53 protein-coding genes and 2 riboswitches (1 of these 55 only partly in view) are annotated in these 56,732 nt (G+C 71.0%); of the genes, 36 read left to right on the top strand and 17 right to left on the bottom strand.

Features of this window, described 5'->3' with window-relative positions:
* On the top strand, positions 1–129 hold the end of the coding sequence (glpX, locus tag ACO03V_RS05065; RefSeq protein WP_367726415.1) for a class II fructose-bisphosphatase. 858 nt of this gene lie to the left of the window's left edge; only the last 129 of its 987 coding nucleotides appear in the window; its start codon lies beyond the left edge, outside the window; it ends in the stop codon at positions 127–129.
* Positions 130–352: 223 nt separating this feature from the next.
* Entirely contained in the window at positions 353–562 is a 210-nt protein-coding gene (locus ACO03V_RS05060; protein ID WP_367726416.1) for a UDP-N-acetylmuramyl pentapeptide phosphotransferase, read from the top strand.
* A 29-nt stretch (positions 563–591) separates the two neighbouring features.
* Here the strand turns inward: ACO03V_RS05060 and ACO03V_RS05055 are convergent, their stop codons facing one another.
* Both ACO03V_RS05055 and ACO03V_RS05050 read right to left on the bottom strand, forming a co-directional pair.
* Positions 592–1,947 carry a DNA recombination protein RmuC gene (locus ACO03V_RS05055; RefSeq protein WP_423136841.1) on the bottom strand — a complete coding sequence of 452 codons (1,356 nt, stop codon included), beginning with the start codon at positions 1,945–1,947 and terminating at the stop codon, positions 592–594.
* A gap of 99 nt (positions 1,948–2,046) precedes the next feature.
* Complete coding sequence (locus ACO03V_RS05050; protein WP_423136840.1) at positions 2,047–2,640, bottom strand: 3'-5' exonuclease; 594 nt, start codon at positions 2,638–2,640, stop codon at positions 2,047–2,049.
* A 211-nt stretch (positions 2,641–2,851) separates the two neighbouring features.
* On the opposite strand from ACO03V_RS05050, the gene ychF reads away from it, so the two are divergent.
* The 6 genes from ychF (at position 2,852) to ACO03V_RS05020 (ending at position 8,122) form a co-directional block, all read left to right on the top strand.
* The gene (gene ychF / locus ACO03V_RS05045; protein WP_423136839.1) at positions 2,852–3,925 is read left to right on the top strand and encodes a redox-regulated ATPase YchF; all 1,074 of its coding nucleotides are present in this window, start codon (positions 2,852–2,854) and stop codon (positions 3,923–3,925) included.
* 88 nt (positions 3,926–4,013) lie between these two features.
* The gene (locus ACO03V_RS05040; RefSeq protein WP_423136838.1) at positions 4,014–5,192 is read left to right on the top strand and encodes an SIR2 family protein; all 1,179 of its coding nucleotides are present in this window, start codon (positions 4,014–4,016) and stop codon (positions 5,190–5,192) included.
* A 97-nt stretch (positions 5,193–5,289) separates the two neighbouring features.
* Complete coding sequence (locus ACO03V_RS05035) at positions 5,290–5,607, top strand: hypothetical protein (protein WP_423136837.1); 318 nt, start codon at positions 5,290–5,292, stop codon at positions 5,605–5,607.
* Positions 5,608–5,642: 35 nt separating this feature from the next.
* Complete coding sequence (locus ACO03V_RS05030) at positions 5,643–5,843, top strand: hypothetical protein (protein ID WP_423136836.1); 201 nt, start codon at positions 5,643–5,645, stop codon at positions 5,841–5,843.
* Between the two features lie 86 nt (positions 5,844–5,929).
* A complete protein-coding gene (locus ACO03V_RS05025) occupies positions 5,930–6,604 on the top strand; it encodes an SDR family NAD(P)-dependent oxidoreductase (RefSeq protein ID WP_423136835.1) in 675 nt (224 codons plus the stop codon).
* Positions 6,605–6,670: 66 nt separating this feature from the next.
* The gene (locus ACO03V_RS05020) at positions 6,671–8,122 is read left to right on the top strand and encodes a glycoside hydrolase family 28 protein (RefSeq protein ID WP_423136834.1); all 1,452 of its coding nucleotides are present in this window, start codon (positions 6,671–6,673) and stop codon (positions 8,120–8,122) included.
* 142 nt (positions 8,123–8,264) lie between these two features.
* Here ACO03V_RS05020 and ACO03V_RS05015 read toward each other — a convergent pair whose 3' ends face one another.
* Together ACO03V_RS05015 and ACO03V_RS05010 are read right to left on the bottom strand one after the other, a co-directional pair.
* Positions 8,265–8,918, bottom strand: coding sequence for a class F sortase (locus ACO03V_RS05015; RefSeq protein ID WP_423136833.1), 654 nt, complete (start codon positions 8,916–8,918; stop codon positions 8,265–8,267).
* Positions 8,919–8,920: 2 nt separating this feature from the next.
* Positions 8,921–9,634, bottom strand: a complete 714-nt coding sequence (locus tag ACO03V_RS05010; protein WP_423136832.1) for a CHRD domain-containing protein — start codon at positions 9,632–9,634, stop codon at positions 8,921–8,923.
* A 209-nt stretch (positions 9,635–9,843) separates the two neighbouring features.
* Between ACO03V_RS05010 and ACO03V_RS05005 the strand changes: the two genes are divergently transcribed.
* Positions 9,844–10,371: a sigma-70 family RNA polymerase sigma factor gene (locus ACO03V_RS05005; RefSeq protein ID WP_367726426.1), complete on the top strand. Its 528-nt coding sequence runs from the start codon at positions 9,844–9,846 to the stop codon at positions 10,369–10,371.
* The gene (locus ACO03V_RS05000) at positions 10,355–11,056 is read left to right on the top strand and encodes a hypothetical protein (RefSeq protein ID WP_423136831.1); all 702 of its coding nucleotides are present in this window, start codon (positions 10,355–10,357) and stop codon (positions 11,054–11,056) included. Before ACO03V_RS05005 ends, ACO03V_RS05000 begins: the two co-directional genes overlap by 17 nt.
* 91 nt (positions 11,057–11,147) lie before the next feature.
* On the opposite strand, the gene ACO03V_RS04995 is transcribed toward ACO03V_RS05000, so the two are convergent.
* The gene (locus ACO03V_RS04995; RefSeq protein ID WP_423136830.1) at positions 11,148–12,464 is read right to left on the bottom strand and encodes a D-alanyl-D-alanine carboxypeptidase family protein; all 1,317 of its coding nucleotides are present in this window, start codon (positions 12,462–12,464) and stop codon (positions 11,148–11,150) included.
* 225 nt (positions 12,465–12,689) lie between these two features.
* Here ACO03V_RS04995 and ACO03V_RS04990 point away from each other — a divergent pair, with 225 nt between their 5' ends.
* Both ACO03V_RS04990 and ACO03V_RS04985 read left to right on the top strand, forming a co-directional pair.
* Positions 12,690–12,860 carry a CsbD family protein gene (locus ACO03V_RS04990; protein ID WP_423136829.1) on the top strand — a complete coding sequence of 57 codons (171 nt, stop codon included), beginning with the start codon at positions 12,690–12,692 and terminating at the stop codon, positions 12,858–12,860.
* Positions 12,861–12,992: 132 nt separating this feature from the next.
* Positions 12,993–13,940: an aldose 1-epimerase family protein gene (locus ACO03V_RS04985; protein WP_423136828.1), complete on the top strand. Its 948-nt coding sequence runs from the start codon at positions 12,993–12,995 to the stop codon at positions 13,938–13,940.
* A 181-nt stretch (positions 13,941–14,121) separates the two neighbouring features.
* On the opposite strand, the gene ACO03V_RS04980 is transcribed toward ACO03V_RS04985, so the two are convergent.
* Complete coding sequence (locus ACO03V_RS04980) at positions 14,122–14,532, bottom strand: glucose-6-phosphate dehydrogenase (RefSeq protein WP_367726431.1); 411 nt, start codon at positions 14,530–14,532, stop codon at positions 14,122–14,124.
* 328 nt (positions 14,533–14,860) lie between these two features.
* On the opposite strand from ACO03V_RS04980, the gene ACO03V_RS04975 reads away from it, so the two are divergent.
* Entirely contained in the window at positions 14,861–16,285 is a 1,425-nt protein-coding gene (locus tag ACO03V_RS04975; RefSeq protein WP_423136827.1) for an SPFH domain-containing protein, read from the top strand.
* 10 nt (positions 16,286–16,295) lie between these two features.
* Positions 16,296–17,138: a DNA-formamidopyrimidine glycosylase family protein gene (locus tag ACO03V_RS04970; protein ID WP_423136826.1), complete on the top strand. Its 843-nt coding sequence runs from the start codon at positions 16,296–16,298 to the stop codon at positions 17,136–17,138.
* Positions 17,139–17,272: 134 nt separating this feature from the next.
* Here ACO03V_RS04970 and ACO03V_RS04965 read toward each other — a convergent pair whose 3' ends face one another.
* Positions 17,273–17,821, bottom strand: coding sequence for a type 1 glutamine amidotransferase domain-containing protein (locus ACO03V_RS04965; RefSeq protein ID WP_423136825.1), 549 nt, complete (start codon positions 17,819–17,821; stop codon positions 17,273–17,275).
* 429 nt (positions 17,822–18,250) lie between these two features.
* Positions 18,251–19,723 (bottom strand): MDR family MFS transporter, encoded by a 1,473-nt coding sequence (locus tag ACO03V_RS04960; RefSeq protein WP_423136824.1) that lies wholly within the window; start codon positions 19,721–19,723, stop codon positions 18,251–18,253.
* A gap of 232 nt (positions 19,724–19,955) precedes the next feature.
* Here ACO03V_RS04960 and ACO03V_RS04955 point away from each other — a divergent pair, with 232 nt between their 5' ends.
* Positions 19,956–21,890: an ABC transporter ATP-binding protein gene (locus ACO03V_RS04955; protein WP_423137122.1), complete on the top strand. Its 1,935-nt coding sequence runs from the start codon at positions 19,956–19,958 to the stop codon at positions 21,888–21,890.
* A gap of 32 nt (positions 21,891–21,922) precedes the next feature.
* Here ACO03V_RS04955 and ACO03V_RS04950 read toward each other — a convergent pair whose 3' ends face one another.
* From ACO03V_RS04950 to ACO03V_RS04925, 6 genes are all read right to left on the bottom strand, one after another.
* Positions 21,923–22,819, bottom strand: coding sequence for a glycosyltransferase family 2 protein (locus ACO03V_RS04950; RefSeq protein ID WP_423136823.1), 897 nt, complete (start codon positions 22,817–22,819; stop codon positions 21,923–21,925).
* Between the two features lie 294 nt (positions 22,820–23,113).
* The gene (locus ACO03V_RS04945) at positions 23,114–24,250 is read right to left on the bottom strand and encodes a cysteine desulfurase family protein (protein WP_423136822.1); all 1,137 of its coding nucleotides are present in this window, start codon (positions 24,248–24,250) and stop codon (positions 23,114–23,116) included.
* Positions 24,251–24,254: 4 nt separating this feature from the next.
* Positions 24,255–25,109 carry a carboxylating nicotinate-nucleotide diphosphorylase gene (gene nadC / locus ACO03V_RS04940; RefSeq protein ID WP_367726439.1) on the bottom strand — a complete coding sequence of 285 codons (855 nt, stop codon included), beginning with the start codon at positions 25,107–25,109 and terminating at the stop codon, positions 24,255–24,257.
* A complete protein-coding gene (gene nadB, locus ACO03V_RS04935) occupies positions 25,103–26,677 on the bottom strand; it encodes an L-aspartate oxidase (RefSeq protein ID WP_423136821.1) in 1,575 nt (524 codons plus the stop codon). The genes nadC and nadB overlap by 7 nt, the downstream gene beginning before the upstream one ends.
* Entirely contained in the window at positions 26,674–28,005 is a 1,332-nt protein-coding gene (gene nadA / locus ACO03V_RS04930; RefSeq protein ID WP_423136820.1) for a quinolinate synthase NadA, read from the bottom strand. The genes nadB and nadA overlap by 4 nt, the downstream gene beginning before the upstream one ends.
* A gap of 11 nt (positions 28,006–28,016) precedes the next feature.
* Complete coding sequence (locus ACO03V_RS04925; RefSeq protein WP_367726442.1) at positions 28,017–28,739, bottom strand: NUDIX hydrolase; 723 nt, start codon at positions 28,737–28,739, stop codon at positions 28,017–28,019.
* Positions 28,740–28,857: 118 nt separating this feature from the next.
* On the opposite strand from ACO03V_RS04925, the gene ACO03V_RS04920 reads away from it, so the two are divergent.
* The 10 genes from ACO03V_RS04920 (at position 28,858) to ACO03V_RS04875 (ending at position 40,833) form a co-directional block, all read left to right on the top strand.
* Complete coding sequence (locus tag ACO03V_RS04920) at positions 28,858–30,033, top strand: MarP family serine protease (RefSeq protein WP_423136819.1); 1,176 nt, start codon at positions 28,858–28,860, stop codon at positions 30,031–30,033.
* A gap of 72 nt (positions 30,034–30,105) precedes the next feature.
* Positions 30,106–30,444, top strand: a complete 339-nt coding sequence (locus ACO03V_RS04915) for a hypothetical protein (protein WP_423136818.1) — start codon at positions 30,106–30,108, stop codon at positions 30,442–30,444.
* A complete protein-coding gene (locus ACO03V_RS04910; protein WP_423136817.1) occupies positions 30,438–32,189 on the top strand; it encodes a hypothetical protein in 1,752 nt (583 codons plus the stop codon). The genes ACO03V_RS04915 and ACO03V_RS04910 overlap by 7 nt, the downstream gene beginning before the upstream one ends.
* A complete protein-coding gene (locus ACO03V_RS04905) occupies positions 32,182–32,679 on the top strand; it encodes a hypothetical protein (protein ID WP_423136816.1) in 498 nt (165 codons plus the stop codon). Before ACO03V_RS04910 ends, ACO03V_RS04905 begins: the two co-directional genes overlap by 8 nt.
* A gap of 486 nt (positions 32,680–33,165) precedes the next feature.
* Entirely contained in the window at positions 33,166–33,582 is a 417-nt protein-coding gene (locus ACO03V_RS04900; protein WP_423136815.1) for a hypothetical protein, read from the top strand.
* Positions 33,583–33,742: 160 nt separating this feature from the next.
* Positions 33,743–34,156: a hypothetical protein gene (locus ACO03V_RS04895; RefSeq protein WP_423136814.1), complete on the top strand. Its 414-nt coding sequence runs from the start codon at positions 33,743–33,745 to the stop codon at positions 34,154–34,156.
* Positions 34,157–34,223: 67 nt separating this feature from the next.
* Positions 34,224–34,318, top strand: a riboswitch (glycine riboswitch).
* Positions 34,319–34,422: riboswitch (glycine riboswitch) on the top strand. It abuts the riboswitch before it with no gap.
* A 49-nt stretch (positions 34,423–34,471) separates the two neighbouring features.
* Positions 34,472–35,659, top strand: coding sequence for a glycine cleavage system aminomethyltransferase GcvT (locus tag ACO03V_RS04890; RefSeq protein ID WP_423136813.1), 1,188 nt, complete (start codon positions 34,472–34,474; stop codon positions 35,657–35,659).
* A complete protein-coding gene (gene gcvH / locus ACO03V_RS04885) occupies positions 35,656–36,030 on the top strand; it encodes a glycine cleavage system protein GcvH (protein WP_423136812.1) in 375 nt (124 codons plus the stop codon). Before ACO03V_RS04890 ends, gcvH begins: the two co-directional genes overlap by 4 nt.
* Entirely contained in the window at positions 36,027–38,912 is a 2,886-nt protein-coding gene (gcvP, locus tag ACO03V_RS04880; protein WP_423136811.1) for an aminomethyl-transferring glycine dehydrogenase, read from the top strand. Before gcvH ends, gcvP begins: the two co-directional genes overlap by 4 nt.
* Positions 38,913–39,108: 196 nt before the next feature.
* A complete protein-coding gene (locus ACO03V_RS04875) occupies positions 39,109–40,833 on the top strand; it encodes an ABC transporter substrate-binding protein (RefSeq protein ID WP_423136810.1) in 1,725 nt (574 codons plus the stop codon).
* Positions 40,834–40,852: 19 nt separating this feature from the next.
* Here ACO03V_RS04875 and ACO03V_RS04870 read toward each other — a convergent pair whose 3' ends face one another.
* Positions 40,853–41,677, bottom strand: coding sequence for a CPBP family intramembrane glutamic endopeptidase (locus tag ACO03V_RS04870; protein WP_423136809.1), 825 nt, complete (start codon positions 41,675–41,677; stop codon positions 40,853–40,855).
* Between the two features lie 272 nt (positions 41,678–41,949).
* Between ACO03V_RS04870 and ACO03V_RS04865 the strand changes: the two genes are divergently transcribed.
* The 3 genes from ACO03V_RS04865 (at position 41,950) to ACO03V_RS04855 (ending at position 46,531) form a co-directional block, all read left to right on the top strand.
* Positions 41,950–43,752, top strand: a complete 1,803-nt coding sequence (locus ACO03V_RS04865; protein ID WP_423136808.1) for an ABC transporter family substrate-binding protein — start codon at positions 41,950–41,952, stop codon at positions 43,750–43,752.
* A gap of 153 nt (positions 43,753–43,905) precedes the next feature.
* Positions 43,906–45,450 (top strand): ABC transporter permease, encoded by a 1,545-nt coding sequence (locus ACO03V_RS04860; RefSeq protein ID WP_367726456.1) that lies wholly within the window; start codon positions 43,906–43,908, stop codon positions 45,448–45,450.
* A gap of 31 nt (positions 45,451–45,481) precedes the next feature.
* Positions 45,482–46,531 carry an ABC transporter permease gene (locus ACO03V_RS04855; RefSeq protein WP_367726457.1) on the top strand — a complete coding sequence of 350 codons (1,050 nt, stop codon included), beginning with the start codon at positions 45,482–45,484 and terminating at the stop codon, positions 46,529–46,531.
* Positions 46,532–46,551: 20 nt separating this feature from the next.
* Here the strand turns inward: ACO03V_RS04855 and ACO03V_RS04850 are convergent, their stop codons facing one another.
* Positions 46,552–47,154, bottom strand: coding sequence for a PH domain-containing protein (locus ACO03V_RS04850; protein WP_367726458.1), 603 nt, complete (start codon positions 47,152–47,154; stop codon positions 46,552–46,554).
* Between the two features lie 62 nt (positions 47,155–47,216).
* On the opposite strand from ACO03V_RS04850, the gene ACO03V_RS04845 reads away from it, so the two are divergent.
* Together ACO03V_RS04845 and typA are read left to right on the top strand one after the other, a co-directional pair.
* Positions 47,217–48,971: an ABC transporter ATP-binding protein gene (locus ACO03V_RS04845; protein WP_387053713.1), complete on the top strand. Its 1,755-nt coding sequence runs from the start codon at positions 47,217–47,219 to the stop codon at positions 48,969–48,971.
* Positions 48,972–49,106: 135 nt separating this feature from the next.
* Positions 49,107–51,020 (top strand): translational GTPase TypA, encoded by a 1,914-nt coding sequence (typA, locus tag ACO03V_RS04840; RefSeq protein WP_367726460.1) that lies wholly within the window; start codon positions 49,107–49,109, stop codon positions 51,018–51,020.
* A gap of 163 nt (positions 51,021–51,183) precedes the next feature.
* On the opposite strand, the gene ACO03V_RS04835 is transcribed toward typA, so the two are convergent.
* Positions 51,184–51,735, bottom strand: a complete 552-nt coding sequence (locus ACO03V_RS04835) for a helix-turn-helix domain-containing protein (protein WP_367726461.1) — start codon at positions 51,733–51,735, stop codon at positions 51,184–51,186.
* A gap of 65 nt (positions 51,736–51,800) precedes the next feature.
* On the opposite strand from ACO03V_RS04835, the gene ACO03V_RS04830 reads away from it, so the two are divergent.
* The 6 genes from ACO03V_RS04830 to ACO03V_RS04805 all read left to right on the top strand — a co-directional run bounded on the left by ACO03V_RS04830 (position 51,801) and on the right by ACO03V_RS04805 (position 56,483).
* Positions 51,801–52,529, top strand: coding sequence for an AzlC family ABC transporter permease (locus ACO03V_RS04830; protein ID WP_423136807.1), 729 nt, complete (start codon positions 51,801–51,803; stop codon positions 52,527–52,529).
* Entirely contained in the window at positions 52,526–52,840 is a 315-nt protein-coding gene (locus tag ACO03V_RS04825; RefSeq protein ID WP_423136806.1) for an AzlD domain-containing protein, read from the top strand. The genes ACO03V_RS04830 and ACO03V_RS04825 overlap by 4 nt, the downstream gene beginning before the upstream one ends.
* A gap of 20 nt (positions 52,841–52,860) precedes the next feature.
* Positions 52,861–53,259: a histidinol dehydrogenase gene (locus tag ACO03V_RS04820; protein ID WP_367726464.1), complete on the top strand. Its 399-nt coding sequence runs from the start codon at positions 52,861–52,863 to the stop codon at positions 53,257–53,259.
* 279 nt (positions 53,260–53,538) lie between these two features.
* Positions 53,539–53,859, top strand: coding sequence for a ferredoxin (gene fdxA, locus ACO03V_RS04815; protein WP_367726465.1), 321 nt, complete (start codon positions 53,539–53,541; stop codon positions 53,857–53,859).
* Between the two features lie 4 nt (positions 53,860–53,863).
* Positions 53,864–54,967, top strand: coding sequence for a succinyldiaminopimelate transaminase (dapC, locus tag ACO03V_RS04810; protein ID WP_423136805.1), 1,104 nt, complete (start codon positions 53,864–53,866; stop codon positions 54,965–54,967).
* A 220-nt stretch (positions 54,968–55,187) separates the two neighbouring features.
* On the top strand, positions 55,188–56,483 hold the full coding sequence (locus tag ACO03V_RS04805; protein WP_367726467.1) for a citrate synthase: 1,296 nt from the start codon (positions 55,188–55,190) through the stop codon (positions 56,481–56,483).
* Positions 56,484–56,732: the final 249 nt, after the last annotated feature.

Raw genomic sequence — 56,732 nt, 5'->3', positions numbered from 1 at the left:
GACGGTCAGCTCGTCTCGGGCGTCCGCCGTGAGGGGGACTTCCTGTACACCGAGAGCGTGGTGCTGCGCAGCGCGTCCGGGACCCTGCGCCGCATCTCGTCGGAGCACCTGACCTCGAAGTGGCTCTGACCACGCGGCGGATCTGACCGGCGGCGGCCGACGCCCGCGGCCGGGGCCGGGCGCCGAACGGCGCTGAGAGACCGGGCGCCGGTCGACGCCCGCTGCCGGCACCCAGATACAGCCGGGCGTGTCGTGACGCAAGCGTGACCGCCTCTTTCGGACCCCTCTGGCAGAATCGTGTGCAGTGTCAAAGGCGACGCTGTGTTCTTTGAGACCCGAAGGGGAATCGTCCATGGCTGCTCCGACGAATCAGACCGCGCCCCAGACGGGCGCGCAGAAGGTGATCGCAGACGCTGTCGACCCCGCGCGTCGCCCGGACGTTCTGCTGCGCGTACGCAAGCACGAGGGCTACGAGGTCAACGCCTGGTGGCTCGTCGGCGCCTTCGTCGGCATCTCGGCCGCCGTGGTCAGCCTGCTGAGCTGGGTCCCCGGCGGCGCCTGAGCCGTGCCGGCCGCGGTGCTGAGCCGCGGTCAGTCGTCTCCCTCCTGGACTCGCGTCCGCACCTCGCCGAGGTCGGCGAAGGTCAGAGTCTCGGCGGGGCCCTCGACGTTCGTGCCGCCCGCCGCAGCTCGGAACGATGTCGCGTCCGCGCCGTCGAGCAGGGATTCCTCCAGCAGTTCCGGCGCCGCCCACCGCCGCGGAGTCGCCTCGAGCGCGGGCGGTGGCGTGGTGGCATCCAGTTTGGTCTCGTCGATGCCCGGGAACTTCCGCGCCGTGACGAGGACCCGCGACTCGAGCGAACCGGCGAAGCGGTTGTAGCTGTCGACGGTGCGCTCGAGTGCGCGTCGCAGATCGCCGGCGTGACCGGCGAGCACACCCACGCGCTCGTAGAGCTCGTTCCCGAGGGCGAAGAGAGCCCGGGCCTCGTCGGAGACGTCCTGCTGCGTCCAGGTGAAGGCGACCGTCTTGAGGACGGCCCAGAGGTTGACGGGCGAGGCGAGGGCCACGCGCCGGGAGAACGCGTGGTCGAGCAGCGTCGGGTCCTCCTCCAGCGCGGCTGACAGCAGCGACTCGCTCGGCAAGAAGCAGATGACGAACTCGGGGCTCGCGTCGAGGCCCGCCCAGTACGTCTTGCGGGCGAGGGCTTCCACATGACCGCGGACGGCCTTCGCGTGGCGCCCGAGGAGCGCCGCCCGTCGTGCGCCGTCGTCGCCGACCGCCGTGACGGGGATGGCACTGGCCTGCAGATACGCGTCCAGGGGGACCTTGGCGTCCACGGCCAGGGACTTGCCGCCGGGAAGCCGCACGACCATGTCGGGGCGACCGCTGCCCGCGTCCGAGGTGATCGAGGACTGCAGGTCGAAGTCGACGTAGCGCGTGAGGCCCGCCGCCTCCACGACCCGCCGCAGTTGCGTCTCGCCCCACACGCCGCGGGTGCTGCCGGAGCGCATGGCGGAGGCGAGGGCCTCGGTGGTCGCGCGGAGCGACTCGTCCGACTCGCGCGACAGCCGTAGCTGCTCACCGAGTGCGGTGTACTGCTCGACGCGGTCGCGCTCGAGTCCGTCCACTTTGCGCTGCATGTGCTCGAGGGTCTCCCGCACCGGGTCCAGCGCACGCAGCACCGTCTGCTCGCGCCGCTCCCGCTCCTCGCGGGCGGCCTGGTCGGCGCGCGACTGCCCGACCAGCTCGCGGTACAGGCCGACCTGATGGTCGAGCTGGGCCTGGAGTCCCGCGCGCGCCGCTTCGGCGGTGGCCGCGCGAGCCGTCAGCTCGTGGCGGTCGTCCGCCGTCCGGGTCGCGGCGCGGGCGCTCCCGAGGAACCATCCCGCGCCGGCTCCGATGGCCAGCGCGAGAAGCGCGACGAGAACGAGGAGGAGTGCGTCCATGGGCTCAGCATGCCCGGGCCCTCCGACATCCGCGGTGCCGCCACGGCCATTCGGGGAGAAGTGAGCGCGATTCCTCGCTGTGGAAACGCGGTGGAGGATTCAGGCGACGGCGCGCGCTGCGGCCGGAACCTCGATCTGCGCCACGCGGACGCCCAGTGCCGCCGCGAGGGCGAAGACGTCGTCCGCGCCCGCGCGCCGCGCGCAGTCGATGGTGATCTCAGCGCAGGCGACCGCGTCGGCGAGGGCGTCGTGGTGCGCGAACGGGGAGCATCCGGCCTCGGCCGCGACCAGCGGGAGGCGGTAGGAATCCAGCGTGTACGTCTTGCGCGACATCTGAACGCTGCAGAGGTACCGGAACGACGGGCAGTCGTCGCCCGTCGCGGCGCAGGCGCGGCGCAGCACCGACATGTCGAAGCCGGCGTTGTGCGCGACGAGGACGTCGTCGCCGGCGAACGCCTTCAGCCGCGCGAGCTGCGCGCTCCAGTCGGGGGCGTTCGCGACGTCGCCCGGGCGGATGCCGTGGATGCCGATGTTGATGGGCGCGAAATGGTCGTATCCCTGCGGCGGCTTGATGAGCCAGGCGGCGGTGGCGACGACGCGTCCGTTCCGCACGCGGGCGAGTCCTACGGCGCAGGCCGAGGCGCCGTGGGAGTTCGCCGTCTCGAAGTCGATCGCGGTGAAGTCCAGGGCCACGGATTCACCCTCCCCGGGACGACCGGCTCGGAGTCCGAGGCGCGCCGAGCATCCTGCGATGTGGTGGCCGTGGCATCCATCCGAGGCGATGTGGGCGTAGGCGAGGGGAGGGGATGCGGCGGAGGGAGGAGGGTTCGGGGTGGAAAGGTCCTCCCATCGCGTCATCTCCTCCGTCGGGCGACGGCGCCGGGGCCGGGTAACCTGGACTCCCGTGGCTCTTACCATCGGAATCGTCGGCCTTCCCAACGTCGGAAAGTCGACCCTGTTCAACGCCCTGACCAAGAATCAGGTGCTCGCGGCGAACTACCCGTTCGCGACGATCGAGCCCAACGTCGGGGTCGTTAACCTTCCCGATCAGCGCCTCGACAAGCTCGCCGAGGTCTTCAGCTCCGAGCGCACGGTGCCCGCGGCGGTCTCGTTCGTCGACATCGCCGGCATCGTCCGGGGCGCGAGCGAGGGGGAGGGCCTGGGCAACCAGTTCCTCGCCAACATCCGGGAAGCGGATGCCATCGCCCAGGTCGTGCGCGGATTCGCCGACGACGACGTGGTCCACGTCGACGGTGCGGTGAACCCCGCGAGCGACATGGAGACCATCAACGCCGAGCTGCAGCTCGCCGACCTCCAGACGCTGGAGAAGGCGATCACGCGGTACGAGAAGGAGGTCAAGGGCAAGAAGCTCGACCCCTCCGTGCTCGACGCGGCAAAGGCCGCGCAGGACGCCCTGCAGCGCGGAGTGCTGCTGTCGGCATCCGGTCTCGACCTCTCGCCGATCCGCGAGCTGGGCCTGCTCACCGCCAAGCCGTTCATCTTCGTCTTCAACGTCGACGAGGCCGTGCTCACCGACGCCGCCCGCAAGGCCGAGCTCGAGGCGCTGGTCGCCCCGGCGAAGGCCGTGTTCCTCGACGCGAAGATCGAGTCCGAGCTGATCGACCTCGACCCGGAGGATGCCGCCGAGCTGCTGGCCTCCACGGGACAGGACGAGTCCGGCCTGGACCAGCTCGCCCGCATCGGCTTCGCCACCCTCGGCCTGCAGACCTACCTGACGGCCGGGCCGAAGGAGGCCCGTGCCTGGACCATCCCGCAGGGCGCGAAGGCGCCGCAGGCGGCGGGCGTCATCCACACCGACTTCGAGAAGGGCTTCATCAAGGCGGAGGTCATCTCGTTCGAGGACCTCGTCGAGCTCGGCTCCGTCGCGGAGGCCCGCGCGAAGGGCAAGGCCCGCCTCGAGGGCAAGGAGTACGTCATGCAGGACGGCGACGTCGTGGAGTTCCGCTTCTCAAACTGATTCGGGTTCAGTGATTGTTTGGGTTGAGGTGAACGAGAAGCGCCGCCGCTGTAGACGGGCGGGCGGTTGGTCGTGCTAGACACCAAGAGTGAAGAGTTTCCTTCTTGGCGCAGGCGCATCAATTGATGCGGGGCTTCCAGGTAGCTTTGGCCTCACGCGAGCTGTCGCGGACTACATCGACGGCTCCTCCGGCCACTTCTATGTTCGCGCCCTCCTGCACGGCGTGATCGGTGCGATGGTGCAACATGACACCGGACGCGGCAAGAGCGCGTTCGAAGGAGTGGACGTTGAGCGGGTGTTCGCCGCGGTGAAGGCGCTGAAGGACCGCGACTCAATCGACCTGTCGGCCTTTGTTGAAACGTGGAATCGGAATCTGGACGCGTCGAACGGTCGTGTCTCATTCCCCGGTTTCTGGGCGCGCAACTTCAAGAAGGCATTACTTGACACGTGGGATCACAAGGTTGAGAGCGAGTTCGAGGCAGGCGTTCGAGCTGTAGTGCAAACGTCGAACGGAGACCTCTTTGAGCAACTAGAGTCCGCGATGCTCGATGCCCTGATCCATATCCTGCGCGCTGATGAGAGCCGCGTTGGATACTTCGAGCCGATGATCAAGGCTGAGTCGCTCGCTGGCATCGCCACACTGAACTATGACCTTGCTGTAGAGAAGGCATCTCACGCGGCTGGCCTGACAGTGGACACCGGCCTTGAAACGTGGCGGGGAGGCTACGAGTGGGAGTGGGCTACCCCACAAGCGGACGTCAGGCTCCTGAAGCTGCACGGATCACTTGACTACGTCTTGGGGCAGGGCGAGCAGGACGGCGAGAGAGTGCCCGGAGATCGTCTCAGCAACTTCGGCGAGGATCGCCAGGGGCGGCTCGTTGGCGGAGTGCCTGCCATGGTGTTCGGTCAAGGGTCGAAGCTGCGCTCAGACGGACCATTCCTCGCCATGCTCGTTGAGTTCGATCGGTTGCTCTCTCAGACGGAGTGGCTGACAATCGTCGGCTACTCATTTCGAGACGACCACATCAACGCGGCTCTGACGCGATGGCTGAACGGACACCGAGCCAAGAGAATATCGGTCATCGATCCATCGCTCGCCAGTTGGAGCGGTTCGGGATGGGATCGGCGAGGCCCCGACTATTGGTATTACCTACAGAGAGCGACGCGCGCACCAGAGCCTTATGAACTACACTCGTGGACTCCCATCGAGTCCGACTTTCTTCCCGAGAGCGCAGCAGCCGGGCTGGCCCAGCTCCACGGGAGTTGATGACCAGCCTGATGCCCCACTGTGACGCAACCTGGTGGAGTTCCGCTTCAACAACTGAGGCATCACGGCCGGTGCGTCGGGCTGACATACTGACCGCGTGGCTGACCTTCTCGTCGAGATTCACGTTCCGCTGACGCCGATCGACGTCCCGGACGGTGACGACCCCTTCCCGTGGATCGACACCGTCATGGAGTTCCTCTTCGACCTCGAAGGCTCGTCGCGGGGCGAGATGTACGACGACGGCGAGGAGCTGGGCGACGAGTACCTGTTCTTCGTCCACAATGCCACTGAGGCGGATCTCATCGCGGTCGCGCGGGAGGTGGCATCCCTTCCGGGTGTCCCCACCGGGGTCTACGCCACGGTGACCGACGCCGACGCGGACATGGGCGGCGGCCGGCGCGTCGACCTCGACTGACGTGCTGCGTGTCAGGGCCACCGACGGTGGCTGACGTGAGGGAACTCCTCCGGTCCTCGTTCCGGTGGATCACCAACCTCGTCGACGATGAGTCCTGCGCGGACGTCACCGGCTGGTGGCGCGACGCGGAAATCCTCGAGCACGTCCGGCCGGCGCTCCTCGACCTGTTCGGCGACGAGCAGCCGACGGTCGTCCTCGGCGTCCGCTGTCCACCGCAGAGCGGGGAATCCTACTAGGTGCCCGCCGGGCGGGGACTCCCGTCCGGGAATGTCGGTGACCGCCTCTAGAGTCGCCGTACCGCCATCGCACGAAGGAGTTCACCATGCCCGTCATCGCCATCATCGGCGCCGGTCCGGGGCTCGGCGCAGCCGTTGCACGCCGCTTCGGCCGCGAAGGTTTCTCGATCGCCCTGATCGCGCGCGATCTCGCGAAGCTCGACAGCATCGTGGCGGCGCTGGGTTCGGAGGGCGTGACGGCCAAGGCCTACTCGGCGGACGTGCGCGTCCCCGCCGAGCTGGAGGACGCCCTCGGGCGGGCGGCCGCGGACCTCGGCCCCGTCTCGGTCCTGCAGTACAGCCCGCTCCCGTCCCGCGACTACCTCAAGCCCGTCCTCGAGCTGACCCCGGAGCTCGCGACGGAAGCCGTCCAGTTCTCCCTGCTGGGCCTCATCTCGTCCGTGCGCGCGGTGCTGCCCGCGATGCGTGAATCGGGGGACGGCAGCATCATCCTCATCAACGGCGGGACGTCGGTGAAGGCACGCGCCGGTTTCGCCGGCACCTCGGTGGCCTTCCCGGCCGAGAGCGCGTACGGCGAGATGCTCCACGAGGCCCTCGCGGACGAAGGCGTGCGGGTCGCTCAGCTCGTCATCCCCGGGGCCATCCCGCGTCTGCAGCTGCCCAACGGCATCGACGACGTCGCCGATCGCATCTGGGACCTGCACACCACGCCCGGCGACTTCCGCACCATGCTCATCCCGCTCGAAGAGGGCCGCGAGTAGGAAGCTCCCCGCCCGTCGAGGGCGTTCGCAGGGTGCGCGCATAGACGCCGGAGTCACGATCCTCGCGTGCGTCTGCGTCTTGTCACGGTCGTCCTCCTCGGCGGCGTCCTCGTCCTCACGGGGTGCGCCGCGCCGGTGCCGCCGGGTGGGACGGCCACCGGCGATCGCCGCGACGTGTCGGAGCCGGCCGCCCCGTCCGAGACGTGCGCGACCGTGCCGGCCCAGCTGACCCTCGCGAACGGCGAGGGCACGGACGACCAGGAGCACGACCCGCCCGACACGGTGCGGCTGCAGCAAGCGCTCGACTCGTGCGCGCAGGGTGACGGCGCGGTCGTGGCCGTCGAGCTCGCGGCATCCGGTTCCTCGTCCGACTTCCTCAGCGGACCGCTCACCGTCCGAGAGGGGGAGGTTCTCGTCGTCGATCCCGGTGTGACGCTGTCCGCCTCGCGGAACCCGGCCGACTACCAGATCGACGGGCACCCCGCGTGCGGGACCATCGGCGGCTCGGGCGATGGATGCCGGCCGTTCCTGACACTGGCCGGCTCGCACGCCGGGCTGGCCTCGAAACCGGACGCCGCCGACGGATCACGCGGCCGGATCGACGGCCGGGGCGGCGCGACGATGCTCGGCTCCGGGCAGAGCTGGTGGGACCTGTCGGCGGCGGCCAAGAGCGGCGGGTCGCAGAACGTCCCGCGCCTCGTGCAGGCACGGCACGTCGACGACATCACCCTGCACGACATCGACCTCATGGATGCCGCGGGCTTCCACGTGTCGTTCCAGGACGGTGACGGGCTGACCGTCTGGGGCGTCCGCATCCGCACGCCCGCGACGGCGCGCAATACCGACGGGATCGACCCGGCCGGCGCGACGGACGTGACGGTCGCCCACTCGTGGATCATGGACGGCGACGACGGCATCGCCATCAAAGGGGGCAGCAGCCCGTCGGCGCACATCTCGATCATCGACGACCACTTCTTCGGCACGCACGGCATCTCCATCGGCAGCGAGACGACCGCCGGAGTGAGCGACGTGCTCGTCGCCGACGACATGGTCAGCGGCACGGACGCCGACGGCGCCGCAAGCGTCGCGTCGGCGGCCATCCGCATCAAGAGCTCGGCCACGGCCGGCGGTCTCGTGACGGACATCACCTACCGGAACGTGTGCGCGGATGCCGTGAAGGCGCCCATCGACATCGACGCGGACTATGCGAGCGGCACGGGCTCCGCCACACCGCAGTTCACCGACATCACCATCGACGGGTTCCGTTCGTCCGACTCGCCGCCGAGTGCGACGTCGACGTTGAGGGGGCTCGACGCCGCGCACCCCCTCGGGGTGACCGTCGCGGACACGTCTGTGGACACGGCCCGTGTCGACGCGGCGTACGCCGACATCACCACGGCGGGTGCGACGTTCGGCGGTGCGGCGTTGCCGACGTCCGGTCCCGGCGTGACCGTGACGGACGCCCCCTCCGCGGGCACTGCGCCGACGTGCACCTTCCCGTCGTACCCGACGCCTTGAGTCAGCGCCGCTCGCGTGCCGCCGTCCCGCCGGCGGGAACAGTCCCCGATAAACGCTCCCTGCACTTATAAACGCGCGCACCCTGCGTTCATCAGTGCAGGGAGCGTTTATCGGGAGGAGGAGACCCCGCCCGGACCCCCGTTCACACCCGCACTGCGTAGACCACCCGGTTGTCGACGTACGACCCGGCCTCGCGGTCGAAGATCCCGCCGCACGTGATGACGCGCAGCTCGTCCTGCGCGGTCGCGCCGAACACCCGCGCCGTCGGGAAGGCGGCTTTGGGGTAGTCCGCCGTCTCGGTCACCCGGTACGTGTGCAGGGTACCGGTGGCATCCCGGACCTCGACGACATCGCCGACGACCAGTTCCTTCAGCCGCTGGAACACGGCCGGACCGGTGGGCGAGTCGACGTGCGCCGCGATGACGGTGGGGCCGGTGCCGCCGGGCCGACCGCCGCCGGTGAACCAGCCGACCTCGTCGTAGTCGACGGGCACCTCCATGCCGCCGTCCGCGGCGATGCCCAGCGGGATGAGCGGCTCGTCCAGACCGAGGGCCGGGATCGCGACGCTCGTCGGCTCGGCGGCCGCGGGGGGAGTGGGCTCCGCGGGCGGGACCGCCGGCGAGGAGGAAGGAAAGGGGGATGCCACCGGCGCCTCAGCCGCCGGCGACGGCGCTGCGTCGGGTGCGGTCGACCCGGCGCACCCCGCGCACGCCCAGACGGCCGCCAGCGCGAGCACGAACGCGGTGCGCGGCGGCCGCCCCCCAAAAGCGGACCGCTGCACACCGCGCCGTGGCATCGTCACCGCGTCGCGGAGGGACGGCGGCGGTTGAGAAGCAGCGCGGTCGCGACCGACAGTCCGACGACGCCCGCGGCGGCGGTCAGGCCGACGGCATCCATCTGTCCTCCGGCGGAGCCGCCGGCGCCGGTGTCCACACCGCCGACGGGGATGGCGCTCAGCTGACCGCGGACGACGCCCGCGGGGAACGCCGTCGTGTGGGAGTCACCGGTGAAACCGGCGGGGTCCGCCTCGATTTCGGCGAGCGAGAAGCCCTCGCCCGTGTCGACGCCGTTGGCCTGGACGCCCGTGGTGAAGGGGCCCTGCAGGCAGCCCGACGACGTGCGCGGACCGTCGCCCACGGGAGCGGGGTTCGGGAACGCGATGCGCGGGGGACCGGGCTGTCCGGCCGCCGCCTCGTGGATGTGCGTCGCCGTCTTGGCCGGGCTCTGGTAGTCGCCGCTGACGCCCTCCAGACGGATGTCGTAGCAGATGATCTCCTCGTCGGAGTTGATGCGGAACGTGAACGTCCCCGTCGCCCCGCTCTCGCCCGGCGTCGCGACGCCGTCGTTGTTGATGACCTGGTCGGGGGTCGCCATCACCGTGAAGGCGCTGGTGAACTCGGACGGCTCGGCGACCTCCGTCTCGGCGTGGGCGGGAGCGACCCCGACGGCGAGCATCGCCGCACCGGCGAGAGCGCCGATTGTGAGGGGGCGGGCGTACGTCTTCTTCGTCATCGTCGTGCCTTTCGATCGGGACGCTCGTCGTCCGGTTGCAGGGTCTACGTCGACAGGAGGCCCAGCGTTCATCGACATCGCGAAACTTCTCGATGAACGCGTGCGCCCCCGCCGACGTATCCCCTCGTGAGGCCGTCGCCCGGCGGCCGATAGCCTCGGAAAGGGCGACGGGGATGACGGGGTCGGCCGCGAGACGCGAGGAGAGCCGCATGCACGCCCGCCGCGGGAGCACGCGCGAGTTCGACGTGCGCCGCGCGTTCGACGAGAACGGTGCGGCCCTGCTCGGCTACGCGGTGAACGCCCTCCGCGACCGCCCGCTCGCGGAGGACTGCGTGCAGGAGACGTTCCTGCGCGCCTGGCGGGCGCGCTCCCGCTTCGACCCGGCGCAGGCGTCCGAACGGACGTGGCTCTTCGCGATCGCGCGCAACGTCATCGTCGACGCGATGCGCGCCCGGGCCCGGATGCCGATCATCGGCGACGACGCCGAGCTGGAGAGCCGCGCGGCCGACGCCGTCGACCCGCTCGAGCGGCTGCGCATGCTGGAGTCCCTCGCCGTCCTCAGCGAGGCGCATCGGACGGCCGTCGTCGCCGTCCACCTCCACGGCCGCACGTACCAGGAGCTCTCGGATGCCACCGGCGTCCCCGCCGCGACCTGGCGCACTCGGACCTTTCACGCGCTCCGCGCGCTCCGCACGCATCTCGAAGGAACGGAGGGGTCAGATGCGCACCCCCGATGACCGCTGGGCCGACCTCGCCGCCGCCGCCCTCGCCGGCGAGCTGAGCGAGAGGGAGGCCGCCGAGTTCGAGGACCTCCGTCGCGCCGATCCGGCCCGCGCCCGTGAGTTCGCGGAGCTCGACGCCCTCACACGCCGCCTCCGACAGGGGGATCTCACCTGGACCACCCCGCGCGACACCGGCGACCTCGGCGCCCGCATCGAGGCCTCCCTCGCCCGGGAGGAGGGCGTGCTCTCGGCACGGGATGCCGCCGGCTCCCGACCGCGTCGCCGGTGGATGCTGCCCGCGGTCGCCGCCGCCTGCCTCGCCGTCGGACTCGTCGTGGGGCTGACGGGGCCGGGGGTTCTGTCACCCGTGCCGGCCGGGCCGCCCGGGACGCTCGGCGCGGTCGAGGCCGTCGAGGTGAGCGAGGACGCCGGCGGGATCGTCGTGGACGCCGATGTCGTCGCCCACACGTGGGGCACCGAGGCCTACCTGGAGGCGGAGGGGCTGACGGTCGGGGCGACTTACGAGCTCGTCTTCGTCGGCGCGGACGGCGGCGAGTTCTCCGCTGGGGAGATCCTCGGCTCGGAGGTCCCCATCGTGTGCCGCATGAACGCGGCGGTGCTGCGTGAGGACGCCGTGCGGATGGAGCTGCGCGACACCGCGCGGACGGTCGTCGCCCACGCGGACCTCCCGACGGTATGACGCGCGCCGACGGTGCGACGTGCGGCGCCGACGGTGTGACCCGCGCCGCCCGGTTCGGCGCCGACGGCGCGAAGCGCGCCGCCCGCCGCGGCTAGCCGAGCGCTTCCGGATGCGTGAGGCGCCACAGCGCCGTGGGCGGCTCGATCGCCCCTGAGATCTGCACGTCGGCGGTGGCGGTCTCCGGTCCCGCCGTCCAGGTGAGCGTCCCGATCACCTCGCCGTCGGCGTACTCCACCGGGTCCCGGTAGTCGAGCACGACCTCGACGGGGGTGTCCGACCAGGTCAGGATCGACGCGGACCGGCCGATGACGATGTCGGCATCCGATCCCCAGGGCGTCGTGACGGTGCCGAGCGACCGGCCGACCTCGGCGACGGTCACCTCGTGGAAGCCCGCTTGGATGCTCCCGAGCAGGGATGCCACGGAGGCGGTGAGCGAGTCGCGGCTCTCGGCCCCGGTGGTGACCCCGGTGATGGTCAGGGGCGCGCCGACGCCCACGTCGAGCATCGCCCGGTAGACCAGCAGGTGGGTGCCGGGTCCGAGGTTGCCCGTCTTCAGCCCGGTGACGCCGTAGCTGCCGAGGAGGCCGTTGGTGTTGACGACACGGCCCGCCGCGCCCGCCTGCGCGACGGGCTTGGCGACGATCGAGGCGACGGTCTGCTGAGCCGCGGCGATCCGCGCCAGCGCGAGGAGGTCCGACGGCGTGCTGACGTTGCGGGCGCTGTTGCCGGTCGGCTCGACGACGACGGTGTCGCGGAGGCCGTTGCGGGCGAGCCAGTCCTGAGCCCGGGCCGCGAAGGAGCCCGTCGAACCGAACGCCCAGGTCGCGACCGCCTCGGCATAATTGCTGGCCGACGGGACGAGCATGGCGGTGAGCGCGTTCCGCAGCGTCATCGAGCTGTTGCGCGGCATGGGCGCGATCGTCGCCCCCATCGCGTAGTACTTGTCGTACAGGTCCTCGTCGGCCGCGTCGAACGTCAGCGTCGGTCCGTTGTCGGCCGGACCGTCGAAAGGGTACGCCTCCAGGACGACGAGGGCGGTCACGAGCTTCGTGACGCTGGCCAGGGGCTGGACGTCGTTCCCTCCGGTGGCGGCCCAGACGCCCGCGGCATCCGGACCCAGGAACTCCTCCGCCCCCTCCACGCTGATCATCGCCGCTCCCTGCGTGGGGAGCGCCAGGGCCACGCGCTCGCCGACCGGCGCCGGGGGAGCGGTCACCGACAGGGCAGGGGATGCCACCGGCGCCGTCAGCGCCCACGCGGTGTAGCCGCCTCCGCCCAGCAGCAGGAGCAGGACGACCACGAGGAACGCGATCACCCCGCCTCGGCCGCCGCCGCGCCGGTGCTCCCGGGACGGAGGCGCGTTCCAGACGTCGTCGAACGCGACGAGCTCCGCCGTGTCGCGGCTCATCGGTGCACCGTGCCGGTCATCGTGTCCCCCTCCACGGCCCGCCCGGGGGCGCGGACCGTCATGAGGGCAGTGTCCGATCCGCCCCGAACCTCACGCCCGCCCCCGGATCGACCGTATCGCTCTTCCTCACGGCATCTCGAAATTCAAGCCCCCCCTCCGGAAGGCGACGCCCGACCTACCGTGAAGACCTCGGGAGATACCTGGACCGTAACGGGAGGAGCCGACATGGGACTCGACGACAAGATCAAGAACGCTGCTCAGGACGTGGCCGGTAAGGCCAAGGAGGCCTTCGGCAAGGGCACCGACAACGGGCGCCTCGAGGCGGAGGGCAAGGGCGACCAGACCGAAGCCCACGTCAAGAAGGCCGGCGAGAACGTCAAGGACGCGTTCAAGTAAGCCGCACGATCTCGAATGCCCCGACCGCTCGCCCGGTCGGGGCATTCGTCTGTTCCGGCGGGCCGTGGTCGGCTGCGCCGTTCCGGCGGGCCGTGGTCGGATGCGGTCGTCTGCGCCCGAGATAATGGCGGGATGACCGATGTCGCTCTGTCCGGATCCCCTGTCGTCCTCCGCGCCCACGGCTACGAAGCCGCGATCGCGAGCGTCGGCGCCTCTCTGCGCTCGCTGCAGCACGAGGGCCGCGATCTCGTCGTGCCGTTCGCGACCGACGAGCTCCGGCCGAACTACCGGGGGACGACCCTCGCGCCCTGGCCGAACCGCGTCGTCGACGGCACGCACCGCTTCGGCGGGGAGGAGCTGCAGCTCGCGCTGACCGAGCCGGACCGCGGCCACGCCCTCCACGGTCTGCTCTCGTGGACGGACTGGGACATCGTGGATGCCACCGACGACGAGGCCACGCTGACGGCCACCGTCCCCGCGCAGGCCGGCTACCCCTGGTGGGTCGAGGTGCGGACGACCTTCCGCCTGGGCGCCGACGGTCTGACGCAGACCGTGCGTGCGACCAATCTCTCCGCGGCGCCCGCCCCGTGGGGCACCGGCCCGCACCCCTACCTCGTGGCCGGCGACGGCGCCCTCGACGAGTGGACGCTCGCGCTCCCGGCCGACACCGTGCTCGAGGCGACACCGGACCGCCTGGTGCCGACCGGGCTGGCATCCGTCGCCTCCGACGCCGACCGCTTCGACTTCCGCGAGCCGCGCGTGCTCGGCGCGGTCGAGATCGATCACGCCTACACGGACCTGGTTCGGGATGCCGACGGCCGGGCGACCGTCGTCGTGACCTCTCCGGCGGGGACGGGTGTGCAGATCTCGTGGGACGGCGAGTGCCCCTGGGTGCAGATCCACACCGCCGACCTGCCCGCCGGTCCGGGCACGCCCGGCCACCGCGCGGGTCTGGCCGTCGAGCCCATGACGTGCGCCCCGGACGCCCTCAACGCCGACCGCTACGACTACGACGCGGGCCTGATCGTCCTGGCGCCGGGTGCGTCGCACGAGGCCGGCTGGACGATCTCCGCGCGCTGAGCCGGGTCCGCCGCCCCGACGCCATCGCGCCGGGGCGGCTCCCGTTCGATGCCGGGGCGGCTCCGGCTCGACCCCGTCGTGGCGACCTCGGCTCGACCCTGTGGCCCTGGTGGTGCGGACCGGGCACGACGCAGACCGCCCCGACGCTGTCGCGCCGGGGCGGTCGTCGGAAAGACGCGGGTCAGACGACCTGCGCGCCGCACATCCCGCAGTCGCCGCCCGCCGAGACCTCGACGAAGCAGTCCGGGCACATGGCGCGCGTCGGCCGGTCGGTGATCGGGGTGGGCTTCGGGGTGGTCGTGCGGCTCTCGGCGCGCGGGGCGCGGGACCGTGCGGCCTTGAGCGGGACCGGCGCCGGCGCGGGCGGCGGTGCGACGGCGGGCTTGTGGTCCGCGCAGTAGAAGCGGACGAAGCCGCCGTGGTGCTTCGGGTGACGGTGCTTGACCGCCCACAGCTCGGTGCGCGGGCGCAGCTCGCTGTCGGCACCGCACGCGACGCAGCGCGTGGGCTCACCGGGGACGACATCGGCGACGAGAACGGGGACGTCGAAGCCGAGGGCGTCCCGCCAATCCTGCGACGAGACGATCTTCATGGGGGACCCTTCTTCGGCGGTTCGGGCCGCCTCGACATCAACGGTACGCGCTGCACCGCGCCTCGCGCGCGTGCGGAGCGGACGAGTTCGCCCGCACGTCACGGGGAGTGCCACGTCAGGGAGGAACGGCCGCGTCACGGAGGGCGCTGACTTACCGCAGATGTACGCCGAAACCCCGCTGGTCGTACATCTGCGCCACGTCACGGGGGAGAGGGGCGTCGCGGGGAGGCGGGTTGTGCCGGGGGACTGGACAGGGTGTCACAGGCGCCAGATAGGTTGGAGAGGATTCCCCCCGCGTCGCCCCGGTGGCGCCCGTCGAAGGAGAACCATGGAACTCGCCGCCCTCGGAGGCATCGGTCTGATCGTCGGCATCGGTGTCGTCGTCATCGTCGTCATCCTGTTGATCGTGATGGCCCTCATCCGCGGGTGGTACCGCGTCGCCAAGGCCGATGAGGCCCTGGTCATCGTCGGCAAACGCCAGAAGGCCGCCGACGGGGGATCGTCGCGCATCACCGTCATCACCGGCGGGGGCGCCATCGTCAACCCGCTCACGCAGCGCGGCGAGATGATCTCGCTGCGCGCCCGCCAGATCAAGATGGAGCCGACGGCGCAGTCCTCCAACGGCGTGACGGTGAACGTGTCGGGTGTGGCGCTGGTGAAGATTGGCTCCGACCCGGAGTCGGTGCGCCGCGCCGCGGAGCGGTTCGCCTCGCAGGACAAGGCCATCGAGCAGTTCACGACGGAGCAGCTCGAGGGGGCGCTGCGCGGCGTCGTGGCGACGCTGACGGTCGAGGAGCTCATGCGGGACCGGCAGCGCCTGTCGGACCAGATCGCGGAGGGCATCAAGGGCGACCTGTCGTCGCAGGGTCTCATCCTCGACTCGTTCCAGATCCAGGGCATCACCGACACCAACGGGTACATCTCGGCCCTCGGTGCCACGGAGGTCGAGCGCGTGAAGCGCGAGGCGGAGGTCGCGCGGATCAATGCCGTGCGCGAGATCCGTGCGCGCCAGATCGCCACCGACGAGGCCAACCTGATCGAGCAGACGAAGCTCGACAAGAACAGCGCCGCCGCGAAGGCCGAGGTCGGTCGCGCCAACGCCGAGGCCGAGCAGGCCGAGGCCCTGACCCGTGCCGAGCGTCGGCAGGCGGTGCTCCAGCAGGAGGCGCAGAACACCCAGGCGCGCCTGGAGTCCGAGGTCAGCCGCGTCGCCGACGCCGACCTCTACCAGCGCCAGAAGGACGCCGACGCCGAGGCCTACTCTCAGATCAAGGCCGCGCAGGCACGCGCGGAGATCGCCGAGCAGGAGGCCGCCGCCGTGCGCGTGCGCGCCGAGGCCGATGCCGAGGCAGTGCGTCTCGCCGGTGAGGCCCGGGCGTCCGCGATCCGCGCCGAGGCCGACGCCTTGTCGCAGAACCAGGAGGCGCTGCTCGCCCAGCGCGCGCTCGAGGCCCTCGTGCCGATGATGGCCGAGTTCGCGAAGGGGTACGACCGCGTGGGCTCCGTGACGGTCCTCGGCGGCGAGGGCGCCAGCGGGCATCTCGCGACCGAGTCCGCCACCGGCCTCCGCTCCTCGTTCGAGGCGGTGCGCGCCGCCACGGGCATCGACCTGACGCAGATCATCCAGGGCCGCGCGGTCGCCGACGCCTTCGCCGAGACGACGCGGCGTCCGGCCGGCGGTACGTCCGCCGAGCCGCAGTGGCCCGCGCCGGCGGCATCCGCCGAGGGTGCCGACGCGCCGCCCGAGAGCTGACGGCCCGCTCATGCCCGAGGCACCCGAGGTCGAGGCGCTCGCTCTGTTCCTCCGCGAGCGCCTCCGCGGACACGCCGTCGTCTCCGTCGAGCTCGCCGAGTTCCGCGCCCTCAAGACGCGTCCGCGTCCCCTCGACGAGCTCGTCGGCCGGACCGTGACGGCCCTCACGCGGCACGGCAAGCACATCGACGTGGACCTCGACGGCACCCACCTCGGCATCGGCTTCGGCCGCGCGGGCTGGGCCACCTGGTCCGACGACGGCGAGGTCGAGGCGCCGGTCACGGCGGATGGCCGCACGGCCGCCGTGATCGCCCGGATCGCCTTCGACCATGGCACGCTCGGCATCACGGACGCCGGGGAATGGCTCTCGGTGCAGCTGCACGTGGTGGACGCGCCCGAGGACGTCCCGTCGGTGGCGAAGCTCGGTCCCGACGCGGCGTCGCCGTCGTTCTCCCGGGAGGCCCTCGCGCACGCCCTCGGGCGGCGGCGCAAGCAGCTCAAGGCCCTCCTGCAGGAGCAGGAGTCCCTCGCCGGCATCGGCAACGCCTACTCGGACGAGATCCTGTACGCCGCCCGCCTCTCGCCCGTGGCGCACGCGGCTACACTGACCGAGGACGACATCACCCGTCTGCATGCGGCTCTGCACGACGTGATGGGTGCGGCGGTCCTCGCGCGGAGAGGCGTCCCGATCGCCGAGCAGAAGGCGGCGAAGGTCGCGTCGATGCAGGTCCACGGCCGCGCGGGGGAGCCGTGCCCGGACGGTGACGGCACGATCCTCGACATCCCCGGGACCAAGGGCGGCGGGCAGTACTGCCCGGGCTGTCAGACCGGCGGCGTCCCGCTCCCGGGCTGACGGGCGCCCGCGGCTCGCTCGAACCCCGGCCCCCCGCTCGTGCCGGGGCGGGCGGACGCCCGCGAGAGGGCGGGCACCCGCGGCGGACAGACGGAAGCCCCGGGCCGGGGCCCGGGGCTTCGACGAGGGAGAACTCAGGCGGTCTGGCCGGAGTGCGTGCCCTCCGCGACCTCCTCGACGAGCTTCGCGTTGAACGCCGGCAGGTCGTCGGGGTTGCGGCTGGAGACGAGGCCCTGGTCGACGTGGACCTCCTCGTCGACCCACGTGGCCCCCGCGTTGCGCAGGTCCGTCTGCAGGGTCGGGTAGCTCGTGAGGGTACGGCCCTTCAGGACGTCGGCCTCGGTGAGGATCCAGCCGCCGTGGCAGATGACCGCCACCGGCTTGTGCTGGTCGAAGAAGTCGCGGGCGAAGGACACGGCGTCCGTGACGATGCGGATGTCGTCGGCGTTCTGCACGCCGCCGGGGAGCACGAGGGCGTCGAAGTCGCCGGCCGACGCGCGGGAGACGGCGAGGTCGACCTTCTGCTCGTGACCCTTCTCGCCGGTGACCGAGCCCTCGCTCGGCGAGACGAGGACCGCCTCGGCGCCGGCGCTGGTCACGGCCTCCCACGGGCTGGTCAGCTCGCTGTCTTCGAAGCCGTCGGTGAGCAGGAACGCGATGCGCTTTCCGTTGAGATCGGCCATGAGGAACCACTCCTTCTCGTTGCGGGGATCACTCCACGCTAGGAACAGCGATGACGCGCTTCGCGGGGGTTGCGGATGCCGCGGACGCCCGGTAGCGCGGGCGATCGAGCCGGAGAAGGCCGCGGCCCTCGGCCGCACGCGCAGGCGTAGCATGGAGCGCATGTCCGGTGACAGTACGCCCGATGCTCCGACCGCCTCCACGACGCTTCTGCCGCTCCTGGGGGCTCCGGTCGACACCGACGACGAGGCTTCGGAAAAGGCCGCGTCCCGCTGCTGCGGCGGCGGATCCTGCACCTTCGGCTGAGACACGTCTCTCCGGCGTCACTCCCGCCGAGTCGCTGAGCCGGGGGCCATGGCCCTCCGGGTCAGTGCCCGCCCGGCTTCTCAGCCCTCCGGCTCAGCGCCCGACGGGCGCCGTAGCCCTCCGGCTCAGTGCCCGACGGGGGCCGGTGCGCCGACCTGGTCGGCGGGCTTGCGGATGACGAAGGCTCCGACGATCAGCGGCAGCGACACGATCGCCGCGATGAGGAAGGCGACGCGCGTCCCCGCGGCATCCCCCTCCACGCCGCTTCCCGCCGATGCGGACACGGTCGACATCACGGTCACCAGCAGGGCGATGCCCGCGGCGCCCGCGACCTGCTGCACGGTGCCGACGACCGCGGAACCGTAGGAGTAGAAGCGCGGCTCGAGCGATCCGAGCGACGCCGTGAACAGCGGTGTGAACGACAGGGCGAGGCCGATCATGAGGATCGTCTGCGCCACGACGAGGAACGCGAACGGCGTCGAGGTGCCGACGGTCGTGAAGAACCACAGCATTCCGCTCGTGATGAACGCCCCGGGGACGAGAAGGATCTGCGTCCCGAAACGGTCGTAGATGCGCCCGATGACCGGTCCGGCCAGACCCATCGCCAGGGACCCGGGGAGCACGGCGAGGCCCGTCTCCAGCGGGCTGCGGCCGAGGACGTTCTGCAGGTACAGCGGGAGCAGCGTGATCGCGCCGAAGAAGGCGAGCGACATGACGCCCAGCTGCGCGACCGACAGCGAGAAGTTGCGCGACCGGAACACGCGGAGGTCCAGCAGGGCGTTGTCGGCGCGCTGCAGGCGCAGCTGACGCCACACGAAGAGGGCGAGACCGACCACACCGACTGCGAGCGCCAGGACCAGGGGCAGCGCGGACGTGGCTGCCGCGGCATCCATCCCCTCCCCGCCGTGCCCGCCGATCTGGCTCAGGCCGAAGACGAGCCCGCCGAAGCCGAAGGCGGAGAGGATGACGGACGGGATGTCGATCGGGGCGGCGCTGGTCTCGCCGACGTTGCGGATCCACCGGGCGCCGATGAACAGGGCGACGAGGGCGATGGGGAAGACGATGCCGAAGATCCAGTGCCACCCGAGGGTCTCGAGCACGATGCCCGACATGGTCGGACCGATCGCGGGCGCGAGGGCCATCACGATGCTGACGCGCCCCATCATGCGGCCGCGGTGCTGCGGCGGGACGATCGTCATGAGCGTGGTCATCAGCAGCGGCATCATGATGGCCGTGCCGGAGGCCTGGATGACGCGAGCGCCGACGAGCACCTCGAACCCGGGGGAGAGGAACGCCACGAGCGTGCCGGTGGAGAACAGGCTCATCGCCGTGATGAACACCTGACGCGTCGTGAACCGGCGCAGCAGGAACCCGGTGATCGGGATGACCACGGCCATCGTCAGCATGAACGCCGTCGTCAGCCACTGGGCCGACACGGCGGTGATGCCGAGATCGCGGATGAGGAACGGGATCGCGACGTTCATCGTCGTCTCGTTCAGGATCGCCACGAACGCGGCGGTGAGCAGCAGCCAGATGACGCGGCTCTGTTCCGGCGTCACACCCGTCGAGGTCGAGGGAGAGGTCACGGTCGCAGCCATGGCGAGGTCCTTGTCGTGCGGGGGGAGACGCCACGAGCGTGGCAGAAGGGGGGAACGCCGGGAACGTTCAGCCCATTCCCAGAATCGGGAAGATTCCTGGATGCCGCCCCCGCGAACCCCCGAGCATACTGCGTGCCCCGCCGCCCCGACAGGGCGGTGCCGGCCCGTCCGAGCGCGTCCGACCAGGGCGCGCCGCGGTGTCGGTGGGCGGACGTAGGCTTCCCCCATGAGCATGGGCGGGGTCGGCGGCAGCATGTTCCGCGGTGTGGACGCCGAGTCCCAGCGGCGTCGCAACGCGCAGGCGCCGCGGGTGCCCGACCTGGGCCGCCGGGTGGTCGCGCTGTTCCAGCCCTACCGCTGGCGGATCCTCGCCACGGCCGTGCTCGTCGTCGTCGGGGCGGCGGTGGCCGTCATCCCGCCGCTGCTGGTCCAGCGCATCTTCGACGACGCGCTGTTCCCGGTGGACGGCTCCGCGCCCGACCTGCGGCTGCTCGCCCTGCTCGTGAGCGCGATGATCGTCCTCTTCCTGCTCTCCGCGGTGCTCAACGTCGCGCAGACGTGGTTCACCGCGACGGTCGGCAACCGGGTCACGGGCGATCTGCGGGTGCGCCTGTTCGACCATCTGCAGCGGATGGAGCTCGCGTTCTTCACCCGGACGAAGACCGGCGTCATCCAATCCCGCCTGCAGAACGACGTCGGCGGCGTGTCGAGCGTCCTCACCAACACCGTGACGAGCATCCTCGGCAACGCCGTCACGGTCATCGCCTCGCTCGTCGCCATGATCCTGATCGACTGGCGTCTGACCCTCATCGCCGTCGCGCTCATGCCGTTCCTGATCTTCGTGCAGCGCCGGGTCGGCCAGGTCCGCGCCCGCATCGCGGGGGAGACGCAGGAGTCGCTGTCGGAGCTGTCGGCGATCACGCAGGAGACCCTGAGCGTGAGCGGCATCCTGCTCTCGAAGTCCTTCAACCGTCAGCGCACGGAGTCGGCGCGCTTCGACGCCGAGAACGACAACCAGGTGCGTCTGCAGGTGCGGCGGGCGATGAGCGGCCAGGGATTCTTCGCCGTGGTCCAGGTGCTGATGTCGAGCGTGCCGGCCGTCATCTACTTCGTGGCGGGGTATCTCGTCAGCGGCGGCGCGGGCGGCATCACGGCCGGCACCATCGTGGCCTTCACCACCGTGCAGGCCCGGCTGCTCATGCCGCTCATGGGGCTCATGCGCGTCGCGCTCGACGTGCAGACGTCGTCGGCCCTCTTCGCCCGCATCTTCGAGTACCTCGACCTGACGCCGGCCATCACGGACGCGCCCGACGCGGCGACGGTCGCGGCGGCGCCGGGTCCGCTCGGCAAGGTGGAGTTCCGGGACGTCGTCTTCCGGTACCCGGACGCGCCGCCGCAGGCGCGGGCGACGCTCGACGGCGTCTCCTTCACGGTCGAGCCCGGACAGCACGTCGCGTTCGTCGGGCCCTCGGGCGCGGGCAAGACCACCATCCTCTACCTCACGCCCCGCATGTACGAGGCGGTGGGCGGGCAGGTGCTGTTCTCAGGCGCCGACGTGCGCACTCTCGAGGCGGCATCCATCATCGACAGCATCGGCATCGTGTCGCAGGAGACGTATCTCTTCCACGCGACCGTGCGGGACAACCTGCGGTACGCCAAGCCGGACGCCACCGACGACGAGATCGAGCAGGCCTGCCGGGCGGCGAACATCCACCACGTGATCGCTGGCTTCGAGGCCGGGTATGACACCGTCGTGGGCGAGCGCGGATACCGGCTCTCCGGCGGCGAGAAGCAGCGCATCGCCATCGCGCGGGTGCTGCTGAAGGACCCGCCGGTGCTGCTGCTCGACGAGGCGACCAGCGCGCTCGACACCGTGTCCGAGCGCATCGTCCAGGAGGCGCTCGAGACCGCGTCGCACGGCCGGACGACGCTGTCGATCGCCCACCGCCTGTCGACGGTCGTCGGCGCCGATCGCATCCATGTCGTCGATGCCGGCCGCATCGTCGAGTCGGGCACGCACGCGGAGCTCCTCGCCGCCGATGGGTTGTACGCCAGCCTCGCGGCGGAGCAGTTGGCCGCGACCCAGGTGTTCGTCGAGGAGGTGCGGGCGACGGCCGGGGCGGGCCGCCCGGCGCTGCCGTCGCGCCGCGGCGACGAGGCCCCGTAGCTCCGGGCTGCGGCGTGGGCGGACCCGGCGGGTCAGGCCGGCAGGGTCTCGACGAACGCCTGGAGGGCGATCCGGTAGGCCGGGTCGGGATGGGTCTCGGCGATCCGCAGGAGCGGCGGCAGGTCCAGCCGGCGGATGAGCGCGCCCCGCGCGCGCACGGCCTCGTCCGCGCCGGCGGAGCGCAGCACGGCGACGCCCTCGCCCAGGGCCTCGAGGTAGTCCCGCAGGACGTCGACCTCGGACAGGCGCTGCGTGATGGACCCGCCCCCGCGCCGCTCCCGCCACTCCACGATCACGTCGGGGATCACGTCGAAGGTCCGGGCGAGCGTGTACATCCGCTGCGCGAGGATCTGGTCCTCGTAGTACCGCCCCTCGGGGAAGCGCAGCTCGTGCGCGTGCCAGAACGCGGTGCGGCTCACCTTGGACCACGCGACGATGTTCCCGGATGCCACCGGGTGCGCCGCGATGTCCGTCGCGATCCGGGCGGGGTCGGTGGCGGCCGCGACCCACGGCTGCACCGTCGAGGGCGTGTAGCCCGTGCCGGTGGCATCCGGTCGCAGGCGCACATACGCGCCGACGGCGAAGTCGCTGCCGCTGCCGGACAGCGTCGTGGTCAGACGTTCGAGGGCGGTGGGAGTGAGGCGGTCGTCCGCGTCGAGGAAGCCGAGGTACGGGGTCTGCACGAGGGCGAGGCCGCTGTTGCGGGCGGCACCGAGACCGCGCTGGACGTCATGGCGCACGAGCCGGAACCGCGGGTCGGCCGCCGCGGCATCCGCGAAGATCTCCCGCGTGTCGTCGGTGGACGCGTCGTCGACGAGGACGGCGGTCCACTCGTCGTGGGTCTGCGCCCGGAGGGAGTCGAGCGCTTCGAGCGCGTACTCGGCGACGTCGAAGCCGGGGACGATGACGGTGACCGCGCGGGAGCTCACCCGCGCGATCCTACGCGGACCCCGCCGGCGTTCTGCGAATCCCGTGTCCCACTTCGTGCAGCTCCGGGCCGCTGGATCTGCACATTGTGGGACACGCCGGTCGGGGGTCCGCTGGTAAGAGCGCCGGTGTCCCACTTTGTGCAGCTCCGGGCCGCTGGATCTGCACATTGTGGGACACGCCGGTCGGGGGTCCGCTGGTAAGAGCGCCGGTGTCCCACTTTGTGCAGCTCCGGGCCGCTGGATCTGCACATAGTGGGACATACCGGTCGAACACCAGCAGAGCGGAACCTCGGCTTACGCGGACTGCACGGCGGCGACGGAGGCCGCCACGGCGTCGGCCACCGGGCGGAGGTCGTCGCGCAACCCGTGCGGCAGGGTGAACCGCACCGCCGTGCGGGCGTCGTCGTGCGCGATGCCGAGGGCGAGCAGGACGTGTGACGCCTCGTCGCTCCCGGCCGCGCAGGCCGAGCCGCTCGATGAGACGACGCCGCGGCGTTCCAGCTCCAGCAGGACCGTCTCGCCGTTGACCCCGGGGAAGACGAAGCTGGCCGTCCCCGGGAGCCGTCGGGTGGGGTGTCCGGTGAGTCGCGCGCCGGGCACGAGGGTGCACACGCGGGCGATGAACGCGTCGCGGATCGCGCTGACGCGTTCGGCCTCGGCGACCCGCTCGCCCTCTGCGAGCTCGAGGGCCGTCGCGAGCGCCACGGCGCCGGCGACGTCGGGGGTGCCGGACCGCCGTCCGCCCTCCTGCCCGCCCCCGTGGAGGAGCGGCTCGAGGGGGACGCGTCCCCGCACCGCGAGGATGCCGGTGCCTTTCGGAGCGCCGATCTTGTGGCCGGCGATGGTGAGCGCGTCGGCGCCGAGATCCGCGAGGGGGAGCCAGCCGGCCGCCTGCACCGCGTCGACGTGGACCGGTACGCCGCGCTCGTGCGCGACCGCCGCGAGGGCGGCGACGTCCTGCACCGTGCCGACCTCGTTGTTGGCGTAGCCGACGCTCACCAGGGCGGTGTCGTCCCGGAGCGCGGCCGCCAGCGCGGCGGGGGTCAGCACGCCGTCACCGTCGACGGGGGCGTGGGTCACGTCGAACCCGTGCAGGCGGTGGAGGTAGTCGGCCGAGGCGAGGACGGACTCGTGTTCGATGGCCGTGGTGACCACGTGACGTCGCCCACGCGGGAGGGCGCCCAGGGCGATGCCCTTGACCGCCGCGTTGTTGGACTCCGTGCCGCCCGAGGTGAACAGGACGTCCCGCGTGCGCATCCCCAGCACGGCCGCGACGCGGGTGCGGGCGTCCGCCAGTGCGGTCGCGGCCGCCTCGCCCACCTCATGCGTGCTCGACGGGTTGCCGAACCAGCGGGTGAGGTACGGCGCCATGGCCTCCAGCACCTCGCGGCGGACCGGGGTGGTGGCGGCGTTGTCGAGGTAGAGAGTCATGCCCTCAGACCGTGATGCGGACGTCGAGACCGAGGTCGAGGGCGGGTGCGGAGTGCGTCAGCGCCCCGACGGAGATCACGTCGACCCCCGTCTCGGCGATCGCCCGCACGGTCTCGAGGGTCACGCCGCCGGAGGCCTCGACCTGGGCGCGGCCGGCGATGCGTTCGACGCCGGCGCGGAGGTCGGCGAGCGAGAAGTTGTCCAGCATGATCGTGTCGACGCCGGCCGCGAGCACCGCGTCGATCTGGTCGAGGCGGTCGACCTCGACCTCGACGTGGGTGGTGTGCGGGAGCCGGGCGATCGCGCTCTGCAGCGCCTGCGTGACGGGAACCCCGCTCGCCGTGAGGACGGCGAGGTGGTTGTCCTTGGCCATGACGGCGTCCGACAGCGAGTACCGGTGGTTGTGCCCGCCGCCGTCGCGGACGGCCTGGCGCTCGATCATCCGTAGGCCGGGGGTGGTCTTCCGCGTGTCGACGATGCGGGCGCCGGTGTGCTCGACCTCGGCGACGTAGCGGCTCGTCAGCGTCGCGATGCCGGACATGCGCTGCACGAAGTTCAGCCCGATCCGTTCCGCGGTCAGCACGGCGCGCGCGGGACCGGACACGACCGCGAGCACGTCGCCCGCCGCGAAGACGGCCCCGTCCGCCACGCTCAGGCGCACGTCGACGAACGGGTCGGTGAGCGCGAAGGCGGCCGCGAACACGGCACCGCCGCTGAAGACGCCGGGCTCCCGGGCGACGAGATCGGCCTGGGCGGTCGCGTCCGCCGGGATGAGCGCCTCGCTCGTCAGGTCGCCCCACGGCGCGTCCTCCTCCAGGGCGGCGGCGACGACACGGTCGATGGCGGTGCGGGTCAGCATGCGAAGGCCTCCGAGGGCGAGGGGATGGATGCCGCGGACGTGCGCCCCGCCGCGGCGGTCGCGGGGGCGTCGGAGCGGAAGTGCGCGCCGACCGAGCCGGTCCGCGCGCGGGCGGCGTCGACGACGTGCGCCGCCACGAGGAGGAGGTTGTCGTCCTCGAGCGAGGACGGGGCTCCGGCGGCCCGCCATGCCGCGAGGATCCCGGCCGCGCGGTCGAGTCCGTCGCCGTCGCGGATCAGCCCGGCGGCGTCCCACAGCAGCTGCTGCAGCGTCTCGCGCGAGAACGGCGGCGCGTCGGCGCTCGGCGCCACGGGCTCCGGAGCCGGCAGCCCGACCGCGGGCACGACGGGCCACCCGTCCGAGACCGATCGCCCGGCGGCATCCCCGGGCCACCCGTCCGAGACCGGTCGCCCGGCGGCATCCCCGGCCCGCGCCCCGAAGACGGCCCCCTCGAGGAGGGAGTTGGATGCCAACCGGTTCGCGCCGTGCACGCCCGTCCGGGCGGTCTCGCCCACGGCGTAGAGACCGGGGATCGTGGTCCGGCCGTCGAGGTCGGTGACGACACCGCCCATGAGGTAGTGCGCGGCGGGAGTGACAGGAATGGGGGCGCGGCTCCAGTCCAGACCCCGCGCCCGGACGGCCGCGTCGATCGTGGGGAAGCGGGAGGCCAGCCGTTCCGCGCCGAGGGCCGTGGCGTCCAGGCGGACGGGGCGGCCGTCCTGAGCGGCCATCGCGCGCGCGTTGGCGCGGGCCACGACGTCGCGCGGGGCCAGCTCCCCGTCCGGGTGGGCGTCGAAGGCGAAGCGGCGGCCGTCGTCGTCGACGAGGACGGCCCCGTCGCCGCGCACCGCCTCGGAGACGAGGAAGGGCTCGCCGACGGCGAGGGCGGTCGGGTGGAACTGCACGAACTCGAGGTCCGCGACCGCGGCGCCGGCGCGGATGGCCGCGGCGATGCCGTCGCCCGTGGCTCCGGCCGGGTTCGTCGTGTGCGCGTAGAGCTGCCCCGCTCCGCCGGTGGCGAGGACGACGGCATCGGCCCGGAGCTCGGTTGTCGCTCCATCCACGACGAGGGTCACGCCCGCGACATGTCCGTCGACGACGAGGAGGTCCCGGAGGGCGGCGTGCCCCCGCACCTCGATCCCGGCCGCGCGCACCGCCGTGCCGAGTGCGCCTTGAATCTCCGCACCGGTGGCGTCGCCGCCCGCGTGCAGGACCCGCGGCATCCCGTGGGCGGCTTCGAGCCCCCGGGCGAGGTCTCCGCCCGCGGTCCGGTCGAACGCGACCCCCCGACGGACGAGCTCGTCGATCCGGTCCGGGCCGGCGGAGACCAGCACGTGGACGGCGGCGTCGTCCGCGAGTCCCGCGCCGGCCCGCAGCGTGTCGGCGGCGTGGGCGTCGACGGAGTCGCCGGGGGAGGTCACCGCGGCGATCCCGCCCTGGGCCCACCGCGTGTTGGTGTCGGCGAGGGCGCCCTTGGTGACGACCGTGACGTCGGCCCCGGCCTCATGCGCGTGCAGCGCGGCCGTGAGCCCGGCGATGCCGCTGCCGACGACGACGACGGTGGTCATTTCACGGCGCCGTGCGGCTGGGCGGCGAGCATGCGCTCGAGGGCGACGGTGGCGGGGTCGGCGACCGAGGACGGGACCGTGATGCGGTTGACGACCTCGCCGGCCACGAGCGACTCCAGGACCCAGGCAAGGTAGCCCGGGTGGATGCGGTACATGGTGGAGCACGGGCAGACGACGGGATCGAGGCAGAAGATCTCGTGCTGCGGGTACTGTGCGGCCAGGCGCTGCACGAGGTTGATCTCGGTCCCGACGGCGAAGGTCGTCGGCTCGGTCGCCGCCGCGATGGCTTTGCGGATCACGTCGGTGGACCCGGCCTCGTCCGCGGCGTCGACGACCTCCATCGGGCATTCGGGGTGCACGATGACGCGCACGCCGGGGTGCTCGGCGCGCGCCTTGTCGATCTGGTCGACGGTGAAGCGGCGGTGGACCGAGCAGAAGCCGTGCCAGAGGATGACGCGGCTGTCGTCGATGGCCTCGGGCGAGGAGCCGCCGAGCGGTTTGCGCGGGTTCCACATCGGCATCCGGTCCAGGGGGACACCCATCGCCTTGGCGGTGTTGCGGCCGAGGTGCTGGTCCGGGAAGAACAGGACCCGACGGCCCCGCTCGAACGCCCACTCGAGGACGGTCCGCGCGTTCGACGAGGTGCACACGATCCCGCCGCGCCGACCGACGAAGCCCTTGATGGCGGCGCTGGAGTTCATGTAGGTGACGGGGATCACGGGGAGGAGGCCGGCGGCATCCGGGGTCTCCAGGTCGCCCAGCACGTCCGCGAGCTGCTCCCAGCACTCCTCGACCTGGTCGATGTCGGCCATGTCGGCCATCGAGCAGCCGGCCGCCAGGTTCGGCAGGATCACGGCCTGCTCGGGCCGGGAGAGCAGGTCCGCGGTCTCGGCCATGAAGTGGACGCCGCAGAAGACGATGGCCTCCGCCTCGGGACGGGACTTAGCGGCGCCGGCGAGCTGGAAGGAGTCGCCCACGTAGTCCGCGTGCCGGACGACCTCTTCGCGCTGGTAGAAGTGCCCGAGGACGACGACCCGGTCGCCGAGGGTGGCCTTGGCCGCGCGGATGCGGGCGTCCAGCTCCTCGTCCGAGGCCTCCCGGTACGCGGCCGGCAGCTCGCCCTGTCGCGGAGCGCCGGTGGGGATGACGTCACCCATCGAGGAGCCGGGACCGTAGCCCGGGCGGGTGTCGAAGTCCCACGGGCCGACGGCGAGGTCCGTCGAGCACGTGCTGTCCGTCGACGCGCCGGAGACGATCGCCTGGATGGCGTGGTCGACGGAGGGGTCGGTCGCCGGGCGGGACTGCAGGGTGAGGGGTGTCGCACTCATGGGTGTTCCGATCAAGGACGGGTGAGCGGGCCGCGATCGGCCAGCTCGACATCACGGTTGTAGCGGTACAGGCGGGCGGGACGGTGGCTGCCGGTACGGAAGCGCTCCGTCGGGATGAGGGTGTTCGAGGTGTCGACCTGACGACGGAAGTTCGCCGGGTCGAGGCGGCGGCCGAGGATCGTCTCGTTGACCTCGCGCAGGTCGGCGAGGGTGAACTCGTCCGGGAGCAGTCCGTGGGCGATCCGGCTGTAGCCGACCTTGTTGCGCAGACGCCACAGCGTGTACTCGACGATGTCGTTGTGGTCGAACGCCAGCGCGGGCAGCCGCGTCGCATCGAACCACTCGACGTTCTCGGGGGCGTCCCCGTCGCGGGCGTGCGCGGCGACCTGGGCATCGACCTCGTCGGCCCGCAGCAGCGCCCAGTACAGGATGGACACCACGCGAGTGGGGGAGCGGTCGACCGCGCCGAACGCATACAGCTGCTCCAGGTAGCTCGGCGTGAGTCCCGTCGTCTCGGCGAGGGTGCGGGATGCCGCGGCATCCAGGCTCTCGTCCGGCGCGAGCCATCCGCCGGGCAGTGCCCACCGGCCGCCGAACGGATCGCGCGTGCGGCGGACGAGGGGGAGCGACAGCACCGGGTCGTCGTGCTCCCCCCGGCGGACACTGAAGATCACGGTCGAGACCGCGACGCGGATGCCGTCGTCGCGGGTGGTGTCGAGCTCACTTCGTGTCATGGTGACCATATCTCCGCGACGATCTTAGTGTCATACCGACTCGAAGGGCAAAGCCTCGTCGCTCCGGCTGTCTCACAGGGGTGAGCCGTACGCTGGCCGGAGGACTCTGGAGGTGCGGATGCCGATCATCGACATCGCCCTGATCGCGCTGCTGGCGATCGCTTTCATCGTGGGCATCGCCCGTGGCTTCCTCGCCACGGTCGGCTTCTTCGCCGGTCTCGCCGTCGGCGGGATCGCGGCCTACTGGGTCACCCCGCTCGTCGCGCAGTACGTGACGGACCCGCAGTGGCGCGGCGCCGCCATCCTCGGCGCAGGCGTCCTGCTGCTGATCATCGGCGCCGGCATCGGCAGCGCCATCGGCCGCGCGGCGCGTCGCGGCGTCGACCGCATCAAGCTGCGCGTCCCCGAACGACTCCTCGGCGGGGCGATGAACCTGGCCGCCGGGGCGCTGGCCCTGTCCTTCATCGCGGGCGCGATCACGACCGCCGGCATGCCGGTCATCTCCGCCGCCCTCGCCTCGTCGACGGTCGTCCGCACCATCGACCGCATCACCCCGGAACCCGTGCGGGTCGCGCTCGCCGAGATCCGCGGAACGATCCTCGGCGACGGCATCCCGCGCCTGGGCGAGCTGATCGAGATCGGCGAGATCCCGACCGCCCCCGAGATCGCCCTCGACGACCCCGCGCTCACCCGGGCGGCGCAGTCCGTCGCCCGGATCAGCGGCACCGCCTACGCGTGCGGCATCACCGCCAGCGGGACCGGGTTCGTCGTCGCGGACGACCGCGTCGTCACCAACGCCCACGTCGTCGCGGGAGTCGACGTGCCGCTCGTCGAACTGCCGGGACAGGCCGCCCGCGAAGGCCGCGTCGTGTACTTCGACCCGAACGACGATCTCGCCGTGATCGCGGTGGACGGACTGGATGCCACCCCCCTGACGGTCGTCCCGACCCTCGGCGTCGGCGCGGCGGCGGTCGTGCAGGGCTATCCGTACGGCGGTCCGTTCACCTCCGGCAGCGCCCAGGTGCTGTCGGTGGGGACCGTGCCGGTGCCCGACATCTACGGCACGGCGACCGCTCCGCGCGACATCTACGCCCTCGGCGGCATCGTGCGACCGGGTAACTCCGGGGGACCACTGCTGACGCCGTCGGGTGAAGTCGCGGGTGTGGTCTTCGCCCGCAGCGAGAACGACGAGAACGTCGGCTACGCCATGACGACGACCGAGCTCGACCCCGTCCTCGCCCAGGCGGGCGCGCTCTCCGCGGCCGTTCCCTCCGGGAGCTGCACGACCGACTGAGCCGGTATCACCCGCGCGCCGCCGCTCCGCGTCTTCCCGGACTCGCCAGCCGGGGGTGCATACGGTCGCCGCGTGGATGAACGGTATGCGATCGACCCAGCGGGGTTCCTCGACCTCTCCTCCGTCGTGGCGAAGGGGCTCGACGAGCTGAGGCGGACGGTGGATGCCGCGCGCTCCGCGCTGCGCGACGTCGGCGAGGCGCTCTCCCGGGCGAACGGTCTCGCCGGCGCGTACGAGTCGCTGACCGGACCGGTGGGGCGCGGCTGCCGGGCGGCGGTCGAGCACGGGGGAGCGGTCCTGGGGGCGGCGCAGGAGGCGGTCGCCGCCTTCTGCCGGGCGGACGCGGAGATGGCGGCCGAAGCCACCCGGGGCGAGACGGCGAGCGGCGCGGATGGATGGCGTCCATGGTGACCTCTGCCGCCGACGTCCCGGACCTGCCGATAGATCCGCAGGCGCTGACCGCCGAGGTCGAGCGGCTGCGGTCCGGCGCGGCGGCCGTGCACGCGGCGTCCACGGATGTGTCGTCGGCGTGGAACGGTCTGCCCGCAACGGTCGAGTCGCCGCAGACCACCGAGCTGCTGTCGCAGATGCAGACCGTGCACGAAGCGATGACGGCGACAGTGGAGATGTCGGTGCAGGTCGCGGACATCCTCGACCAGGTGGCGGAGCAGATGCTGAGACTGAAGCAGCAGCGCGACCAGCTCGCTGGTGAGGTGGAGGCGCACCAACGGATGGTCGCTGCCCTGGACATCGACGAGGCTTCCCCGGGCGCCGGGACGGATCTCCAGGAACAGAGCCGGCACCTCCGTCGACAGATCGACGCCGTCATCGAGGAGGCCCGCTCGGACCTCGCGCGGCTCGGAGTGCCGCCGTGGGCGGTGGCGCGATTCGGCGACCGCGCCGTGACCGTCGGGCCACCGGTGCCGTTCGCGACGCGGGCGGCGGCGTTCACCGACGATACGACGTTGATCTACCTCGCGGCGCTCGCCGCGGGAGACGCCCGCCACGTCGAGGACCTTCTGCGCCGGCATCCGGAGTGGCGGGACCTCCTCGAGAACAAGCCGCCGTCCGCGGAGGCCGTCCGGCAGTGGTGGGACACGCTCGACGATCGCGCGCGCGCCGCGCTCGTGGCGGGGGCGCCGGAACTGGTGGGCGCGCTGGGCGGGGTCCCCCCGCTCGACCGCGTGGCCGCGAACCGGCGCAACGCCCAACGTCGACGCGCGGAGGCGGCGGCGGAGTTGGCCCGACTGGACGCGCCGGGGGAGTTCGAGCGGGACGCGGCGAATCTCGGACCGGACGCCGCCGAGACGGTGCGGGTCGAGCGGCGCGCCGCCGTCGACCGGCTCCGCGCGGAGATCGCGTACCTCGACCGCGTCGATAAGGGTGAGGTCCAGCTCTTCCTCTTCCGGCCCGAGGACGACGAGATCGTCGAGATGATCGGCACGCCCGGCCCCGACACGAAGCGCGTCCTGACGTACGTGCCCGGCACCTTCACCACACGTCATTCGTTCTATCGCAACGAGGTGCAACAGGTGGCGGGATGGATGGTGGGTCGTGGTGTCGTGGACGTTGCGTTCGTCTGGAAGGGGACCGAGTTCCCCGGCGACGACGAGAACTCCGGCATGACCGGGCAGGCCGCGGGCATCCTTGAGGCGAATGGGCAGGAACGGGCAGCGCCGGCGGCATCCGACCTCGCGGGCTTCCGGACCGAGCTGGACAGCGACGCGTCGTTGAAAGCCGCGAGTCAGATCGGCATGGGGCACAGCTGGGGGTTGGTCCCGCTCACCGGAAGCGAGGCGGCCGGGGTGCACTACGACCAGGTTCATTCGCTCGCCGGTGCGTGGGTCCCGCCGGACTGGACGGCGTCCGGGGGTACCGACTACTTCCACTGGAGCTACGTGGACGCGCTCTCGATGGCGCAGGATGTCCTGCCGGTAGGCGAGGGCCGCAATCCTGATACGAGTCAGAGCTTCGAGTCTCACGTGTTCGCGCGGCAGGGGGACTTCCGGGCATCCCTCGATGATCCGAATGTCCTGGATCCGGTCGGCATTCCAGCGACAATCCACCCGCTCTTCAACCACAACTTAATCGCCCAGGACAGCCCGTCGAACCTGCCAGCGCTGAATGAGATGCGTAGGAGAATTCTTGATGACTGATCGGAAATGGCTGGCTGTTGTATTCGTCACCGTGTCTTTCATCGTGACGCTCTCCGGATGTAACGGAAGGACGAACGTGAATGACGAATTGACCGTTTCGGATGCGAAAGCCTCCACTCAGGCGGTGGAGCGTGAAATCGTCGAGAGGCTGCCGGGTGAGTACGTGGGCACCATCGAGCAGCTGGCGGCCGGATCTTTCCTCAGTTGTGTGGACGGCAGTTACCTGTGGTCGGGTTTCATCCGGGCGCAGATCACCGGTGATCCGGACGCGGCCGCACTGCTCGACCCGGTAATGGCGGAGTTTGAAAACAGGAGGGGGTTTGAGGCGCAATACCGCGACAGCCTGGGCGACCGGGTTCTGGACATTTCAAACGAGGAAGGTGCATTGTGGATTGTTAGCTACGAACGGAGGCGTAGGGAATTGTCGGTCGATTCCGCTTCGGCTTGCTTTCATCTCCCCGACGAGATATGGCCAGGAGACAGTTACTGACCCGACACGCCTTCGGAACCGACGGATTTCGACGCCCCGACGACATCTGGCCGGGGAGTCCGTATTAACCGCGGGGCGGTCACAGGGAATGCGGCCGACGAGATTGCCCGTCTGGAGGGTCCGAGCGTGTTCGAGCGCGACGCGGCGCAGGTCGAACCTGACGCAGCCGCCACCGTGCAGGACGCAGGGCGCACCGCGCTCGAACGGCTCCGTCTGGAGCTCGTCCTTCGACTCGCATGTCTTCGATCTGCCTGGTGACTTCGCGGTCTTGTTCCAAGACCCCACGGTGCCTTACCCCACATTCGTGCCCCTCACGACCCATCCGCTCTACAACCACAACCTGATCGCGAGCAATAGCGAGGAGAACCTCGTCGCGCTCAATGAAATTTGGGGGGTGATCAAAAAATGAGGCGAGTATTGCCCTCCCTTGTCGTGACGATTGTGGGCCTGTCATTCATACTTTCAGGGTGCCTGAAGGAGCAATCCGTGGTGGACAATGACCTCACGGCTGACGAGGCGAAACAATCAACTCAATCGGTGGAGATTCTGATGGCCGACGCCATCCCGTTGCCTTTTGTCGATAATGTCGCGCAGAAACCGAAGGGGCTGTTCCTCTCCTGTGGTCGAGGCGGCCATTCCTGGACGGGTTCCCTTCGCGTCGAGATCATTGGAAACCCGGAGGCTGAGGAGGTGTTAGGCCCGGTCGTCGCCAAGTTCGCTGGCCGAGACGACTTCTCCACGTCGACGCGTGAGGCGCAGGGGGACGCCATCGTAGACGTCCGAAATGAAGAGGGGGGTCTCTGGATCGTGCGTTACCTGCGCGAAGATGGTCTCGTCGTGATTCACTCCGGATCGCCCTGCTTCCACCTCCCCGACGACATTTGGCCCGGCGACCACTATTGACCCGTTCTTCGCTTGAGTTGCAGGTATCGACGGGCCCCGCGTGGCTTCCGACAATGGGGGGCTCGTATTGAAACACGGAATCCCGGCTCGCTTCTCGGCTTTGGCGACAACTGTCCTGGCGGCGACGATTCTGTCGGCATGTGCACCCGGTGGGGCTCGCGTGAACGAGGATTTGGATGTCGCCGAGGCGAAGAGAGTGACGCAGGCCGTCGAGAATCAGATCGTCGACGCCGTACCCGCGCAGTTCGTCATCTCTCGTCATCAGATCGAGGCGGGCTCCTTCCTGAGCTGTGGTGACGGTGGTCACTCGTGGTCCGGGTTCGCTGCGGCGGAGATTGCCAATGACCCAGACCCCGGGGCTGTTCTCGACCCCATTGGAGCTGTTCTCGCTAGGCAATCGGGTTTCGCGACGGCATCTCGTGAGGATCAAGGCGACCAACTGCTCGACGTGCGGAGCGACGATGGCACGCTGTGGATCGTCCGCTACGACCGCGTCCGAGCAGAGCTTTCGGTCAACTCCTTCTCCGCATGCTTCTGCCTGCCCCACGACATCTGGCCGGGGAGCCCGTATTGACCGCGGGGCGGGGCTGTGAGCAGCGGCGACAGCCAGTAGGCTGAGCCGCACAAGTCCACACGGCCCCATGATCGATGCGGGAGAGCTCCGGCGAACGCAGCCGGGCACCGAAGGAGCAAGCCTCCCCGCCAATCTCTCAGGTACGCGTACCGCGTCGATCGGGCCACTCTGGAAAGAGACCCGGATGCACCTTCCCGGGTCCGCCGACGGTGAAAGCCGCGCGTTCCGCGCGGTGAAACTCTCAGGCCCATGACAGAGGGGGAGTTCACTCAGACGCCGCCCGGCGTCTGACCGTCATCGCGAACGGCAGAACTCATGACCGACACCCCCGCTCCACCGCGCACCTCGCCGCTGCACGACCGGCACGAGGCCCTCGGCGCCTCGTTCACCGACTTCGGCGGCTGGAACATGCCCGTGCGCTACACCTCCGACCTCGCCGAGCATCACGCCGTGCGCCGCGCCGCGGGCCTGTTCGACATCTCCCACATGGCCGAGCTGCTCGTCCACGGCGAGGCCGCACCCGGCTTCCTCGACTACGTGCTCGCCGGCCGCATCTCCACGATGAAGATCGGGAAGGCGAAGTACTCGCTCGTCCTCGCGGACAGCGGCGGCATCGTGGACGACGTCATCGTCTACCGCACCGGCCCCGAGAACTTCCTCGTCATCGCCAACGCCGGCAACCGGGATGCCGTCAACGCGGCGTTCGACCGCGTCGCGCAGACCTGGCCGACCGCCCGCGCCTTCCTGGCGGAGCGCGCGGACGGACGCGACTTCGCCCTCGTCTCGGGCGCGGACCTGCCCGTCGTCGAGGACGTCACCGACCAGTTCGCGCTCATCGCCCTGCAGGGACCGGAGGCGCGTGGCATCCTGAGCTCCACCCCGAAGGTCGAGATCACCGGGACCGCCCTCGACGACCTGGGTTACTACGCCTGGACCGACGGGACGTTCGACGGCGCTCCGCTCTTCGTCGCCCGGACCGGTTACACCGGGGAGGACGGCTACGAGCTCCTCATCCCCGTGGCCCAGGCTGGTGCGCTGTGGGACGCCGTGCTCGCCGCCGGCGGGGACGCGGGACTCGTGCCGTGCGGCCTCGCGGCGCGCGACACCCTCCGCCTCGAGGCCGGGATGCCGCTCTACGGACACGAGCTGTCCCGCGACATCACGCCCGCGCAGGCCGGACTCGGTCGCGTCGCGGCATCCGACAAGCCGGTCTTCGTCGGCAAGGACGGCCTGTCGTCCGGTCCCGCGGACGCTCCCGTCCTGGTCGGGCTCGTCTCGGAGGGACGCCGCGCCGGCCGCGCCGGCTACACCGTCCTCCAGGGCGACACCGCCGTCGGCGAGATCACCAGCGGAGCCCTCAGCCCCACCCTCGGACACCCCGTCGCCATGGCGTTCGTCACCCCGACGTCCGCCGCGCCCGGAACCGAACTGACCATCGACGTGCGCGGGACCCGCATCCCCGCCACCGTCACCGCCCTGCCCTTCTACCGGAGAAACGAATGACCGACCTCACCGCCCTCAGCTACACCTCCGAGCACGAGTGGATCTCCCTCGACGGCGACATCGCGACGGTCGGCATCACCGACTTCGCCGCAGAGAAGCTCGGCGACGTCGTCTTCGTCGACCTGCCCTCCGCCGACGCAGCGGTCGCCTCCGGCGACGTGTGCGGCGAGATCGAGTCGACCAAGTCGGTCGGCGAGCTCTACGCGCCCCTCGACGGCACCGTCGTCGAGGTCAACGACGCCGTGGTGAACGACCCGTCGCTCGTGAACGCCGACCCGTTCGGCGGCGGCTGGCTCGTCAAGATCCGCATCGACGGCGGGCTGCCCGACGGCCTGCTCGACCGCGCCGCCTACGAGGAGCTCACCGCATGAGCACCCTTCTCCCTCCGCGCACCGCCGCGGGAACGCCCGCCGTCTTCGTCGACCGTCACATCGGCATCGACGCGGACGCGCAGGCCCGCATGCTCGAGGTCGTCGGCTACGACAGCGTCGAGGCGCTTGTCGAGACCGCCGTGCCGGCATCCATCCACGTTCAGCCCCGCGCGACGAGCTCGCTGCCCCCGGCCGCCACGGAGGCCGAGGCTCTGGCCGAGCTGCGCGCGCTCGCGACCGCCAACCGGAGCGCCCGGCCGATGATCGGCCTCGGCTACTACGACACCCTCACCCCGTCGGTGATCGCGCGGAACGTGCTCGAGAACCCCTCCTGGTACACCGCGTACACGCCCTACCAGCCGGAGATCTCGCAGGGACGTCTCGAGGCGCTCATCAACTTCCAGACGATGGTCACCGACCTGACGGGCCTCGCCACGGCGAACGCCTCGATGCTCGACGAGTCCACCGCCGTCGTCGAGGGCATGCTCGTGGCCCGACGCGCGTCGAAGGCGAAGACCGACGTCTTCCTCGTCGACGTCGATGCCCTCCCGCAGACCAAGGCCCTGCTGCATCACCGCGCGGCGGCCGTCGGCATCCGCATCGAGGAGACGTCGTTCAGCGGCGACCTCCACTCGGCGTTCGGCGCGTTCGTCCAGTACCCCGGCGCCACCGGCCGCGTGTGGGACTTCTCGACCGTCGCCGAGGCCGTCCACGCCGCGGGCGGGCTCGTCGTGGCCGCGGCCGACCTGCTCGCGCTCACCCTGCTGCGCTCGCCCGGCTCCCTCGGCGCCGACATCGCCGTGGGGACGACGCAGCGCTTCGGCGTCCCGCTCGGCTTCGGCGGACCGCACGCCGGATACATGGCGGTGCGCGCCGGTCTCGAGCGCCAGCTCCCCGGGCGCCTGGTCGGCGTGTCTCAGGATGCCGCCGGGCACCCGGCCTACCGCCTGTCACTGCAGACGCGCGAACAGCACATCCGACGCGAGAAGGCGACGTCCAACATCTGCACCGCGCAGGTGCTCCTCGCCGTCATGGCGGCGATGTACGCGGTGTACCACGGCCCGCAGGGGCTGACCGCGATCGCCTCCCGCGTCGCGCGGACCGCGGACGCCCTGGCATCCGGTCTGCGCTCCGCCGGCGTCGACCTCGTCGACGACGCGTTCTTCGACACCGTGCGCGCTCGCGTCCCCGGGCGTGCGCAGGAGGTCGTCGGACGGGCTCGGGATGCCGGCATCCAGCTGCTCCGGGTCGACGACGACACCGTGGGGGTGTCGGTGGACGAGACCACCACACCGGCCGACGTCGCGCAGGTGCTCGGCGCGTTCGGGCTGCCGTCCGGCGTCGTCGACCTCGACGGCGCGATCGCGCTGCGCGGCGTCGACGAGGCGCTGCACCGCGTCGAGGAGTTCCTGACGCACCCGGTCTTCCACACGCATCGCAGCGAGACGTCGATGATGCGCTACCTCAAGTCGCTCGCCGACCGCGACTACGCGCTCGACCGCGGCATGATCCCGCTCGGCTCCTGCACGATGAAGCTGAACGCGGCGACGGAGATGGCCGCGGTGTCGTGGCCGGAGTTCTCGCGGGTGCACCCGTTCGCCCCCGAGGCGGACGTGCACGGCTACCTCGAGATGATCGACCAGCTCGAGCGCTGGCTCGCCGAGGTCACCGGGTACGACGCGGTGTCGCTGCAGCCGAACGCCGGCTCACAGGGTGAGCTGGCCGGCCTCCTCGCGATCCGCGGCTACCACCTGTCCCGCGGCGACGAGGACCGCACCGTCTGCCTCATCCCGTCATCGGCGCACGGCACGAACGCGGCCTCGGCGATCCTCGCCGGCATGAGGGTCGTCGTCGTCGCGTGCGACGAGGCCGGCAACGTGGACCTCGACGACCTGCGCGCGAAAATCGCGCAGCATGCCGAGGCACTGTCGGCGCTGATGATCACCTACCCCTCGACCCACGGCGTGTACGAGCACGACGTCCTCGACATCACGCGGGCCGTGCACGACGCCGGCGGGCAGGTCTACGTCGACGGCGCCAACCTCAACGCCCTGCTCGGCTTCGCCCGCTTCGGCGACCTGGGCGGCGACGTCTCGCACCTCAACCTGCACAAGACGTTCGCCATCCCGCACGGCGGCGGCGGCCCGGGCGTCGGTCCGGTCGCGGCGAAGGCGCACCTCGCGCCGTTCCTTCCGTCGCACCCGTTCTCGCAGCGCGCCGCGCACGCGGGCGGGGTGTTCGACGGCGGCCCGGTGTCGGCCGCGCCGTACGGCTCCGCGGGGATCCTCCCCATCTCATGGGCGTACGTCCGCATGATGGGCGCCGAGGGCCTGCGGCAGGCGACCGCCGCCGCGGTGCTGTCGGCCAACTACATCGCGGTGCGTCTGCGCGAGCACTACCCGGTGCTCTACGCCGGCGAGGGCGGGCTCGTCGCGCACGAGTGCATCCTCGACCTGCGTCCGCTCAAGGAGCAGACCGGTGTCACCGTCGACGACGTCGCCAAGCGCCTCATCGACTACGGCTTCCACGCGCCGACCATGTCGTTCCCCGTGGCCGGCACCCTGATGGTCGAGCCGACGGAGAGCGAGGACCTCGCCGAGCTGGACCGGTTCGTGGATGCCATGATCGCCATCAAGCAGGAGGCCCTCGCGGTCGCGGCGGGGGAGTGGCCGGCGGACGACAACCCGCTGGTGAACGCTCCGCACACGGCCGAGACGGTCGTGGTGGGCGAGTGGGACCACCCCTACTCGCGCGAGACCGCTGTGTACCCGGTGCGCTCGCTCGTGCGCGGCAAGTACTGGCCGCCGGTGCGCCGCATCGACCAGGCGTACGGCGACCGGAACCTCGTCTGCTCCTGCCCGCCGCCCGAGGCGTTCGCCTGACCGCCGGTAGTGCGACGCCGCGCGGCACCTCCGCTCCGACGGGTGAGGTGCCGCGCGGCATCCCCTCGATAAACGCTCTCTGCACCGAGAAACGCGCACACCCGGCGTTTCTCGGGGCGGAGAGCGTTTCTCGCCGGCCGGCTCCTGCCGCCCGCCTCACAGCGGGCGGCATAGCGGCGGACGATAGGGTGCCGACGTGCACCACGGGCAGAAACTCGACACGACCGGCCGCCTGCGCCTGACCGCCGTGCTGATCGCCGCGGCGGTCGCCCTCACCGGGTGTACCCCGCCGGAACAGGCGGCGCGGGAGGAACCCGCCGCACCCACGCGCGTGAGCATCGGGGTCGTCGGCGAGCTGACCAGCTTCAACGCGGCGACGGCGACCGGCGACACGGCCGCGAACCGCGCCGTGTCCGCACTCATGGACGAGCGGCTCGGATCCCTCGACGGCGACCTCCAGGTCGTGCCCAACAAGGGGCTCGGCCGCATCACCCGCGTCGAGAACGACCCGCTGACGGTGACGTACGAGATCTTCCCCGACCGCACGTGGTCCGACGGCACCCCCGTCTCGGTCGACGACCTCCTCTTCGGCTGGGCGGTCACGTCGCACTGGTTCGACGACGCGACCTACGATGACGCGGGGAACGTCGTGTCCGGCACCCGCTACTTCGACACCGCGGCGCAGCTCGACGACATCGGCCGGACCGCGCGTCCCTCCGTCGATCGCACGAGCGACACGCTCACGCTGCGCTACGACGAGCCCTTCGCCGATTGGAACCGCCAGTGGCTTCTCGACCGCCCGGTCCACGTCGTGGCCGAGCGCGCCGGCGTGTCGGTGAGCGACCTCATGACGGCCATCCGCACCGCACCTCCGGGGAACCCCGCGGCCCCCACCACCCCCAATCCCGTGCTCGCCGCCGCCGCGGCGGCCTGGAACACGGGCTTCGACGTGCCCGAGGGCGAGGCGGCCGATCCCACGGCAGCGGTCGCGGCCGGTCCATGGACGGTCGCCGCCGTCACCCCGGAGCAGCTCACGCTGGAGCGCCGCGATGACTACGAGGGCGAGCACGAGCCCGAGGTCAGCGAGCTGATCGTCCGCTTCTATCCGGACCGCGCGGCGCAGCTCGACGCCGTCGAGAGCGGGCAGGTCGACCTCGCCAACCTGGGGGACGTGGACGCTTCCGAGATCGCCACACTCGAGCAGGCCGGCGTGCAGGTGCTCGCCGGCCCCACGACGCAGGCGTTGCAGCTCCGCTTCACTCCGGGCACCCTGCCGTCGCTCCGCGAGGCGGTCTCGCTGGCCATCGACCGGCAGGCGCTCGTCGACGACGTCATCCGCCCGGCCCGACCCGATGCGCAGCCGCTGCAGTCGTTCCTCAGCTCGCCCGCGACGGGGGAGCTGTACACGGACCTCGTCTCCGGCAACGGGGCGCCCGGCACGGGCGCCGACGTCGACGGCGCGCAGGCCGCCCTGGACGGCGAGCCCGCGACGGTGCGCATCGCCCACGACTCCGACGACCCGGTGTCGGCGGCGGTGTTCGCGCAGATCACGACCATGGCGTCGCGCGCCGGCATCACCGTCCGCGGTCCCGCCGCCGGCGAGATCCCCGACGCCTCGCTCACCTGGGTGGGGGAGGACGAGAGCCTCTACCGGTCGGCGCGGGATCGACTGGCCCGAGGGGTGGACCCGGCGGACGCCGTCGCCGCCTTCGCACGCCTGCGCGTCGAGACCGACCCCGTGGGGGTGCTGGAGCAGGCCAAGCAGATCGACCGCGCCCTCTTCGGCACCTTCGCGGGGGTCCCGCTGCTGGAGCGGACCGGAGCGGTCGCCGTGAAGGACGGCGTCGGGGGAGTGACCTACACGTCCGAGCCGGACGGCGTCCCGCCGGCGTTCTGGGACTGGACGCCCGCGGCATCCTGAATCCCGTCGACCGCGCCGGTCACGACGCAGGCGGGGCGAAGATCGCGGGCCACCAGGCGGCCGCGAGCGGGTAGCCGACGAAGGCGACGATGTCGATGACGGTGTGCGCGACGACCAAGGGCATCACGCGGCCCCACCGTTTGTAGCACCAGCCGAACACGAGGCCCATGACGACGTTCCCGAGGGCCGAGGGCCAGCCCTGGTAGAGGTGGTAGCTCCCGCGCAGGAGCGCGGTCGACACGATCACCCACGTCCACGACCACCCGAGCCGTCGCAGCCGGTCGAAGAGGTAGCCGAGGAAGATGACCTCCTCGGTGAGGCCGGCGCGCAGGGCGGCGAGGACCAGGAGCGCGATCACCCACCACGAGGAGTCGAGCGGCGCCGGGACGACCGCGATGCTCTGCCCGATGGAGCGGCCGATCGCGTAGACGCCGATGCCCGGCGCCCCGATGACCGCCACCAGGAGCAGACCGCGGAGCACGTCGACGCCGAAGCCGCGGAAGTCCAGCCCGATGCGGCGGAGGGCGTTCCCCGTCGGCTCCCACAGCAGGTAGACGACGAGGGCGACCAGGGCGAGAGAGAAGAAGATGTCGAGGAACTGGTAGACGGCGTCCCAGACGGGCTCCGCCGCGCGCGACGGGTTCAGCTGCGCCTGCTGCTGCGAGATCGGCGCCCGCAACGACGCCCGCAGGAACGACACCATCGAATAGATCGCGGACTGCCCGACGCTCACGAGCAGGACGAGCGCGATCTCCCACCCGAGTCCCCGTTGGGCGCGGTCACCGGGGGCGAGGGCCGGCGGGAACGGTCCGGTGGGAGCGTCGACGGAGGGATGCCACTTCACACCTGCGATTCAACACCGCCCCGGCCGCGGCCGGTCCCGGCATCCGGCAGAACATGGCCCGTCCATAGCGGGTGTTCGAAAAGATCTCGAATTCCGCCGAGAAGGCCGGTCTGCGCACTTTGCTCTGCACATCCGGCCACAGGTTAAAGGTGTGTAACGGTTGCCGCCGAAGTTTTGACCATCGCGAATCGTTTACTTATCGTTTCCCTATCCCCGGCCGCCCTTTCCCTCGGGCGAGCGCGGCCGAAACCCGCACCTCACCAGGAGGACACGTGTCCGAATTCACGCGGCGCAACCGCGCACTGACGGCGGGAGCAGGAGTCGCGATCGCGGCCCTCGCCCTCGCCGGCTGCACGACCACCCAAGACAGCAACGGTGGCGACTCCGGCTCGAGCGAGGGTGGCACGATCACCATCGCGACGACGAACGCCTTCACCTCGTTCAACGGCGACACCCCCGAGGCGAACCTCGACACCAACGGCATGGTCGGCTACCTGACCGGTGTCAGCGGCGGCCTCGGCCTCGGCGGCTTCCTGCGCCTGGACAGCGACTTCAGCGTTCTCCCCAACACCGACTTCGGCACCTACGAGACGGTCTCCGAGGACCCGCTCACGGTGAAGTACACCCTGAACGAGGGCCTCACCTGGTCCGACGGCGAGCCCATCAACGCGGATGACATGCTCGTCAACTGGGCCATCTCCTCGGGCTACTACGACGACGCGGTCCTCGACGCCAGCACGGGCGACGTGACCAACGGCGGCACGCAGTACTTCAGCCTCGCCGGCAGCACCGCCGGTCTCGACACCACCTCGTTCCCGGAGATCGGCGACGACAACATGTCGATGACGATCACCTACGGCACGCCCTACGTGGACTACGAGCTGTTCAACCCGATCGGCAAGCCGGCCCACGTCCTCGCCGAGAAGGCGGGCGTCTCGGAGGCCGACTTCATCGAGCTGCTGAACACCCTCCCCGAGGGCAACCCCGAGGCCCCCGTCGAGACCAACGCGACGCTCAAGGCCGCGGCGGACTTCTGGAACACCGGCTACGACGTCACGTCGATGCCGACCGACGAGAGCCTCCTCGTCGCGAGCGGTCCGTTCATCGTGACGGACTTCACCGCGGAGCAGAGCATCACGCTCGGCAAGAACCCCGAGTACACGGGTGACATGTCGCCCGCCTACGACCAGCTGATCATCCGCTTCATCGGCGACTCGAACGCGCAGGTCACGGCCCTCCAGAACGGCGAGGTGCAGGCCATCCAGCCGCAGGCCTCCGCCGACACGCTCACCGCGCTCGAGAACGCCAACGCCACCGTGCACTCCGGCGACCAGCTCGCGTACGACCACGTCGACCTGAGCTTCGGCGGTGTCTTCGCCGACGCCAACGTCCGCGAGGCCTTCCTCAAGACGATCCCGCGTCAGCAGATCCTCGAGTCCATCGTCACCCCGGTGAACCCCGAGGCCGAGGTCCTGAACTCGCAGATCTTCCTGCCGACGGACGGCGACCAGTACACCACCGCCGTCGAGGCGAGCGGCTACGACCAGTACACGGAGCCCGACATCGAGGGCGCGCGTGCGCTGCTCGCCGGTGCCACCCCGACGGTGCGCATCCTCTACAACACGAACAACCCGAACCGTGTCGACAGCTTCCGCGCCATCCAGCAGTCGGCCCAGCAGGCGGGCTTCGTGATCGAGGACGCCGGCTCGCCGGACTGGAGCTCGCTCCTCGGCAGCGGCAGCTACGACGCGTCCATCTTCGGATGGGTCTCGCCGGGCGCCGGTAACGCCGCTCTCCCGCAGATCTTCAAGACCGGCGGTGGCGGAAACTACAACAACTACAGCAACGCCGAGGTCGACGCGCTCGTCGACCAGAGCCAGGTGACGGTCGACGCCGACGAGCTGGCCGACCTCAAGGTGCAGATCGACGCCGCGACGGCGCAGGACTTCTACGGCCTGCCGCTGTTCCAGTCGCCGGGTCTGTTCGCCGACAACGGTTCCGTGACCGGTGTCACCTACTTCGGTGGCCAGACGGGCATCGTGTGGAACGCACAGGAGTGGACGCTGGCGGGCTGATAACCCCCGCATAGTCCCTCGTGAGGCGCCGGAGCTCGGCTCCGGCGCCTCACCTCGTGTGCGCGAGGCGACCTTTCCTGCGCGTACGCGACTATCCTTTCCAAGGCGCTTCCCCCGAGCGTCGCCTACCCGATCGAAAGAAGTCCCATCGCGATGGTCGGATTCATCCTCAGGCGCATCGCCGTCTCGATCCTGGTCCTGCTCGCAGCGTCGTTCATCATGTACGTGCTGGCCGCCAACTCCGGCGACCCCCTCATGGACCTGCGCGAGAGCACCGCTGCCAACCGTGACCAGCTCATCGCCGCCCGCGTCGCGGCCCTGGATCTGGACGTGCCCCCGCCGCTGCGGTACTTCCTGTGGCTCGGCGGAGCGGCCAGCTGCCTCATCCCCTTCGCCGGGAGCTGCGACCTCGGACTGACCATCAGCAACGCGCCGGTCCTGGAGATCCTCCCGACCGCCGTCGTCTCGACGCTGCAGCTGGTCACCGCGTCCTTCGTCCTCGCCATCGTGCTGGGCATCGTCGTCGGCGTCGTGTCGGCGCTACGCCAGTACAGCGGCTTCGACTTCGGCATCACCCTGCTGAGCTTCTTCCTCTTCTCCCTGCCGTCGTTCCTCGTCGCGGTGCTCCTGAAGGAGTTCCTGGCGCTCGGGTTCAACAACTTCCTGCAGTCGGCCACCGCCATCCCGGTCTGGCTCATCGCGCTCCTCGCGGTGATCGCGGCCGTCGTGTGGCAGGCCATGATCGGCGGGGACACGCGCCGCCGGCTGATCGTCGCCGGTGTCGCCGCCGCCGCCACGGTCGCCCTGCTCGTGTACTTCAACGTCACCGACTGGTTCCGCAACCCCGGCTTCGGCCCCGTCGGCCTGCTGCTGCTCATCGCGGGCGTGGTCGTCATCACGACGGCCCTCATCTCGGGCCTCGCCAACCGCCGCGCCCTCATCGTCGCCGCGATCAACGGTGCGATCGCCTACATCGCGTACTTCGCTCTGCAGGGGCTGTTCGACATCTCGACGGTGGCCACGGTCATCATCCTCTTCGTCGCCGCGGTGGCGATCGGCCTCGTGACCGGCTTCGTGCTCGGCGCCCCCGACCGCGGCATGACCGCCCGCATCGGCGCGATCGTGGCGTTCTTCTCGTTTGGCCTGGTCATCCTCGACCGCTACATGCAGTCCTGGCCCGCCTACGTCGGCAGCCCCCGCATCAACGGGCGCCCGATCGCCACGGTCGGTGCCGCCACCCCCGGGTTCTCCGGCGACATGTGGATCAGCGGGATCGACACCTTCACCCACCTGCTGCTGCCGACCATCTCGCTGCTGCTCATCTCGTTCGCCGGGTACACGCGGTACGCCCGTGCCGGGATGCTCGAGGTGCTGAACCAGGACTACATCCGGACGGCGCGTGCGAAGGGTCTGCCGGAGCGGACCGTCATCATGCGCCACGGTCTGCGCAACATGCTCATCCCCATCGTCACGCTCGTGGCGACGGACGTGGGCGCGATCCTCGGTGGTGCGGTCATCACCGAGCAGGTCTTCGCCATCCCCGGGATGGGGCAGCTGTTCGTGGCATCCATCCAGCGCGTCGACGTGAACCCGGTGATGGGGTACTTCCTCGTCATCGCGGTCACCGCCATCGTCTTCAACTTCCTGGCCGATCTCGCCTACGCGGCGCTCGACCCCCGCGTGCGAGTGGTCGCATGATCGCCGCCGTCCGATTCCCGGAGGTCTCCCGATGACCCAGATGCTTCCCGAGCCCGCGCACGTGGACGCGCCGGCTCCCGCCGACGAGCGGAACACGGTCGGAGTGAGCCAGGGACGGCTCGTCCTGCGCCGGTTCCTCGCGAACAAGGTCGCCGTCGTGTCCGGCATCCTGTTCCTCCTGCTGGCCGTCTTCTCGATCTCGGCGATCGGCTTCGGACCGGTGCCCGGATGGTGGAAGTACGACTACACGACGCTGAACGCGCAGAACAACGGCGGTGCGCCGACCCTCTCGGTGTTCCCCTTCTCGCTCGGCGACCACCCGTTCGGTCAGGACCGCATCGGCATCGACTATTTCGCGATGACGATGCGCGGCATCCAGAACTCGATCCTCGTGATGCTCATCATCAGCATCACGGGGACCGCGGTCGGCACGATCATCGGCGCCCTCGCGGGGTACTACCGCGGCTGGGTGGACGCGGTGCTCATGCGCATCACCGACGTCTTCATCGTCATCCCGATCATCGTCATCGGTGCCGTCGTCGGTCGCGCGACGGGTGGCCTCGGCGTCATCCCGCTGGCGTTCTTCCTGGCGATGGTGTCCTGGACGACGATCGCGCGCCTCGTGCGGGCGGAGTTCCTGTCGCTGCGCGAGCGCGAGTTCGTCGAGGCCGCGCGCGTGGCCGGGGCGAGCGACGCCCGCATCATCTTCAAGCACATCCTGCCCAACGCCATCGGCGTGGTGATCGTCGCAGCGACTCTGCTCGCGGCCTCGGCCATCCTGCTGGAGACGGCGTTGAGCTACCTGCAGCTCGGTGTGCGTCCGCCGGACGTCTCGCTCGGCCTGATCATCTCGGACAACCAGTCGGCGTTCTCGACGCGTCCGTGGCTGTTCTGGTGGCCGGCGGTCTTCATCGTCCTGCTCGCCGTGCTCGTCAACTTCGTCGGCGACGGCCTCCGCGACGCGTTCGACCCGCGTCAGAAGCGCTTCTCGCTGCGTCGCACGAAGGAGCAGGCCGGCCCGTCGGTCACCGCTCCCGCCAGCACGCAGGCGCGCGTGCACCCGGAGACCCCGTCGTCATGACGGTCGCCCTCCCGCGGGGCCTAGCCCAGGACCACCGCCGCGACGAGACCCGCCGCGCCGGCGACCAGCAGCAGCAGGTTGTCGACGCGGACGGCGGGCTCCACGCGGACGGTCTCGGCGATGCCCGCCTCGACGCGACCCGCGTCGCGGAGCGCGTACCAGCGCGCGCGCACCAGCTCGGCCGCGCGGCCGGAGTCGGTGCCCGGCAGCTCGCCCGGACGCAGCTGCGCGGCGGACGGGTCCTCGCTGCGGCGGTGCGCGCGGGCGGCGCGAAGCGAGCCGGTGGCTCCGGGCGCCGGTGCGGCGGTGGCGCTGATGCGGCGGCCCGGGGTGTGCAGCTGCAGGGCGTAGCGCGTGTCCACGTGGATGAGCGCGGCCCACGGCACGCGGTAGCGCAGCACGATGTTGTCGACCTGCACCGCCTCGTCGTCGACCGTGACGGACGGCGACCACAGGATGCCGGTGACCAGGGCGGCCGCGCCGAGGGCTCCCACGACCACCAGGGCCGGTGCGTCGGTCGCTCCGGGCGTCACGAGCAGGCCGATCGCCACGACGGCGATGATCGCCCAGACGATGCCGCACAGGACACGGGTGAACGTCGAACGGAACGTCTGGCGTGGCATCCCCCGATTCTTTCATTCCCCGATCACTCACTCCCGCTGCGCGGGACCGAGAGGACATTCTCATGAGCACGACCGAGAAGGCCGCTATCCCGGCCCTGGAGATGACCGACCTCAGCGTCGACTTCGCGGTCGACGACGTCTGGGTTCCCGCCGCCAAGCACCTGACGTACTCGATCGCGCGCGGTCAGGTCGTCGCGGTCGTCGGAGAGTCGGGCTCGGGTAAGAGCGTCAGCTCGATGGCCGTGCTCGACCTGCTGCCGCGGAACAGCCGCGTCACGGGCAGCATCAAGGTGAACGGCCGCGAGGTGACCGGTCTGTCGACGTCGCAGATGCGGCAGCTGCGCGGACCGGAGGTCGCCGCGATCTTCCAGGAGCCGATGACGGCCCTGAACCCGGTCCTCACGGTGGGCTCGCAGATCATCGAGGCGCTGCGCGCGCACACCCCGATCGCGCCGACGCAGGCGAAGGCCCGCGCGCTGGAGCTGCTCGACATGGTCGGCCTGCCCGACCCGGCGAAGGCGTTCGCCTCCTACCCGCACCAGCTGTCGGGCGGTCAGCGCCAGCGCGCCATGATCGCGCAGTCCATCAGCCTGGAGCCCGCGCTGCTCATCGCCGACGAACCGACGACCGCGCTCGACGTGACGGTGCAGGCGGAGATCCTCGACCTCATCCGCGACCTCCGCGACCGCCTGGACTCCGCCGTCCTCCTCATCACGCACGACATGGGCGTGGTCGCCGACCTCGCGGACTGGATCGTCGTGATGAAGTCCGGCGACATCGTCGAGCAGGGACCCGCGGCTCAGGTGCTCGGTGCGCCGAAGGACCCGTACACCAAGGAGTTGCTGGCCTCGGTGCCGCGCCTGGGGGAGACCCTCGAGGGCGAGAGCACCGTCGACGTCGTCGAGGCGCTGGCCACGGCCGTCGCCGAGGGCCCGGCCCGCACCGAGGCGATCGCCCTCGCCGCGGCCGCGCCCGAGATCGCGCACCCGGTCCTGCAACTGGACAACGTGTCGATCGAGTACGGAAAGAAGGGGCGCGTCGCGGCCTTCCGTGCCGTGGACGACGTGACGCTCGGCATCGCGGAGGGCGAGATCGTCGGCCTCGTCGGCGAGTCCGGATCGGGCAAGTCGACCATCGGCCGCGCCGCGATCGGTCTGCAGCCGATCGCCGACGGCCGCCTCGTGGTCGACGGCGTGGACATCTCGAGCGGGTCGCGCAAGCTCATCAAGTCGCTGCGTCGCCGCGTCGGCATCGTCTTCCAGGACCCGTCGTCCTCGCTCAACCCGCGTCTGCCGATCGGCGAGTCCATCGGCGAGCCGCTGCTCCTGGCCGGCGAGGCCAAGGGGGCGGCGCTGGACGCGCGGGTGGAGAAGCTCCTCGACGAGGTGCGCCTGCCGCGCAGCTACCGCAACCGGTACCCGCACGAGTTGTCGGGCGGTCAGAAGCAGCGCGTCGGCATCGCGCGGGCTCTCTCGCTGCAGCCCCGGCTGCTCGTCGCGGACGAGCCGACGAGCGCGCTCGACGTGTCCGTGCAGGCCCGCGTGCTGGAGCTGCTGAGCGAGCTGCAGAAGGAGCACCGCTTCGCCTGCCTGTTCATCAGCCACGACCTCGCCGTCGTCGACGCGATGGCCGACCGCATCGTCGTGCTCAACCGCGGCAAGATCGCCGAGCAGGGCACCCGCGACGAGATCCTCCGCGCGCCGAAGGAGCCGTACACGCAGCGCCTCATCGCCGCGATCCCGGTGCCCGACGTGGAGGTGCAGGCGGCCCGCCGCGAGCTGCGCCACCAGCTCCTCGAGGGCGACGCGACGCGCTGACCGACGTCCGGACGAAGGGCGGGATCCTGTGGGGTTCCCGCCCTTCGTCGTCCCCTGCCGGGAGTGTCGCCGCGGGCCGGTAGACTGGCAGGGCCCGATTTCCGGGCGTCACCCAAAACTTCCTGGAGACCCTCCATGGCGCACGCCCTCCGTCCTGACCTCCGAAACGTCGCGATCGTCGCGCACGTCGACCACGGCAAGACGACGCTCGTCGACGCCATGCTCCGCCAGACCGGCTCGTTCGGCGACCACGCGCACGTCGAGGAGCGCGCGATGGACTCGAACGACCTCGAGCGCGAGAAGGGCATCACGATCCTCGCCAAGAACACGGCGATCACCTACAACGGCATCCACACCGAGGTGCCCGTGACGATCAACGTCATCGACACCCCGGGCCACGCCGACTTCGGCGGCGAGGTCGAGCGCGGTCTGTCGATGGTGGACGGCGTCGTCCTGCTCGTGGACGCGTCCGAGGGCCCGCTGCCGCAGACCCGCTTCGTGCTCCGCAAGGCGCTCGAGGCCAAGCTCCCCGTCATCCTCCTCGTCAACAAGACCGACCGTCCCGACGCGCGCATCGCCGAGGTCGAGGAAGAGGCGCACGACCTGCTGCTCGGTCTCGCGTCCGACCTCGTCGACGACGTGCCCGACCTCGACGTCGACGCGCTGCTCGACGTGCCGGTCGTCTACGCCTCCGGCCGTGCGGGTGCGGCATCCCTCACCCGTCCCGCCAACGGCGCCCTGCCCGACAACGACGACCTCGAGCCGCTGTTCGCCGCGATCCTCGAGCACGTGCCGGCCCCCTCCTACGACGACGAGGCGCCGCTGCAGGCGTGGGTCACCAACCTCGACTCGAGCCCGTTCCTGGGCCGTCTCGCCCTGCTGCGCGTCTTCAACGGCACGCTCAAGAAGGGGCAGACGGTGGCCTGGGTGCGTTCCGACGGCACCACGAGCAACGCACGTATCACCGAGCTGCTGAAGACCCGCGCGCTCGAGCGCTTCCCGGCCGAGGACGCCGGCCCCGGCGACATCGTCGCCATCGCGGGCTTCCCCGACATCACCATCGGCGAGACCATCGCCGACCCCGAGGACGTCCGGCCGCTCAAGGCGATCACCGTCGACGACCCGGCGATCTCGATGACGATCGGCACCAACACCTCGCCCCTCATGGGCAAGGTCAAGGGCCACAAGCTCACCGCCCGCATGGTCAAGGACCGCCTCGACCGCGAGCTCATCGGCAACGTCTCGCTCAAGGTCGTCGACATCGGCCGTCCCGACGCGTGGGAGGTCCAGGGGCGCGGCGAGCTCGCGCTGGCCATCCTCGTCGAGAACATGCGCCGCGAGGGCTTCGAGCTCACCGTCGGCAAGCCCCAGGTGGTCACCAAGCGCGGTGAGGACGGCAAGCTCAAGGAGCCGTTCGAGCACCTGACCATCGACGCCCCCGAGGAGCACCTCGGCGCGATCACCCAGCTCATGGCCGCCCGCAAGGGCCGCATGGACAACATGACCAACCACGGCACCGGCTGGGTGCGCATGGAGTTCGTCGTCCCGTCGCGCGGCCTCATCGGATTCCGCAGCGAGTTCCTCACGATCACGCGCGGCACCGGCATCGCCAACGCCATCTCGCACGGCTACGACGACTGGGCGGGCTCGATCACCACGCGTCAGAACGGCTCGATCGTCGCCGACCGCATGGGTGTCGTCACGCCGTTCGCCATGATCGCCCTGCAGGAGCGCATGAGCTTCTTCGTGCAGCCGACCGAAGAGGTCTACGAGGGCATGGTCATCGGCGAGAACTCGCGCGCCGACGACATGGACGTGAACATCACCAAGGAGAAGAAGCTCACGAACATGCGTTCGTCGACCTCCGACTCCTTCGAGTCGATGACGCCCCCGCGCGTGCTCACCCTCGAGGAGTCGCTCGAGTTCGCCCGCGACGACGAATGCGTCGAGGTCACGCCCGAGAAGGTCCGCATCCGCAAGGTCGTGCTCGACGCGACCGAGCGCGGGCGCGCCGCCTCCCGCCTCAAGCGCCAGGATGCCAACGCGTAAGCGTTCCGCACCAGGACGGCCCCGCACGCTTCGGCGTGACGGGGCCGTCGGCGTCACCGGGGCAGGACGTCCCGCGCCGTGGGTCGCGAGCGGGCGCATCGTCGTGTGACGCGACCGGGCGCATCGTCGCGTGACGCGAACGGGCGCGGCCCGCCGGTGGCCGTCAGCGGGACTCGACCACGCAGACCGCGCTCATCCCGGGGGTGAGGGCCTCGAAGACGTGCGGGACGTCGCCGGCATACGAGAGGTAGTCGCCGGGGGACAGCTCGAACGGATCGTCGGCGGGACCGGCCAGACCCCGCCCCGAGACCATGACGAGGTGCTCGATGGTCCCTCGGGGGTGCGCGTCGGACCGGCGGGGCGTGCCGGGCTCGGCGGAGAGCAGGTAGATGTCGCGGCGTGCGTGCGGTGGGCTGGCCGACAGGAGGACCGCGATGTAGTCGGATGCCGAGGACGCGACCGCCGTCGACGCCTCGCCCGCGCGGATCAGGGTGGGGGAGTGGACGCCCTCGTCGACGAAGTCGGCGAAGGGGATCTGCAGAGCGGTGGCGAGCGCCCATAGCGTCTCGACGCTCGGATTGCCGCCGCCGTTCTCGAGCTGCGACACGGTGGCCTTCGCCACGCCGGCGCGGCGTGCGAGCTCGGACACGCTCAGGTCTCGCCGCTCGCGCTCGCGACGCAGGGTCGAAGCGATGCGGTCGCCGAGGTCCGTCATGCGTTCATTATGCCCGTCAATCGTTCGACTTGACGAACGACGCTCGATCGTTCACCATGATGCGCATGCGTTCGTTCTCCCGAACAGCCGAGGGGGCTGCGACCCGACAGGGGCTCGCAGTGGCTCTGGCCACCAGCGCGTACGGCATCTCGTTCGGGGCGCTGTCTGTGGCATCCGGTCTCGACGTCTGGCAGACCTGCGTGCTCAGCCTGCTCATGTTCACCGGTGGATCGCAGTTCGCGTTCGTCGGCGTGATCGCCGCCGGGGGAGTCGCCGCCGCCCCGGCGGCCATCGCCTCCGCGACTCTGCTCGGCGTCCGGAACGCCGCTTACGCGATGCGGATGACGCCTCTCCTCGGGGGCGGGCCGTGGCGGCGGGCGGCGGCGACGCAGTTCACCATCGACGAGTCCGTGGCCGTGGCGCTCGCGCAGGGCGCGTCGCGTGCGCGCCGGGTCGGATTCTGGGTGACCGGCATCGGCATCTGGGTGGGGTGGAACCTCTCGACCTTCGCGGGAGCACTCCTCGGCGACGTGCTCGGCGATCCCCGGGCGTACGGTCTCGACGCGGCGGCGGCCGCCGCCTTCCTCGCCCTGGTCTGGCCTCGACTGCGCGGCCGTCAGCCGCTGGCCGTCGCCACGGGGGCCGCGATCGTCGCCGCCGCTCTGACCCCGGTGCTGATGCCCGGCATCCCGGTCATCGCCGCCGCGGCGGTCGCCGTGGCCGTCGGGCTGTTCGATCCCCGCCGCCCTACCGTCGCCCCGGTCGGGACGGCGGAGGAGAAGGGGATGCCATGACCCTGTGGACCGCCGTGCTCCTGGCATCCATTCTCTGTGTCGCGCTCAAGGCCGTCGGGTACCTCGTTCCCGCGCGCGTGCTCGAGGCGCCGCGACCCGCGCGGATCGCGGATCTGCTGACGGTCGCGCTGCTGTCGGCGCTCGTCGTCGTGCAGGCTCTGGCCGTGGGGGCGGCCGTGGTCGTGGACGCGCGTCTGCCGGCGGTCGCCGTGGCCGCGGTGCTGCTGTGGGCGCGGGCGCCGTTCCTCGTCGTCGTCGCAGCGGCGGCGGTCACCGCCGCACTCCTCCGACTCTGGGGATGGGCAGCTTGAGCCGCGCCTAGACTGACCCGGTGGGTTTCGGGTTGTCACGCGTCCTCGGCTGGCTGATGGCCGCCGTGATCGGACTCTTCTACGGGGTCGCGGCGACCGTCGGGCACGCCTACCGCATCGGGTTCTTCCCCCTCGGGCTGCTGCTCGCGACCGTCGGCACCGCCGCCCTGCTGATCGCCCTGCGGACCTTGACCCGCGACCGCGTGAACGCGCTGGCCGGCGGCATCGGCGTCGTCGCGGCGACGTTCGTCTTCTCGCAGGTCGGACCCGGCGGGTCCGCTATCGTCGCCGCTGCCACGCCCGACACCGAATGGATCGCCGTGGCCTGGACGATCATCGGTCCGGTGCTGGTCGCGCTGGTCGCCGCGTGGCCCGACCTGTCGCACCTGCGCGCCGCGCCTGCGCCGCCCGAGCGCTGACGGGCCGTCGTCTCGATCCCCTGCGCTGAGGTGGCGCAGATGTACGCGCGAGGGCGCCGGCGACGTGCATTCGCGCCACCTCAGCGCCGGCTGGTGTCCCTTGCGCTGAGTTGGCGCAGATGTACGCGCGAGGGCGCCGGCGGCGTGCATTCGCGCCAACTGAGCGCCGGCTGCCCGCCCCGTAGTGCTCAGCGCTGAGAAGGCGGGGTGCGGGGGCGGGGATCATAGGTCACGGGGCGTCCGCGGAGGCCGGCGGGCCCGCGCGTCTAGACTGGACGGGTGACTTACGTGATCGCCCTCCCGTGCGTCGATGTCAAGGACCGCGCCTGCATCGACGAGTGCCCCGTCGACTGCATCTACGAGGGCGAGCGCTCGCTCTACATCCACCCGGACGAATGTGTCGACTGCGGTGCGTGCGAGCCGGTCTGCCCCGTCGAGGCGATCTACTACGAGGACGACCTCCCCGAGGAGTGGGCGGACTACTACAAGGCCAACGTCGAGTTCTTCGACGACATCGGCTCGCCCGGTGGTGCTGCCAAGGTCGGTGTGATCGCGAAGGACCACCCGGTCGTCTCGGCGCTTCCCCCGCAGGCGCACTGAGCCCGTGGGCGTCGCCGACCTCGCCGACTACCCCTGGGACGCCGTCGCCCCGTACGCCGAGCGTGCGCGTCGACACCCCGCCGGGATCATCGACCTCTCGATCGGCTCGCCGGTCGACCCCACGCCCGAGGTGGTGGCCGAGGCTCTCCGTGATGCCTCCGACGCCCACGCCTACCCGCAGACCGCGGGCACCCCGGCCCTCCGCGAGGCCGTCGCGGACTGGTACGCGCGCCGTCGGGGCGTCCCCGGCCTGACCGCCGCCCACGTCCTCCCCACGGTCGGCTCGAAGGAGCTCGTCGCGCTCCTGCCGCTCCTGCTGGGACTCGGCCCCGGCGACGCCGTCGTGCACCCGCGGGCGGCCTACCCCACCTACGAGGTCGGTGCCCGTCTCGTCGGCGCCGAGCCGGTGGCATCCGATGACCCGGCCTCCTGGCCGGCGCATACACGCCTGGTCTGGATCAACTCTCCGGGCAACCCGGACGGGCGCGTGCTCTCGGCCGTCGAGCTGGCGGCCGCCGTCGCGCGCGCGCGGGAGCTGGGCGCGGTCCTCGCCTCCGACGAGTGCTACGCCGAGCTGGGCTGGGACGCGCCGTGGGATGCCGCCCGGGTGCCGAGCGTGCTGGACCCGCAGGTCGTCGGCGACGACCTCACCGGCGTGCTGTCGGTGTACTCGCTGAGCAAGCAGTCGAACCTCGCCGGCTACCGGGCCGCGTTCCTCGCCGGCGACCCGACGCTGGTCGAGCGTCTGCTGACCGGGCGCAAGCATCTCGGTCTCATCCCGCCCGCCCCGGTCCAGCGGGCCATGACCGTCGCCCTCGGCGACGACGCGCACGTCGAGGAGCAGCGCGCGCGCTACGCGCAGCGCCGCTCGCTCCTGAAGCCCGCGGTCGAGGCCGCCGGGTTCCGCATCGACCACAGCGAAGGCGGCCTCTACCTGTGGGCCACCGAGGGGCGCGACGCGTGGGACAGCATGGAGCGCCTGGCCGATCTCGGCATCCTGGCCGGGCCCGGGCACTTCTACGGCTCGCACTTCCCGCAGCACGTGCGCTTCTCGCTGACGGCGACGGACGAGCGCATCGCCGCGGCCGCGGAGCGCCTGACCCCCTGACGCCGCAGGAGGTTCCCTCCATTCGATGGGAGCCAGCTTTGGCGGTGTCATCGGTAGGCCGACGTGCCTACTAGGCTGTAAAGGCATTGCGCTCGGGCCATCCTCCGAGGGCGTGCCGGCCCGGATTCCATACCCGTGGGGTTCACCGGCCGAGGAGATCGCGGGTGCCTCCGCCCCCGCGCTCGAACACACGGGCGACCAGAAATCGCAAGGAGGCGCGGTGAGCGACGCGGGCACGCAGCAGGACAAGGCCACCCTCTCGGTGGGGGGAACCACCGCCGAATTCCCGGTCCTGCGAGGTACCGACGGCATCCCGAGCATCGACATCGCGTCGCTGACGAAGCAGACCGGGCACACAACGCTCGACTACGGCTTCGTGAACACGGCGTCGACGAAGTCGGACATCACCTACATCGACGGTGATCAGGGCATCCTGCGGTACCGCGGGTATCCGATCGAGCAGCTGGCCAAGAACAGCACGTACCTCGAGGTGGCGTGGCTGCTCATCTACGGCGAGCTGCCCACGGCCGACGAGCTGGCGTCCTTCGACGAGCGCATCCGCCGTCACACGCTGCTGCACGAGGACCTCAAGCGCTTCTTCTCGGCGCTGCCCCCGACCGCGCACCCGATGTCGGTGCTGTCGGCGGCGACCGCGGCCCTGTCGACCTACTACGAGAACGAGTCGGACCCGCACAACCCCGAGCACGTCGAGCTGAACACGGTGCGCATGCTCGCGAAGCTCCCCGTGATCGCGGCGTACGCGCACAAGAAGAGCATCGGGCAGGCGTTCCTCTACCCCGACAACTCGCTCGGTTTCGTCGACAACTTCCTGAAGCTGAACTTCGGCGTGCACAGCGAGCCCTTCGAGGCCAACCCCGTCATGACGAAGGCGCTGGACCTGCTCCTCATGCTCCACGAGGACCACGAGCAGAACGCGTCGACGTCGACCGTGCGCCTCGTCGGCTCGACCGGAGCGAACCAGTTCGCGTCGATCTCCGCCGGCATCCAGGCTCTGTCCGGTCCGCTGCACGGCGGGGCGAACGAGGCCGTGCTGCAGATGCTGGGACGCATCCGCGACTCCGGTGAGAGCGTTGAGCGCTTCGTCGAGCGTGTGAAGAACAAGGAGGCCGGCGTCAAGCTCATGGGCTTCGGACACCGCGTCTACAAGAACTACGACCCCCGCGCCAAGCTCGTCAAGGGCGCGGCGGACGAGGTCCTCGAGGCCCTCGGCGTCAGCGACCCGCTGCTCGACCTCGCCAAGGAGCTGGAGCAGATCGCCCTGGAGGACGACTACTTCAAGGAGCGTCGCCTCTACCCGAACGTCGACTTCTACACCGGCGTGATCTACAAGGCGATGGGCTTCCCGACGCGCATGTTCACGGTGCTGTTCGCCATCGGGCGCCTGCCGGGATGGCTCGCGCAGTGGCGCGAGGCGATCTCCGACCCGCAGACGAAGATCGGCCGCCCGCAGCAGCTCTACACGGGCGCCGCGCAGCGCGACTACCCCGGCGTCTGACGCCCGCCACCGGCGCCCCGTCCCTCCGTGCGAGGGGCGGGGCGCTGTGCTGTGTCGGGGCGGCGCTCAGGCTGGTCCCACTTTGGGCAGGTGGGGGGCGCCGTGGGCGTGTCCCACTTTGTGCAGGTGTGGCGGGCCGATGCTGCACATTGTGGGACATGGGCGCCGGGCAGTGGCGGCCGACAGCCGCCGTGTCCCCCTTTGTGCAGGTGGGGCGGGCCGATGCTGCACATAGTGGGACATGGGCCC

The organism is Microbacterium sp. HMH0099, assembly GCF_049384025.1.
Taxonomy (GTDB): Bacteria; Actinomycetota; Actinomycetes; order Actinomycetales; family Microbacteriaceae; genus Microbacterium.
This window is presented reverse-complemented; position numbering and strand designations above follow the sequence as displayed.

Excerpts from the sequence above, each read along its gene's own strand:
- gcvP (WP_423136811.1), top strand. The coding sequence starts at position 36,027 with ATGAGCACCCTTCTCCCTCCGCGCACCGCCGCGGGAACGCCCGCCGTC.
- ACO03V_RS05000 (WP_423136831.1), top strand. The coding sequence starts at position 10,355 with ATGCGCACCCCCGATGACCGCTGGGCCGACCTCGCCGCCGCCGCCCTC.
- ACO03V_RS04845 (WP_387053713.1), top strand. The coding sequence starts at position 47,217 with ATGAGCACGACCGAGAAGGCCGCTATCCCGGCCCTGGAGATGACCGAC.
- ACO03V_RS05015 (WP_423136833.1), bottom strand. The coding sequence starts at position 8,918 with ATGCCACGGCGCGGTGTGCAGCGGTCCGCTTTTGGGGGGCGGCCGCCG.
- ACO03V_RS04945 (WP_423136822.1), bottom strand. The coding sequence starts at position 24,250 with ATGACTCTCTACCTCGACAACGCCGCCACCACCCCGGTCCGCCGCGAG.
- ACO03V_RS04970 (WP_423136826.1), top strand. The coding sequence starts at position 16,296 with ATGCCCGAGGCACCCGAGGTCGAGGCGCTCGCTCTGTTCCTCCGCGAG.
- gcvH (WP_423136812.1), top strand. The coding sequence starts at position 35,656 with ATGACCGACCTCACCGCCCTCAGCTACACCTCCGAGCACGAGTGGATC.
- ACO03V_RS05055 (WP_423136841.1), bottom strand. The coding sequence starts at position 1,947 with ATGGACGCACTCCTCCTCGTTCTCGTCGCGCTTCTCGCGCTGGCCATC.
- ACO03V_RS04925 (WP_367726442.1), bottom strand. The coding sequence starts at position 28,739 with ATGACACGAAGTGAGCTCGACACCACCCGCGACGACGGCATCCGCGTC.
- ACO03V_RS04890 (WP_423136813.1), top strand. The coding sequence starts at position 34,472 with ATGACCGACACCCCCGCTCCACCGCGCACCTCGCCGCTGCACGACCGG.
- ACO03V_RS04850 (WP_367726458.1), bottom strand. The coding sequence starts at position 47,154 with ATGCCACGCCAGACGTTCCGTTCGACGTTCACCCGTGTCCTGTGCGGC.
- typA (WP_367726460.1), top strand. The coding sequence starts at position 49,107 with ATGGCGCACGCCCTCCGTCCTGACCTCCGAAACGTCGCGATCGTCGCG.
- nadB (WP_423136821.1), bottom strand. The coding sequence starts at position 26,677 with ATGACCACCGTCGTCGTCGTCGGCAGCGGCATCGCCGGGCTCACGGCC.
- ACO03V_RS05025 (WP_423136835.1), top strand. The coding sequence starts at position 5,930 with ATGCCCGTCATCGCCATCATCGGCGCCGGTCCGGGGCTCGGCGCAGCC.
- ACO03V_RS04855 (WP_367726457.1), top strand. The coding sequence starts at position 45,482 with ATGACCCAGATGCTTCCCGAGCCCGCGCACGTGGACGCGCCGGCTCCC.
- ACO03V_RS05010 (WP_423136832.1), bottom strand. The coding sequence starts at position 9,634 with ATGACGAAGAAGACGTACGCCCGCCCCCTCACAATCGGCGCTCTCGCC.
- ACO03V_RS05060 (WP_367726416.1), top strand. The coding sequence starts at position 353 with ATGGCTGCTCCGACGAATCAGACCGCGCCCCAGACGGGCGCGCAGAAG.
- ACO03V_RS04995 (WP_423136830.1), bottom strand. The coding sequence starts at position 12,464 with ATGAGCCGCGACACGGCGGAGCTCGTCGCGTTCGACGACGTCTGGAAC.
- ACO03V_RS04860 (WP_367726456.1), top strand. The coding sequence starts at position 43,906 with ATGGTCGGATTCATCCTCAGGCGCATCGCCGTCTCGATCCTGGTCCTG.
- ACO03V_RS05005 (WP_367726426.1), top strand. The coding sequence starts at position 9,844 with ATGCACGCCCGCCGCGGGAGCACGCGCGAGTTCGACGTGCGCCGCGCG.
- ACO03V_RS04985 (WP_423136828.1), top strand. The coding sequence starts at position 12,993 with ATGACCGATGTCGCTCTGTCCGGATCCCCTGTCGTCCTCCGCGCCCAC.
- ACO03V_RS04975 (WP_423136827.1), top strand. The coding sequence starts at position 14,861 with ATGGAACTCGCCGCCCTCGGAGGCATCGGTCTGATCGTCGGCATCGGT.
- ACO03V_RS04980 (WP_367726431.1), bottom strand. The coding sequence starts at position 14,532 with ATGAAGATCGTCTCGTCGCAGGATTGGCGGGACGCCCTCGGCTTCGAC.
- ACO03V_RS04960 (WP_423136824.1), bottom strand. The coding sequence starts at position 19,723 with ATGGCTGCGACCGTGACCTCTCCCTCGACCTCGACGGGTGTGACGCCG.
- ACO03V_RS04910 (WP_423136817.1), top strand. The coding sequence starts at position 30,438 with ATGGTGACCTCTGCCGCCGACGTCCCGGACCTGCCGATAGATCCGCAG.
- nadC (WP_367726439.1), bottom strand. The coding sequence starts at position 25,109 with ATGCTGACCCGCACCGCCATCGACCGTGTCGTCGCCGCCGCCCTGGAG.
- ACO03V_RS04830 (WP_423136807.1), top strand. The coding sequence starts at position 51,801 with ATGCGTTCGTTCTCCCGAACAGCCGAGGGGGCTGCGACCCGACAGGGG.
- nadA (WP_423136820.1), bottom strand. The coding sequence starts at position 28,005 with ATGAGTGCGACACCCCTCACCCTGCAGTCCCGCCCGGCGACCGACCCC.
- ACO03V_RS04965 (WP_423136825.1), bottom strand. The coding sequence starts at position 17,821 with ATGGCCGATCTCAACGGAAAGCGCATCGCGTTCCTGCTCACCGACGGC.
- ACO03V_RS04920 (WP_423136819.1), top strand. The coding sequence starts at position 28,858 with ATGCCGATCATCGACATCGCCCTGATCGCGCTGCTGGCGATCGCTTTC.
- ACO03V_RS04990 (WP_423136829.1), top strand. The coding sequence starts at position 12,690 with ATGGGACTCGACGACAAGATCAAGAACGCTGCTCAGGACGTGGCCGGT.
- ACO03V_RS04825 (WP_423136806.1), top strand. The coding sequence starts at position 52,526 with ATGACCCTGTGGACCGCCGTGCTCCTGGCATCCATTCTCTGTGTCGCG.
- ACO03V_RS04835 (WP_367726461.1), bottom strand. The coding sequence starts at position 51,735 with ATGACGGACCTCGGCGACCGCATCGCTTCGACCCTGCGTCGCGAGCGC.
- ACO03V_RS04955 (WP_423137122.1), top strand. The coding sequence starts at position 19,956 with ATGGGCGGGGTCGGCGGCAGCATGTTCCGCGGTGTGGACGCCGAGTCC.
- ACO03V_RS04905 (WP_423136816.1), top strand. The coding sequence starts at position 32,182 with ATGACTGATCGGAAATGGCTGGCTGTTGTATTCGTCACCGTGTCTTTC.